The following is a 42369-nucleotide window of genomic DNA, read 5'->3' as shown; positions in this document are numbered from 1 at the left end:
TAACTTTTGGGGGCCTCTACAATGATTTTGGTCATACGCTTTTTTGTTAGTTATTGAGGTTACGCATAGAGGTTTTCATTTGTTTAGTTAACCATTTGTTGATGAGTGCGTAAACTGGTTTTGTATTGCCATACATCATACATTCATGACCACGGTTTTCGAACATCATAATAGAAACATCTTCGAATTTGGCACGTGTAAATTGTTTGGCTAATTTGTGTGTCTCTTTGCCGCCATCAATTAAGGGATCCTTACGTCCGGCGATAATGGCTATTGGTAAATCACGGCGAATGTTATTTAACCATGAAGGTACGGTTGCCTTGTGTGCTATTTTCACCAATTCAGCAAAACCATTATTGGTAAAAACAAAGCCGACCAATGGCCAATCGTGTGTTTGACCGTCTTTTGGTGGATACCAATAATCTGGGAAAGATTCACTAACCAGAGGGTCATCGCTTAGCCCGGTACCAAATAATTTTTGGTGAATATAGTAGTTATAGGCTTGGGGATGGATAGTGTTTAAAATTGGTGCGAGCGCTGCACCTGTTGCGTACAAAGGGCTATTGGTATTGGTACCGCTTAGTAGGACGCCATCGATTTCTTGGCTATGTTTACCCAAGTATAGACGGGTAATATAGGCACCCATGGAATGTCCTAGGACAAAATAGGGTAGGTTAGGGTATTTCTTTCTTGTCGCCTCTACGACACGATGCAAATCTTCCACCATGATTTCGTCGGCATGATTGGTACCAAAGTAGCCAAGTCGGTTTGCTTCTTTGGCTGTCCCCCCATGGCCAATATGGTCATGGGCAAGGACTAAATAATTTTGTTGTAAAAAGGATTGGGCCACTTTTTTGTAACGGCCACCAAATTCAGACATACCGTGTACGATATGGATAATTGCTTTGGGATGCTCAGCAGTTTGCCAGGCATAGACAGGAATAAACGGACGATCTGGCGAGGCTGAGGGAATGCTTGTTGTATCATAAGTGTCTACTGAAAACATAAAAATCCTCCATTAATATTCTGATATGTCATTATTATAGTGATTCAAAGTCATTCTGACAACGAAAAAGGAGTGACCACCCTGATAGCTTAAAGGCTATCAAGGTGGTCACTCCTATTTTTATATTGCATTAAGCAGCGGGGTCAACAGGTGTTGAACTTTCTGTAGGTGTCGTTGTCGTTGGTGTACTAGAAGATGTCGCAGGAGCGCTAGATGTTGTTTCGCTCGTTGCTGGCGTTTCTATTGAACTAGACGATTCTACAGCAGAGCTTTCAGAACTTGAACTAGATTCAACTGCTGATGAGCTTGATTCTTCGCTAGAAGAAACTACTGAGCTTGAAGAAGAGCTTACAGATGAACTAGATGATGAAATCACTGAAGATCTGGATACCGCTGAACTTGAACTTGCTGAAGTTGCGATTGAATTTCCGGATGCTAACCAGTCTTGGAAGTCTGCGTATAAATCATCATTCGCTAAACCAGTGATGATATTTGCATAAGGTGTAGATGATGTTGGGAATTCAGTTGGTACAGCGTCCTCAATTAATTTCACTTCATGTACAGAGTCAGGTTGTACCCAGTCAGCATTATCTGCTGTTGTTGACAGGTAGCCCATTAGATCTTGGTATAGGTAATTCACGATATATTTTTCGGAACCATCAAGGTAACCAACTTCATCAGTTGAGAATTGGTTATCATAACCCGTCCAGATAGATAGGGCATAGTCAGTTGTATAACCACTCATCCAGGTATCTGGTACCGCACTTTCGGTAACGCCCAACTCAGCTAATTGATCTTCTGTATAGTTGGTTGTACCAGATTTACCAGCTTCAGCTAATCCAGCTGTGTGGTAGCTTGTAGATAAACCATATGAAGTATCCGTAAAGTTATCTTTCAACATATCGGTTACCATATAAGCGGTTGAATCTTCCATTGCTTGAGTTGATTCTGCATCAACGGTCACTTTTGTACCATCGATTGTTTCGAAGTAATCCACAGCACGCGGTTGGTTATACGTACCATAGTTCCCTAATGTTGCATAGGCAGCACTCAATTGTAATGGCGTAATTTCCCCACCAATGGCGTTTGATTCATAAGCACCGGCACCATCATTTAAGGTAATGCCTAGTTTAGATAAGAATTCAGTAACGTTTTCTGCACCTACTTCTTGGAATAATTTCAAGGCAGGAATATTACGAGAACCGATTAAGGCTTGACGTATGGTCATCGTACCCATATAGGTTAAGTCGTAGTTGTTAATTTCAGTACCATCAGAGAAAGTATGTTCTTCATCGACGATAGATGATTCAGTTGAATAGTTTAAGTATTCAATTGCTGGTGCATAATCAGCGAAAGGTTTAATAGATGAACCAACACTTCGATCTAATTCTGTGGCACGGTTATAAGATAATAAGGTTTCTTGGTTACGTCCACCAAATAAGGCCAGGATATGACCAGTTTGTGTGTCTACTAATGAAGCAGCAGCTTGCATATTATCATCTGTGAAATATAGACCTTCTTCATCTTGGATGGTGTTGTACATTTCAGTCATTGCATCCATGTCTAAGTATGTATGGATTTGTAAACCATCTGAGTACATGTCATAGCCTGCATCCTCAACATCTGCAGCTACTTGTTGAACGTAAGCATCTAACATAATATCTGTTTCAGATTGCGCCGTATCATCAGTCGAAATTTCTAATAATCCATCATCGATAGGTGTAGCGACAGCAGTGTCATATTCTTCTTGGGTAATTTTTTCATTTTCCAACATGGCTTGTAAGACTAAATCACGACGTTCTTTAGCAGCTTCAGGATCGGTATATGGATCATAAGCATTCGGTGCTTGTGGCATTCCGGTTAAGAGGGCAGTCTGTGCTAAGGATAATTCATTTAATGGTTTACCATAATATACTTCGGAAGCTGTACCGATACCGTAAACCCCATTAGCCATATAGACTTTATTAATATATAATTCAAAAATTTCTTGTTTAGAGTATTCTTGTTCTAATTGGATAGCCAACCAAATTTCTTGCACTTTACGTTTGTAAGATTGATCAGATTCATTGGTAGAGAAGGCAGTTAGTTTAACCAATTGTTGCGTTAAGGTTGAACCACCTTGGGCAATACCTCCAGCTTTTAAGTTGGCGATGAATGAACCCACAATACGGATAGGGTCAAAACCGTTATGCTCTAAAAAGCGTTGGTCTTCAATTGACGTTACAGCATCGAAAGTTTGTTGTGAAATATCTTCTTCGGAAACAATCGTCCGCTCATTTTTACTGGTTTCATATACAACATTACCTTCACTATCATAGATACTTGAAGCAATCGTACCGTATAAGTCTTCCTCAGCAATCGTTGGTGCATCTTTCACCCAACTATATGCGACAAAAGATAGGGCAACTGCAACAATTACACCTAAACTAAATAGGGCAATCAGAATCTTCTTCCATAAAGCCATACCTCGTTTATTATTGCGTTTTTTCTTACGATTCGACGAAGATGAATTTTGGCTTCGTCGTCTAGAATTTTGTTCCTGAGTCATTTTACTCAATCCTACTTTCTTTAAAGATTATTACCTAATTTTTCTTCCATTAGAATCAATTGATCAACTGCTTTTAAGTAATCCAGCTGTGGTTGATAACCCATCTCAACCAGCATGCCTTCACTTTGAACACGTTCAAGCGGAATAGCCGTCATTTCTTTGGCTAAAAAGGCTTGCCAATCTTCAAGTAAAGCGCGAATAGGGTATACATAGGCTTCATTTCTCGCCTTAAATAAAAAAAGCACAAAACAAATGCCACCATGGTGCAAACATTGCTTCATGTGGTCAATTTGATGTTGATGGATATTGTGCAGGGGAAAAGTGTTTTTAAGGTTCGTTTGTTTCGCCTCAAAATCAATGTATTTACCCTTATACACGCCATTATAATCGGTTGTCGAAGCTACTTTATAGTAGGCTTCCTTTATAACGGCACGACTTCGTTTTGGATAGTCGACCGTAACAACTTGGATTGGTGTAGGCTTTTTATGGATGACAGCTTTATCATGCAAGAGATACCACTTGTTTGTATGATTGATCATATCTTCCAATTTCATCCCACGGTTGGAAAAAGTTGTTTTACCTTTTCGTATCTTAGGTAAATCATGTTGCGTTTGTGCTTGGTAAATTTTACCATTTGGATACCGCATGATGTCCTCCTTCAGATATGGCATGATTGTCCATATTTACTTTATTTTAGCGTATTTTCTACTAATAGAATAGTTTTACATAATTAATTTAACATAAAAATAAGAAAAGTGAGATTTGTAGAAGGGGAATTCCTTAAATAGGATGAAAGGTGGTCATTTTTGCTCAATAACTAGACAATTCAACGGATTTAGTGTAGTATTTTATGATGTTAGGATTACGCAAATATCGTAATCAATAGTAAATATATCAAACGTTAGGGGAATATTAAATGTCAGTAAATTATGAACAAACATCAACAAACGAAGGTATCTTACATTTCACAGTTGCTAAAGAAGATGCAGATAAAGCATTGAAACAAGCTTTCAACCGTGTGAAAAAAGATGTAACTATCCCAGGTTTCCGTAAAGGGAAAATCAACTATCAAATGTTCGTGAAAATGTTTGGTGAACAATCATTGATCGAAGATGCAGTAAACATTGTTCTTCCAGAAGCTTACACTAAAGCTGTTGAAGAATCAGGTTTAGAAATCGTTGTACAACCTCGCTTTGATATTGAATCAGCTAACAAAGGCGAAGACTGGAAATTATTAGCATACGTTGCTACTAAACCAGAAGTTAAATTAGGTCAATACAAAGACTTAACAGTATCTAAACAAGATGTTGAAGTTTCTGAAGAAGAAATCAACGAACGTCTAGAATCAGCTCGTTTTAACTTAAGCGAATTAGCTTTAAAAGACGGCGCAGCTGAAGAAGGCGATACAGTAGTTATTGACTTTGAAGGATTCAAAGATGGTGAAGCTTTTGCCGGTGGTAAAGGTGAAAACCATTCATTAGAATTAGGATCTAACTCATTCATCCCAGGCTTCGAAGACCAATTAGTTGGTACTAAAGAAGGCGACGAAGTTGAAGTTAACGTAACTTTCCCTGCTGAATACCAAGCTGAAGAATTAGCTGGTCAAGATGCAGTATTCAAAGTTAAAGTTCATGAAGTTAAAACAAAAGAAGTTCCTGAATTAGACGACGAATTCGCTAAAGATGTTGACGATGAAGTTGAAACTTTAGACGAATTAAAAGAAAAATACCGTAAACAAATTGCAGAACAAAAAGAAGCTGCAGCTAAAGAAGCTCGTGAAGAAGAAGCGTTACGTAAAGCAGTAGAAAATGCTGAAATCGCTGATTTACCACACGAAATGGTTCACGAAGAAGTTCACCGTCAAATGGAACATTACTTAAACGAAATGCAACGTTCAGGTATTTCACCAGAAATGTACTACCAATTAACTGGTACTACTGAAGCAGACTTACATCACCAATTTGAACAAGATGCTGACACTCGTGTGAAAACTAACTTAATCCTTGAACAAATCGTTAAAGATGAAAACATCACTGCTGAAGTTGAAGATGTAGAAAAAGAAATCGCTACATTAGCTGAAACTTACGGCATGACTGTTGAAGAAGTGAAAAACGTTGTTACTGAAGATATGTTGAAAAACGACATCGCTTTGAAAAAAGCAATGGACTTAATCACTGAAACTGCAGTAGAAGAAGCGTAATTTATTCTCAAAACAAATGAAAGACCAGGATATGTGCAAACATGTCCTGGTCTTTTTTATATAGAACTAACACTTTCACCATATTGGGTAAACAAAAACACTGTTGAGATTTTTGTCTCAACAGTGTTTTTTTGGATCCTGAATTAGAAAGCTTTTTTGATTGTTTCTAAGAAGTGTTTGTTGTATGCTTCTGCATCTACACCTAGGGCAACGAACACGTTAGGTGTTTCACCACGGTTTAGGGCTGCTTGGTCTTGTACTAAGCGACCTTGTTGTTCGTCGTACAAGCTCTTAATGCGGAAGGTTTCACCTGTTACCCAGTCACTGTTTAAAGCCACTGAAACAGCTAATGGATCGTGTAGGGCACATCCAGTTAAATCTTCATATGAGTTTGCGTAAGCTTTGAAGTAGTAAGTAACGATTTCGTGGAATGTTTTACCAGCTTCAGAAATCTCTTTCCAAGGTTCAATATCAGTATCAGTAATTAGTGTACGTAATGTAACGTCTAAACCGATGACTTTAATTGGTAAACCAGAGTCGAATACTACATTATTCGCTTCAGAGTCTTTCCAGAAGTTTGCTTCAGCAAAAGGACTAACATTACCAGGAACAGTTAGGGCACCACCCATAGATACGATACCTTTAATTTTTTGCATAGCCGGTAAATCTTTTTGAATGGCTAATGCAGCATTTGTTAAAGGACCAGTTGTTACTAAAATTAATTCATCTTCATATTTATTAGCAGATTCGATAATGAAGTCAATGGCATCTTGGTCTGAAATATTGTTACCAGCAGGTAGTTCAATATTACCTAAACCATTACGACCATGGAAGATACCTGAAGCAGGTTCTTGAACGTAGTCTTCAGTATCACCTAATTTGTGAGATGCACCACGGAATACTGGAATATCTTCACGATTAAGTAATTTAAGGACTGCAGATGCATTGTGGACACATTTGTCTACTTCTGCGTTACCAAATACTGAAGTAATACCAATAACCTCGGCGTTTTCTTCACCTAAGGCCAAAGCAATTGCCATTGCGTCATCGATACCTGTATCAAAATCTAAAATTAATTTCATTATAAACCTCCTAAGAATTTCCGTACATTAAAGTGTACCTATAGGTAAATTATAAGGCATTGTGGGCCTAATTCCTAGAAAAAGTACCACAATGCCTTAAATTAATTTTTATTTGAATGAAATATGCGATTCCCTTATTAGAAGAAGAAACCAACAATTGTAGCTGAAATCATTGAAACAATTACTGAACCTACGATTAAACGACCAGTGTTGTTTGCAACAACTTTGGCTTGTTCACCACTCATAATTTTTACAGAGGCAATGATCATACCGATTGTACCAATGTTTGAGAATGAAATAGCGTATGTAGACATCATTGCTAATGTTTTAGCAGATAAGCTACCAGCGACAGTTTGTAATTCGCCTAGGGCAACAAACTCATTTGTGATCAATTTAGAAGCCATAATCGCACCTGCATGAACAGCGTCAGCAGTTGGTACACCCATTACTAATGCTAAAGGTGAGAAGATGTAGCCTAAAATTGTTGTAAAGTCGATACCAAATGCTAATGTTGCAAGAGAGTTTAGGAAAGTAATCAAGGCGTTAAACCCGATTAATGAACCTGCAATTGCAAGCGCAATTTGGAAACCACTTGAAATGTAATCACTTAATACAGCAAAGAAGTTTTCTTTTTCAGTATTGTCGTCAATATCTTCTGTTGGGTTGAAGTCAACTTGAACAGCATTTGGATCATAAGGAGCCATTAATGACACAACGATAAATGCAGCGAATACGTTTAATAGAATTGCTACTACTACGAATTTACCGTCAACCATTTGCATGTATGAAGCAATTGTTGTTGCAGATACACATGACAAACCTAATAGAGAGAAAGTGAAGATTTGGTCGGGTGAGAATTTATCCATGTATTTTTTAATACTGATAAAACCATTTGATTGACCAAGCATTGCCATCATTGTAGCGGCGTAAGATTCATTACCACCCATACCAGTGATTAAGTTCAATGCTTTACCTACATATTTCGCTACAACTGGTAATACTTTTGTATATTGTAAGATACCAATTAAACCAGAGATAAACACGATTGGCATTAAAACGTTAAAGAAGAAAATGCCATATTCAGTTGATTGTTCACCGAATACGAATTGTGTTCCTCCATTTGCTTGTAGAATCAACCAGTTAAAGAAAGCTGAAATTCCTTCTAAAACGGCAATACCAAAGCTTGTTTGTAAACCAATAAAAGCGAAAACAAACATGATAACTAATAAAATACCTACTTGTTTGAAGCGGGCATTCTTACGGTCTTTACTCAATAACCAAGTAATAAGTCCAATAATTGCAAGACCGATTATTCCACGAATAATACTCATATCTAACTCCTTTTCTTTTCAATGTTCTTTTTACACATCGTTTTACATTATAAAATAACCAGTGTTAAAATACTAGCAGGAATTTTATTTTCTTATCATGACGTGTTAAAATTAATTACATAAGCTTTTATCAATTTCATAAGAGCAAATCACCTATAAATGGGTCAAAATAGGGCTTTAAAATTGACTTGACGGCTAGATTTTGGCACAATAAGGTGATGTAAAATCTGAAAGGAGAACGGATAGAATGTATAACGATGACGAACAAACAACTATTCACTGTTCTTTTTGTGGGAAGTCTCAGGATGAAGTAGATAAAATCATCGCTGGACCTGGAGTATATATTTGTAATGAATGTGTGGCCTTATGCCAAGAAATTATAGATGAAGAAACCAACCAAGAAAGACAAGAATCATACACAATGGTGGAACCACCAAAACCAACTGAAATTCGTGCAATTTTAGACGACTACGTGATTGGACAAGATCAAGCGAAGAAAACCTTGTCAGTAGCGGTATACAACCACTACAAACGTATCGCTTCAAACCATAACCCATCTGATGATGGCGTTTCACTACAAAAGAGTAATATCTTATTAATGGGCCCTACTGGTTCTGGTAAGACTTACTTAGCCCAAACCTTAGCGCGTATTTTAGATGTACCTTTTGCGATTGCAGATGCGACTACTTTAACCGAAGCTGGTTATGTAGGTGAAGATGTTGAAAACATCCTTGTTAAATTGATGCAAGCTGCTGATTTTGATGTAGAACGTGCGCAAAAAGGGATCATTTACGTGGATGAAATCGATAAGATTGCCCGTAAATCTGAAAATGTATCGATTACACGTGATGTTTCAGGTGAAGGTGTACAACAAGCTTTACTGAAAATCTTAGAAGGTACTGAAGCAAACATTCCGCCTCAAGGTGGTCGTAAACATCCACACCAAGAATTTATTCAAGTGGATACTACTGACATCCTATTTATCGTAGGTGGTGCCTTTGATGGTATCGAACCAATTATTAAAGAACGTTTAGGTGAAAAAGTAATTGGTTTTGGTCAATCAGGTAAAAATGGTATCTTGAATGATAACGATGCAATTATGCAACATGCAATCCCTCAAGACTTACAAACATTTGGTTTAATTCCAGAGTTTATTGGTCGTCTGCCTATCATGGCTAACTTGAATAAATTGACCAAAGATGATTTGGTACACATCTTGACGCAACCTAAGAATGCTTTGGTTAAACAATACCAACAATTGTTGAAGATGGATAACGTGGAATTAAGCTTTACTGACGAAGCGCTTGATGCGATTGCACAAAAAGCTTTAGACCGTAAAACAGGTGCACGTGGATTGCGTTCAATCATTGAAGAAGCAATGTTAGAAATCATGTTTGAAATTCCATCACGCGATGATGTTTCAAAAGTTGTGATTAACGAAGCTGTAATCAATGACTCAATTGAACCAGATTTATTTGACCAAGCTGGGGAAAAAATTGCCTAGTTCATATCAAGTATGACAGTAAAAATGATTAGGAAAGACTAATTTTTTGGTCTTTCCTTTTTGTGTCAGAGAGGAGATTTCCATGGAAGTACATAATGTAGAGTTTTTGATTTCTGCGGTAAGACCAGAACAATATCCAGATCCAATCATTCCTGAAATTGCCTTAGCAGGCCGTTCAAATGTTGGGAAAAGTTCTTTTATCAACACATTGATTAACCGTAAGAAATTGGCAAGAACTTCAAGTAAACCTGGTAAAACGCAACAATTAAACTACTATCAAATAGAAGATTTATTTTATTTCGTCGATGTGCCTGGTTATGGCTATGCCCGCGTAAGTAAAACGGAAAAAGCAAAATGGGGCGACATGTTAGAAACGTATTTCTCAACACGTGAAAACCTAGCTTTAGCTTTATTGATCGTCGACTTTAGACATACGCCAACAGCTGACGATATTCAAATGAAAGAATTTATGGATTATCACGGAGTGCCTTATTTTGTCATTGCAACCAAAACCGACAAAATCAAGAAGAGCCAATGGAACAAACATTTGAGTGATATTTATAAAACCTTGAATTTGGAATCAATTGACCAAATCTTGCCATTTTCTGCCGAAACAAAAGAAGGTAAAGATGAGGCTTGGGAAATTATTCAAGCTGTTTTAGATGGCGAATATGACGCAAATTATGACGAAATTGACGAATTTGATGATTTTAACGAATAAAAGAAGATAATCATTGCCTTTTCAATGATTATGCACTATATTTATAGTGAATTTTTGTCGGCAAAAGTAGGTGATTAAATGGCAAATTTTATTCCACAAGAAGTCATAAATGAAGTCAAAAACAATGTCAATATTCTAGATGTCACCAGTCAATTTGTTGACTTACAAAAAAGGGGTCGTAACTATTTTGGTTACTGCCCATTTCATGATGAAAAGACGCCATCTTTCACAGTTAATGAAGAAAAGCAGATTTTTCACTGTTTTTCATGTGGCCGTGGAGGAAATGTTTTTCGTTTTATGGAAGAAATTGAAGGGTATTCCTTTACCCAAGCAGTTCAAAAAGTTGCTGAACAAGGAAATGTGTCGATTAATTTTGATTGGTCAGCACTCGATGGTGGCCAAGTTCAATCTCAATATTCGGATAGCCAACGACGCTTAATTCAAATTCATGAAGCCTTGCGAGAATTTTACCACTATTTATTGGTCAATACAGAAAATGGTAGTGAGGGATTAGCCTATTTGAATAATAGGGGCCTTTCTGATGAAACGATAGAAACGTATCAGATTGGTATAGCACCGGAAAATGGTCAATTAGCGGCACAGCATTTACTTAACAAGGAATTTTCGATTGCTGAACTTCAAGCATCGGGCGTCTTCGTTGGTGAGGAACGGCAGTTAAGAGATCGGTTTGCTGGTAGAATTATGTTCCCCTTGCGGAATGAACGCGGAGAGACAGTTGGTTTTTCCGGTCGTATCTTACCTGGTTCACACCATGCAAATGCATTTCCGGATGCAGCCAAGTATTTGAATAGTCCCGAAACGGATATCTTTGAAAAAAATACTTTCCTATTTAACTTGGATTTAGCACAGAATGAAGCCAGAAGAGCCAAGGAACTTGTCTTATTTGAAGGATTCATGGACGTGATTGCTTCCCACAATGTGGGGGTTCAAAACGGTGTGGCTTCAATGGGTACGAGTTTAACCAATAACCAAATTAAGGCCATCGACAAGACGAGTAAACAAGTATTGATCGCTTACGATGGCGATAATCCTGGACAAAAGGCGACGCTAAGAGCTATTAATCTCATCCATGATCAACGACTACGGATAACGATTAATGTCTTAGCTTTTGAACAAAACCTGGACCCAGATGAATTTATTCAAAAATATGGTGGCGACCGTTACTTGCAATTTGTAGGAAATCAACGCTTAACACCAATTCATTTTATGCGTAATTATTATAGTAGAGAATACGCTCTACAAACTGACAAAGGGAAAATCGATTATATCCAAGTCATGTTACAAGCCATTGCCAAGATTTCCCAACCTGTAGATAGAGATATTTATATTGGTGAGATTGCAAAGGATACTGATGTTTCTAAGGAGACCTTGTTACAACAGTTGTCTGCAGTGGTTGGTAAGTCTGAGGATAAGCAAGGTTCGACCAAGCAAAATTTCCAAGACCAAGGTCAACCGATTAGCGATGATCCGTCTTTTTCCACAACGAAAAAAAGGTCGCAATTGGAAAAAAGTGAATTGCTATTGTTGTATCGGTTACTCTATAATAGTGAAGCGTGGATGTATGTGACCAATGCGGATTTCCACTTTAGAACGACGGATATGGAGTCCTTATACATGATTTTGTCGGATTATCGTGACAAGTATCGTGATGAGGATGGGAATATTGATCCGAGTGATTTTCTACAAACTCTTACTGGGGCTAAGGAGCAGCAAATTGTTGCTGAGGTCATGACGCTGGAGGTTTCTCCAGATATTAGTGAGGGTGAGATGGAAGATTTGCTTTACAACATCCAAGTCAAAGGGTCGCTGAAAGAACAAATGAGTGCTATCGATGAAGAAATTCGTCAAGCGCAGGCTTTGGCTGATTTTGCACAGATTGGCATATTAACAAAACAAAAAATTGATTTGCTCAAACAGATGAAGCAAAGACAATAAGGATATAATTTTAATCAACGATAGGAGCGAATTGAATGGCAAAGAGAAAAGTGGACGGTATTACACTTAGTCAAGCAACAAAATTGCTTATTGCAGACAAGAAAATTCTTGGTACAATTCTTTATTCAGAATTAAGCGATAAAATTGCCCAACCTTTTGAGTTAGATGATAAAGGTATGGATGCTTTAATTGAAAAATTTGAAGACCAAGGTATCTCAGTGGTCGACGAAAATGGGGATCCAACGCAACGACAAATTGCGAAAGAAGAAGAAAAGGTTAAGGAAGATGAAATTGACCCAACTTCTGTGGCATCTGATGTGAAAATCAATGACCCCGTTAGAATGTACTTGAAAGAAATCGGTCGCGTTGAGTTATTAACAGCGGACGAAGAAGTTGCTTTGGCGCAACGTATCGAAGAAGGGGATCCAATTGCGAAACAAGAGTTGGCTGAAGCTAACTTACGTTTGGTTGTATCTATCGCGAAACGTTACGTTGGACGCGGTATGTCATTCTTAGATTTAATTCAAGAAGGTAACATGGGTCTGATGAAGGCCGTTGAAAAATTCGACTACCATAAAGGATTCAAGTTCTCAACTTATGCAACATGGTGGATTCGTCAAGCAATTACCCGTGCGATTGCTGACCAAGCGCGTACGATTCGTATCCCAGTTCATATGGTTGAAACAATCAACAAATTAGTTCGTATCCAAAGACAATTACTTCAAGATTTAGGACGCGAACCAACACCAGAAGAAATTGGTGCTGAAATGGACTTACCTACTGAAAAAGTACGTGACATCCTTAAAATCGCTCAAGAGCCAGTTTCATTGGAAACACCAATTGGTGAGGAAGATGATTCACACTTAGGTGACTTCATTGAAGACCACGATGCAACAAGTCCAGCTGACTATACGTCTGCAGAGTTGTTGAAAGAACAATTAAACGAAGTATTAGATACCTTGACTGACCGTGAAGAAAACGTATTACGTTTACGTTTTGGTCTAGAAGATGGTCAATCTAAAACATTGGAACAAGTTGGTCAACAATTTGGTGTAACACGTGAACGTATTCGTCAAATTGAAGCAAAAGCGTTGAGAAAATTACGCCACCCATCTCGTTCTAAACAATTGAAAGATTTCTTAGAATAAGATAATTTATCAAAACAAAAAGCAGCCAGAGATGGCTGCTTTTTTTGTTTTATGTTAAAGTGTTATTTTTTTAGGTTATTCACGGCATTATAGACTTTCAAGACATCCTCTTGAGTTGGTAAGGTATTAATTGTAACGATCTCCATATTTGTAACTTCCGGGATTGGGAAATTGGCAATAATGAGGTCATAGTCACTATCAATTAAGCTTGCATAGTCAACAGTAGGACTTGAATACACACTAAAATCAATAAGTCCTGAAAAAGACAATTCGAATTGGGATTTGACCATTTTTGCATGGTAAATATCAAAGTTACTGAAAATAATTGCCTTAATTGGCTGTTCAGCTTTTAGTAGTGCAGTGGATAAATTACGCCAATGGGTGAATAATGTGTAATACAAATGATCAGTGAAGGCATCATCAGTTATACCTACCAATGTTAGATAATCTTGAATTTGTTTATAACTAGCTTCATAAAATTTAGGAAAGCTTGCTTTTGTTTTAAGTACAAAAGTATGTTTACGATTATATAAAATATAGTTTGAATTGACTTCAGTTTTGTATAATGCCGCTGTATTATGCAAGGTCCAGACAACGAAATCTTTATTTGTAATTGGAATCTTAAAAATTTCAGAAAGATTTGTTAGCATGCGATTTAGGGCAATATATGATTTAGAGGTCGGTAGATCTTCTGTAGCTGCTTGAATCATATCATCAAATGAATAGTAGAATCGTTTTATGATAAATTCAGAAAATAGATTCAAAAGGTTTGCACGGTTTAATTCAAATCCTATATTTTTAAAAAAAGTTGAAAAGACTTCATAAAATGGTGCTTTATCAGATAAACAGTAATCAATAATATCTTCTTTAACTTCTTGTTCATCCGCATGATAACCTAATTTTGCTCGAATATAGTTCACATAAACACGTTTTTTAATAACATTAATAGTCGTGTAGTTCATTTCTGTGTGCAGTAATTTGGCGATGATAATGAGAAATTTTTCTAAACTTGCACTATCAAATTCAGTTAATGGTGGTGTAGAAGTCAGGTATCTTTCTTCTACAAATTGAGATAGGAAAAAACGTATGTCATTTTATTTTCCGACAAATGACAAGGGTGTATTGCTAATTGAAATATTGAATTGCGTTTCTAGTGCTTTTTTTATATTGGGTAAAATCCGATAGATTGTAGAACGACTTAAAAATAGATGATCGACCATTTCTTCCATAGACATCGATCCATGATATAGTAATGCCTCAATTAAGCGGAAAGCATCGGAATTGGATAAGACATACTTATATACGGTTTGGATACTTTGGTTATTTTGGAAACGCAAAGCAATGTGATTGGTGTAGTATTTCAAATCAAAGATTTTATCGTACTCAAGTATACCTTCTATATCTTCTTTCAAAGTTCTTTCAGATACATTTAGCTTTTCAGCTAAATCTTGAATATTTTGCAGCCCTCGATGCGAAGATAGATATTCAATCATTTCTAGTTTCCGCAAGTCAGCATGTGATAACATGTGGCGCATAGTATTCCTCCTAGAATTATTCATTAATATTTATCATATTGTATCGACTTTACAAAAAAAGTTTAGCAATTATCTTTTATTATAACTCACAAAAACCAAAAAGTCAGATAACAGATATCATAAATATTGTATGTAAATATTATACTTATTTTGACTATTTGGATATATCAATATCGCAAATTTCTCAAAAAATTACAGAGAATGAAATTGCACAAAAATTTTGAAGTTTTTGAAATTGCAATAAAATGAAAAAATGAGTTAAATAACCGCTTTTTTGTATGTCATTTTTATGTCATAAAATATACAAAGTTGCAGATTCATTTTCTGATACCAACAATTTCCTTCATAAATATTTTTTTGAGAAACAATTAAAATCTCCACGCAAAATAGTTATAATAAATCGGTCAAAGCAAGTACGTAACAGACATTTGATTTTAACATTTATTTCAAAAATTAAATGTTATCTGTTAAAAAAGTCCATAAACTAAAATTGCGACTACTTTTTGATGGATAAAAAATGCATCTCGCTAGTTCAGCACGTATTTTTAGCATCGATGCAAAAACAGCTTACGCTTGAGGAAGCGGGCATTCAGCACTTTTTTGCTGAAAAAAATCGGGGAGGTTAATATGACACAGTCAGTTATTGAGTCATCATTGATAAAATTTATTTCTGTTGAAAATATTGTTCGTACGAATACGAAAGAACCCTTAATGATTGAGAGTGAGTCTAACCTTATTTTTATGTATTTTGTCCAAGGTGCGGCCAGAGTTCATGCTGGGGGCGAAGAGTTTGATGTAAAAAAAGGGCAGATGCTGATTTTAAATGAGGATGCGAAAGCTAGCCTTGTGGTGCATCGTAAAACAGAGTGGGTACAAATTGTGTCTAGCGGTATCATGATTGCGTCAGCCAACAGAGCCTTTGACGTACATCAGTTTATTGTGATTGAGGCGAAAAACCATTTTATCAAACATTACATTGATTCGTTAATTTTAGAGCAGCATCATGCCATGGCGGGGACGGCGTATATTCAAAAATACCTCTTCATGTGTATTCTCTACCATTTATTTGTGGAGTATGAGTTGACTTACAAGGCGGTCACTGCTAATAGTCGACAAGGGCAAATTGAGACGATTATTCAGTATTTGAAGGATAATTATGCGAAAAATATACAGCTGGATCAATTGGCTGAGACTTTTGATATTAGTAAATATTACTTAATACAACAATTCCGCCAATTGACTGGTTATACGCCAATTGAGTATTTGATTCAGATTCGGATTCATGAGGCGCAGCGTTTGCTTGTGGAAACGGACCTGCCAATTTCTGACATCTGTGTTCAGGTAGGTTTTAGAACCCAATCATATTTTAGCAAGGTATTTAAACGGATTACCGATTATAAACCATTAGCTTATCGGAAAAAATTTCAGTAAATAAGTGACATATTTTTCATAAAAATTTCAGAAAAAGTCTATTATTCAGTAGCTGTAGGGATATTGAATAGTAGGCTTTTTTACTATGTTTTCCTTTAAACAGGCCTGTTTTAGGGATTTGCAAAAGAACTTTGCATACTACTTCCGCTTCAAAGTGGAAAATGTCTATTTATGAAAACCTTTACATACAATCTGCTGGCATCTAATATGAACATATAGAAAACATTCAAGTCTGAACCTAGTATAGGAACGGATAGTGAGGCGTCGTGTGAGTAAACATAACAAATTGCAGTAATGTTGGTTAGTAATTATTTTGTTTATTTCAGGGAGGAAATGACACATGGAAAATGGATTTTTAGAAAAATTATCTAATGTGCTTGGTGTGTTCGCAAATAAAGTGAATAACATGCGCTACATTAAGGTAATTAAAAATGCTTTCGCGGCATTGTTACCAGTTATTATTACGGGGGCTTTTGGTACTTTATTCAGTGCTATGGTCTTCGATTCAGAAAATGGATTAGCGAGAATTCCTTTCTTACGTTTCTTGGAAAACTTGAAACCAATCTCACAATCTATTTCATATGTTACTTTGTCATTCTTGACCATTTATGCCGTCTTCTTAATCGGTATTGAATTGGCAAAATTAAACAATATCAAAGGTGTATTCCCTGGTATTGTAGCGGTAATGTCTTACTTGTCAGTGAACCCAACTTTTATCAACTATGTGAATGCAGATACCAATGTTTCAACATTAGTAGAAAATGTATTAGGAAAACAATACTCAGATACAAAAGGTTTATTCCTAGGTATGTTCATCGCGATTCTATCAATTGAATTATATTCTTGGTTAGATCGTCAAGATAAGTTGACAATCAAGATGCCTGATACCGTACCATCAAACGTATCTGCGTCATTCTCAGCTTTAATTCCGACAGTTTTGACAGTTTCTATTATCGCAGCATTTGGATTTGCGATTTTATCATTAACAGGTATGTATGCCTACGATATCGTGTATACCGTTGTACAAAAACCACTTGAAGGGTTAATTCAAGGTTTACCTGGTATCTTACTACTTGTATTCATCGCGCAAGTATTCTGGGTAATCGGTATCCATGGTAACCAAATGGTCAAACCAATTCGTGAACCATTATTATTAGGTGCGATCGCTGTAAATACGGATGCATTTAATGCAGGTAAAGAATTACCAAATATCATTACAATGCCATTCTGGGATATGTATATGTCAATCGGTGGTTCTGGTGTAACCATTAGTTTATTAATTGCCATCTTCTTGGTAACAAAACGTTCAGACTACAAAGAAATCGCTAAATTGTCAGCAGCACCTGGTATTTTTAACATCAACGAACCATTGATCTTTGGTTTACCAATCATGTTGAACCCAATCTTAGCAATCCCATTCATCTTTGTACCACTAATTACCGGTACAATTGGTTACTTCGCAACTGCCATAGGTTTCGCTGGTAAAGCCGTAGTCATGGTACCATGGCCAACACCACCAATCATCAATGCGTACATTGCAACAGCAGGCAGCATGGGTGCCGTAATCACACAATTAATCTGTATTGTTGTTGCTGTATTGATTTACTTACCATTCGTGAAAATTGCAGATAAACAAGCAAAAGCACAAGAAGCGTAAATTACAGCTTACATTTAGGAGGACTTATGCAATATTCAATCCCTAAAAATTTCATATTAGGTGCCGCTTCATCGGCATGGCAAACAGAAGGGTGGTCGGGCAAAAAAGACGGCCAAGATTCTTACCTGGATGCCTGGTTTAAGTCAGAGCACTTTGTATGGCACAAAGGTTATGGACCGGATATTGCAACTAACTTTATGCACCAGTTTCCAGAGGATGTGGCCTTGATGGCGGATATTCATCTGACACATTACCGCACCTCTATTAACTGGTCACGTTTTTTCACCGACTATGAAAATTTAGTGGTTGATGAAGACTATGCCCAACATATTGATGATGTAATCAATGCCTTGCTAGCAGCGGGTGTGGAACCAATGATTTGCTTGGAACATTACGAATTACCTAAATATTTGATGGATAAGTATGATGGTTGGTCGTCGAAAAAAGTCATTGAACTCTATGTAGCCTATGCTGAAATTGTCTTTAAACGATACGGTGACCGGGTGAAACATTGGTTTACCTTTAATGAACCTATTGTCGTGCAGACGAGGGTTTATCTAGACGCTTTACGCTGGCCACATGAGCAAAATCCAAAAAAATGGATGTTGTGGAATTTTCATAAAACCTTAGCGACAGCTAAAGTCATTGCAGTATATCGAAGCCTTGATTTAGATGGTCGTGTAGGCTGTATCTTAAATCCAGAAATGGTCTACCCACGATCTTCATCAGCGGCTGATCAAGCAGCAGCCCATTACTATGATTTACTCTACAACAAAGTATTCTTTGACCCCATGGTAAAAGGTGTCTATCCCGATGAATTGATTCATTTGTGTCGGGAAAATGACATATACTTTGATCCGACAGCCGAAGAATTGCAAATCATCAAGGATAATACAGTGGACTTCTTAGGCATCAACCAATACTATCCTAAACGAGTGAAGTCGCAACGTTTTGCATGGCGAGCAGGTGAACCTTTCCATCCAAGTAAATACTATGAAGATTTTGACTTACCTGGTAAGCAAATGAATAGTTCCAGAGGCTGGGAAATTTACCCACAAATTATGTATGATATGGCCATGTATTTAACGGATAACTATCCAGATTTAACCTGGCTAGTGGCTGAAAATGGCATGGGTCGCGAACAAGAAACGGATTATAAAGATACAACAGGTGTCATTCAAGATGACTACCGCATCGATTTCATCGGTCAACATCTGTCTTATTTACTCAAGGCTGTTGACCAGGGGGCCAAATGTGAAGGATATATGTTATGGGCTTTTACCGATTGTGTATCGCCAATGAATGCTTTTAAAAATCGCTATGGTCTAGTTGAAATTGATTTAGAAAATGGTCTGAAACGACAGAAAAAAGCTTCGGCTAATTGGTACCGTAGTCTCATTACGGACCGTGTCTTGACCATTACAGAAAAATAACGCGCAAGATTTGATATAGAAAAGGAAGATAAACATGGAAAAATTAAACATTATTTTAGTATGTTCAGCAGGTATGTCTACAAGCTTATTAGTATCAAAAATGAAAAAAGCAGCCGAAGAAAAAGGTGTAGATGCACATATTGAAGCAATCGCATCATCAGTGGCGGCAGATCAACTAAAAGAAACGCCAGCCGATGTTTTATTACTTGGCCCTCAAGTACGTTTCTTAGAAAAAGACTTCAAAAACCAATTTACTGAATCTAAAGTTGATTTAATCAGTCCACAAAACTACGGTACCATGAATGGTGCTGCGGTATTAGACCAAGCATTATCACTAGCAGGGCAAGCATAGTCATTGAATCACCTACTTATTTTGGCTAGATTTTTCTAGCGGAATAGGTAGGTGGTTTTTCTTTTCCACTTCTTCCACTAGTAGACAATACATCTTCCACTTCAAAGCGGAAGATAAGCGATTATGTATGCCTTTACATGGTTACAAATCAATCATACAATTTACTTATAGCAAAGATAGTTTGCATGATTGCTATGAAAAGCTTCATTTACAGGTGATGCATGACAAACACCAGCTCGGAAAATAAAGGGTAGAGAGTGACGAAAATGAAACAACCAACAATCAATCATACAGAAATAGAAATTATACAGTTTCTTTTCGACAAACAGGGTGACTACATACCTAGCAAGGAAATCGCCTTACATTTAAATCTTTCAGATAAAACCATACGTAAGTATATTCAAAATCTATTTACGGTCGTGTCAGCCTATGGTGGCCATATTGAGATGAAGAAAGGGAGCGGGTATCAATTACATATTGAAGACCATCAAACCTTCTATCAATTGATGGAATTTATTAAAAATCAACGTTTTGATGTGGAAGGTAGCAATTTACTCACGGATAGTGAGGATCGCGAACGGTTTATCTTAAATACCATTCTTTTGGAAAACCAACAAGTAACCATTGATGACCTGGTCGACCGGATGTTTATCAGTCGTTCAACGGTATCCAATCTCGTACAAATGATAAAAAGTCGCATTAAAGATTTTCGCTTGAATCTGATCTATGACCAGGATGGTTATATCACCATTACCGGTGACGAAATGGACAAACGTCGTTTTATCCTCAACTACTTCTATACGACAAAATCAGTGGATTATATCAATTCAGAATTGTTCGATTATCAATTTGAAGGATTCTCAATGGAGACAATTTTTATTATCGTTTTAGAAATTTGTCGTGAGTTTGAGGTTATATTATCGGATTACGTTTTACAAAATTTAGTCATGCATATAGCCCTAGCGATCAAACGTAATGAAAAAGGGTTTGTACTAGAGAATCCAAATCTTGAAACGCCAGTCACATATACAAAAGAATTGTTCGTTGCCGAGAAAATTATCGCTAACATTGAACAGTTGATCGATGTTCATTTTCCCAAACATGAGGCAGCCTATATTGCCTTGCATCTGAAATCAAAAGCCAATCATAGTAACTTATTGGTTGAAGGTGAGGAAGATGAACTGGAACAGCAAATTATGACAGCGCTTTATCGATTAGACGCTTTAAAAGTGGACCAGTTTGCGATTGATCATCAATTAATCTTAGGCTTAAAAGTTCATTTCGAACCACTCTTAACCAGATTGGCTAACGATTTGACCTTAGATAATCCACTTTATGACGAAATTGATGAAAAATATGGCCCTTTACTACAAGCTACTAAACAAGCCTTTGCAAGTATGCCAGCGCTTGCGAGTTACCAAGTGAGTGATCATGAATGGGCATATATTCTCCTTCATATACTGGCTGCTGTGGAGCGCCATAAACAGGAAATGAAAGTGAACGTCATTGTCATTTGTGCGACCGGTTTAGGCAGTGCACAAATGCTGAAAAATCGTTTGGAAAATGAATTTGCCCAAAACTTTCATATTGTTGACGTCATTTCCTACTATCAATTAAATGACCGCAAATTAGAAAATGTGGATTTAATCATTTCAACAATTGATATCTCTACATCTTTCTACCACGTGCCCGTCGTTAAGGTCAGCGTCTTTTTAAACAAACAAGATGTGGATACCCTCAACGCTTATATTCATAGTCCAAAATCACCAAAACAAGGACTAGAAGCACAGGGACAAGCGAAAAAAGAAATTCAAGACTTGTTTGCACGCTACTTTAGTCCACAACGGTTCATTGTGTTTGAAGGACCAATCACACGCGACGAAGCACTCATTGCCATGGCATCGCGCTTGACGGATATCAAAGAAATTGATTTTTATCAAGATTTGACCAATCAAATTCAGATTCGTGAACAATTTGGCTCGCTCGCTTTTTCAGACCAAGTGGCTTTTCCACATCCAGCGCAACCAGTTGGGATCAATTCGGAAATCGTTGTAGGGGTTGTGGCTGACGGGCTAGATTGGGATGACGACCATCAGCAAATTCAACTCATTTTCTTGATGTCGCATTCCAAAATTGCCAACAAAGGCCTAGATACAATCAATAATGGCCTAGCGGAATTCATCAGTCACCAAGAAGGGGTCAGTGCTTTTGTGAAAAAGGCGACCTTCGAGCATTTTAAACGCATGTTTATGGAGAATATCTTCGAATAGGAGGCGGAACGCAATATGGACAACATTAAAATTATGCTTGTTTGCTCGGCAGGCATGTCTACCAGCATGCTCGTTCGAGCAATGAAAATTGCTATTGACGAGGCGAATGTCGCTGCAGAAGTGTTAGCGAAACCATCAACTGAGGCTATGGAATATATCGAGTCGAATCCGGTTGATGTGGTTTTACTTGGTCCTCATGTCCGTTTCTTTGAAGAGACCTATAAGAGCGAATTATCAGCTAAAAATATTCCCATTGCCACAATTCCACCACGTGATTATGGCACCATGGACGGACAAAAAGTATTAAATCAAGCATTGAACTTAGTAAAGGAATAGGTGAACAATATGGAAGACAACAGCTTAATGATCATGAACTTAATCATCCACGCAGGTGATGCCAAATCAAGCGCTATGGAAGCAATTTATGCAGCTAAAAAGAAAGATTTTGACCTAGCAAACGAAAAAATTAAAGAGGCAAATGCCAAAATTAACCAAGCCCATAATACCCAAACAAACTTATTAACCGAAGAAGCAAATGGGAATCATACAGAACTTAGTCTATTAATGATTCATGCACAAGACCATTTAATGACAGCTTTAACTTTCTTGGATATGGCCAAAGAATTAATTGATGTCTATAGTGCTATGGAAACATTAAAAGCAGAAAGAGGCACTGATGGTGAATAATACTTTTCTATGGGGTGGCGCTTCTGCTGCCAATCAAATTGAAGGTGCGTATGTAACTGATGGTCGTGGCTTATCCAATATTGATTTACTACCACATGGTGAAGATCGCTTAGCTATCGCACAAGGTCGCATGCCATATAACCAAGCCAAAGCGGACGCTTTTTATCCTTCGCATGAATCGATTGATTTTTACCACCATTATGAAGAAGATATCGCTTTGATGGCTGAATTAGGTGTAAATGCCTATCGTTTCTCTATTTCTTGGTCGCGTATTTTCCCTACTGGTTTAGAAGATACACCAAATGAAGCAGGCTTAGCTTTTTATGACCGAGTAATCGATTTATTACTTGAAAATGGGATAGAACCGATTGTAACGATTTGCCATTTTGATGTGCCAAAGGGCTTAATGGACGCCTTTGAATCATGGAAGAATCGTCAGATGATTGCCATGTATGAAAAATATGCTGTCACTTTATTCGAACGCTACAAGGGTAAAGTAAAATACTGGATTTCATTTAATGAAATTAACATGATTTTGCATAAACCATTTACTGGCGCAGGCTTACAAATCGACGAAGCAACCGAAAATCGCCAACAAGTCATTTATCAAGCGGCGCATTATGAAATGGTGGCTTCAGCTCTAGCAACCAAACGATTACGTGCAATTGATCCGGATGCACAATTAGGTTCTATGTTAGCGGCAGGGGATTATTATCCTTATAGTGCGAATCCTGAAGATGTATTAGTGGCGCAACGTGCAAATCAAGAAAACTTCTTTTTCCTAGATGTGCAATCACGTGGGGCATATCCAAGATGGGTCTTAAAGGATTTTGAACGCCAAGGTATTCAGATAGACATGACAGAAGAAGACTTGGCCCTTTTAGCAGAAAACACCTGTGATTTTATTTCCTTCTCTTATTATGCATCGAGAACTTCGAAAGCGGATACAAGTGGGGTAGATACCAATACGGGGAATGCTGCTGGTGGGGTGGTCAATCCATACTTGAAGCGTTCTGAATGGGGTTGGATGATTGACCCGACTGGTCTACGCATTGTAATGAACACGATTTGGGATCGATATCAAAAACCTTTGATGCTCGTAGAAAATGGTTTGGGTGCCAAAGATACGGTTACTGAAGATGGAAAAATTCATGATGATTATCGAATCAGCTACCTAGAAGCACATCTAGATATGATGAAACGCGCTATGGAAGAGGACGGGATTCCTTTGATTGGCTACACGATGTGGTCGATTATCGATCTTGTGTCATCTTCTAGTGGGGAAATGTCTAAGCGTTACGGCTTAATTTATGTCGACCGTAATGATGCAGGTCAGGGTAGTTTGAAACGTCTGAAGAAAGATTCATTTGCTTGGTTTAAAGACTATATCAGCAAATAAGGATTAAAGTGGAGGAAATTATGCAAATTACAGTTGTCGGTTTGGGGAAAATGGGTCTAAATATCACCAAGCAGATGTTAGATAAGGGCCATCAAGTGAATGGTTTCGATATCAATACCAGTGTGCGTGAAAGTTTTTCGCATGCGAATTTGACTTACTTGGATGATCTTGCGGTATTGAAAGATGCCAGTGACAAAAATCTGGTCTTATTGTTATTACCGGCGGGACCAATTACCCAAGGAATGATTGCACAATTGGCGGGTACGCTAAAATCTGGCGATACCATCGTCGACTTCGCGAATGCACAATATCAGGTGTCGATTGAAGCGGCAAATCAATTGGCGGCTGTAGGTATTGATTATCATGATTGTGGTTTATCTGGCGGGGTCCATGGCGCACGTTATGGGGCATGCATGATGCTTGGTGGCAAAGAGACTGCAAGCAAAGACTTGTTAGCACTTTTATCATCACTATGTGTCGCAAATGGTTTCCAAGCCTACGAAGGTATCGGTAGCGGGCATTATTTAAAAATGGTGCATAATGGGATTGAATACGGGATGATGCAGGCACTTGCTGAAGGTCTGGAGTTATTAAAAGAACAATCACATTATCAGTATGACCTAGCGGAAGTGACAGGAAATTGGGAATTTGGTTCGATTATTGAATCGGCCTTGTTATCAAATATTCACGCGGAATTAGCGAAAGATAAGGAATTATCTAGCTTTACCAACCAAGTAGCCGCATCTGGTGAAGCTAAATGGATGATCCAAGAAGCCTTGGAAGAAGAAGTGGCGGTGCCAACGATTGCCTTATCTTTAATGAAACGAAATGCGAGTCTAAAAGCTTTGTCATTTTCTAATCAAGCCTTGTCAGCTATGCGTTATAACTTTGGTGGGCATAAGGAATTTTAAATTTTTTGTATAAAATATGAGAAAATTGCTTGACTTTATCATCAAATGCTAATAAACTTACTTCAATATCATAACGAGTCAAAGATAAAGAGAGTAAGTTAGATGCGTTTTCAAAGCGATTTAGGGTAGAGTGGAAGCCTAATAAAACAAACTGACTGAACCGCACTTTATCGACAATTTGGTGAAGCAATTTAGCCAAATTCGCTGAAGCAGCGTTAACAAAATCGAGTGAATTCAAATGTTATTTGAGTTAACTAGAGTGGTACCACGGATAAGCCTCGTCTCTATGTTCTATTTGAACATGGAACGGGGCTTTTTTATACAATTAAATAATGAGATAAAGCGAGTATGTTGGGAATCATCATAGCGAGGTAACAAGGGTGAGAGGTTACTATGTTGCACCAATTGAAGCGCACTTTAATAGATTTCTGTAAGCTAATTTTTGTGATTGGTGAACAGAAACGCCGCATCAGCGTTAGGATTTGAGGGGATACAGTCACTATGTATATAGGGGAATGTGTCAAATAGAGTGGTACCGCGGGTAAAACGTCTCTATATTTACGCAAGTAAGTATAGAGACGTTATTTTTTTAGGAGGAGGATTTTTATGTCACAAGTTTCCAAGCAAGCAATTGAAAAAGCCAGTATTTTAATCGATTCATTATCCTATATCAAAGATTTTTACCAAAAAATAGTGGTCATCAAGTATGGCGGTCATGCCATGGTATCTAAAGAGATGCGTGAAAAGGTAATTTCCGATATTGTTTGGTTGAAATATGTTGGGATGAAGCCAGTGATTGTTCACGGTGGCGGTCCGGAAATCAACAAGATGCTAGCGGTTCAAGGGATTGAGTCGGAGTTTCATAATGGGCTCCGTGTTACCACAAGTGAAATGATGCAGACGGTGGAAATGGTTTTAACAGGACTCGTATCACCGAATATCACGACTTTACTGAATGAGCAAGATATTGCGACGGTTTCACTGTCTGGTAAGGACAACAAAGTGATTGAAGCAGTCCAAAAAGATCCATCGCTAGGGCAAGTTGGTCAGGTGACTAAAATCAATACGGGCTACTTGCATCAAGTCCTTGCAGCTGATTTGGTACCCGTCATTGCACCAATTGCTTATGGACCAAATGGTGAGAGTTTGAATTTGAATTCGGATGAAGCGGCGGCCTATATTGCAGCAGCACTTCAGGCGGAAAAAATGATTTATCTGACCGACATCAATGGTATTTATAAGGACCCGAAAGATCCATCAACTTTATATTCGCAAATGTCCAAGGCTGAAATTCTTGAAGCGATTGATGTGGGCATTATTACAGGCGGTATGATTCCTAAAGTGATGAACTGTATCCAAGCAATCGAAGAAGGCGTGAAAACCTGTCAAATTATCGATGGCACAATCGATCATGCGTTGATTTTAGAATTGTTTACTAAAGACGGCATCGGCACCATGATTACAGCATAGAAAGAGGTTATATCCATGAATTTCCAAGGCAAAAGTTTCCTAAAACTATTAGATTTCACTAGCCAAGAAGTGGCGTATTTGGTTGATTTCGCCATTCATTTAAAAGCGTTGAAGAAAAATCATATTCCTCACGAATATTTAAAAGGTCAAAATATCGCTTTACTATTTGAAAAATCATCAACTAGAACACGTGCGGCCTTTACTGTAGCTGTATCTGACTTAGGTGGTCACCCAGAATATCTTGGTGCCAATGACATTCAATTAGGCAAGAAGGAATCAGTTGTCGACACAGCCAAAGTCTTGGGGTCTATGTTTGATGGCATTGAGTATCGTGGGTTCAGTCAGGAAGCCGTTGAAGCGCTAGCCGCCAATTCAGGTGTGCCAGTTTGGAATGGCTTAACCGATGATTGGCATCCAACCCAAATGATTGCTGACTTTATGACCATTAAAGAAATTTTTGGTCAGTTAAAAGGACTTACTTTGGTTTATCTAGGGGATGGTCGGAACAACATGGCCAATTCCTTAATGGTTGCAGGTGCCAAATTAGGGGTCAACATTACCATTGCCTCAACACCAAGCTTACAACCAGATCCTAAGATTGTCGCTGCAGCACAAGTAGTAGCCGAAGACACTGGCGCCGTGATTACCATTACGGATGATCCAATTGCAGCTGTGAAGCCCGCAGACATCATCTATACCGATGTATGGGTATCTATGGGTGAGGAAGACAAGTTTGAAGAACGTATCAATTTGTTAATGTCGTATCAAGTGAATGCGGACTTATTGGCACACGTTGAAAACCCAGACTTTATCTTCTTACATTGTCTACCTGCTTTTCACGATACTGAAACCCAATATGGTCAAAAAGTTGCAGCGCAATATGGCTACACTGAAATGGAAGTAACCGATGAAGTTTTCCAAGCGCCATATGCCAAACAATTCCAGCAAGCGGAAAATCGCCTACATTCGATTAAGGCAATCATGGCAGCGACAAACGGTAATTTATTCTGTCCAGAAGTGTAAGGAGGAATGATGGAATTATGATTAAGGTAGCAATTGTTGGGGCAACAGGGTATACAGGTGAAGAATTGATGCGTTTACTTTTACCACGCCCGGATGTTGACATTGCCTATGTAACATCTCGTCAAGCAGCAGGGACACCAGTTCAAAGCTATTTCCCTCAATTCATGGGTCTTATTGATCAAAAATTTGTCGCATATGAAGCGGATAAGATTTTGCCAAATGTCGATGTCATTTTCCTTTGTTTACCACAAGGAGTTGCCATGGAAATGGTCCCAGAAGCTTTGCGTTATGGGGTTAAGGTCATCGATTTATCTGGTGATTTCAGATTGCAAGATACTGCGGTTTATGAAAAATATTATGGGATTCCGCAAAGTGCACCCGAATTATTACCACAAGCCGTCTATGGTTTACCAGAAATCAACCGTCATACTGTGAAAGGGGCACAATTAATTGCCAACCCTGGTTGCTTTGTAACCTGTAGTTTACTTGGCTTGCTTCCGGTAATTGGCGCTGATTTTATTGATCAGTCTTCGATTATTATCGATGCCAAGACAGGTGTATCTGGTGCAGGTCGTTCAGCAAAAATCAGTAATCTACTGACTGAACTAGGCAATAATTTTTACGCCTATAATCCACTTACCCACAGACACATTCCAGAGATTGAACAAATCCTGAGCCTAGAAGCTGGGGAGGAAATTCAAGTTCAATTTACCCCGCATTTATTACCAACGGAACGTGGTATTCACGCTACAATTTATGTCAATTTAAAAGAAGATATCACCGAAGATGCCATTAGAGCTTTATATCAAGATTATTATCAAGATGAGTATTTTGTGCATGTATTATCTGAGGAAGCAGGTCTACCGCAAATCAAACATGTGCGTGGTTCTAATTTCACCCAAATTCAAGTGAAAGTGGATGTACGGACCAATCGTCTCATTATTTTCGCTGTCATTGATAATTTAATGAAGGGTGCTTCAGGACAAGCAGTCCAAAATATGAACATCATGTACGGCTTAGAAGAAAATTTAGGCTTAACACAAATACCATTAATGCCATAATATCGAGAAAGGAGTCATGAAATGAAAAATACCATCCATGAAGAAGCCAAGTTGAGCCAAACGGCTGTCCAAAAAATTCCAGGTGGTTTGTGTGCCATTGAAGATGTATGGGTTTCGGGTGTACATGCGGGATTTAAGAAAGATGCCAAAGATTTAGCCCTGATATTTTTCCCTAAGGGTGCAACCATGACAGCTGTCTTCACGCAAAATGCCGTGCAATCGCATCACATCATTTACGACAAGAAACTATTAAATGAAAATAGCCAATTCAAAGCAATCATGATTAATTCAGGCAATGCCAATACTTTTAATGGGCCACGAGGCGATTACGACGTACATTTGATGGCCAGTGTGCTAGCAGATCAATTAGACATAGCACCTGAAGAAGTTTTGATTTGTTCAACGGGTGTAATTGGGGTGCCAATGAACCTGGATGCCTTCGATGTAAAAGTAAATAAATTGACCCATCAAATGACGGATGGGGATTCCATTCCAGCAGCTGAAGCTATTATGACTACTGATACCACTATCAAACAAGTTGCATATGAATTTGAAATTGATGGTCAAACAGTTCATTTGGCAGCCATTGCTAAGGGTGCAGGGATGATTCATCCTAATTTAGGGACTTTATTATCGTATATCGTGACGGATTTTGATTTAGGCCAAGCTACTTTCCAACAAATGTTACAGTCAGCGGTTGCCAATACTTTTAATCAAATCTCTGTGGATGGGGATACTAGCCCAAATGACACGATTATTCTTGCTTCAACCAACAAGGTTCAAATTACCCCAAGCAAGGCCAATATTGCAGTTTTCTACCAACAATTAGAAGCCATTTGTTTAGAAATGGCCCAATTAATTGTTAAAGACGGAGAAGGTGCTAGTAAATTTGTAGAAGTACAAGTAAAGGGTGCTGGTAGCAAAGAAGATGCTGTTAAAATCGCCAAACAAGTCGCTACTTCATCCTTAGTGAAAACAGCTCTTTTTGGCCAAGATGCCAATTGGGGACGGGCGATTTCAGCGGTTGGTCAGGCTCAGCCAAGCGTTTTCCAAACCGACAAAGTGAGCATTGCCTTCCAGTCAGACAAGGGCAGTATTGTGACTTGCGAGAAAGGTGCAGGGCGAGTGTTCGATGAAAATCAGGCGCTAGCCATTTTATCAGAAAAAGAAATTGTGATTGCCATTGATATGGGGGTCGGCGAATTCGACGCGTCAGTGTGGACGGCGGATATGACGGAAGATTATATCAAGATTAATGCAGATTACAGGAGTTAAGGGGGATTCAAAATGACGAGTGAAGCGCTAATTGCCTTAGGGGAACAAGTTACCATGCACACCTTTAATCGGGCGGACAAGGTGATGGTGTCTGGTCAAGGAACGTATGTGACAGACCTTGAGGGCAACAAATATCTAGACTTTATTTCTGGTATCGCATGTAACGTTTTGGGTCATGCGGATCCAGGTTTTGTGGCTCATTTAAGTCAGCAAGCTGGTAAATTGATTCATGTGTCCAACTTATTCTGGCATGAGCCTGGTATCCATTTAGCTGAAAAATTGGTGAACTTGTCTGGTTTAGATCAAGTATTTTTCGCCAATTCAGGTGCAGAAGCCAATGAGGCGGCTTTGAAATTAGCCCGTAAATGGGGCATTGAGACCAAGGGACCGGATGCCTATGAAATTATTTCAATGAAGCAATCTTTCCACGGACGAACTATGGCTACCTTAACGGCAACAGGCCAACCCGCTTTACAAACTGGATTTGAACCACTACTACCTGGTTTTTCTTATGTAGCATTTAACGACAGCCAAGCTTTGATTGAGGCTGTGAATCCTAATACTGCAGCCGTTATTGTGGAGGTGATTCAGGGTGAAGGTGGCGTCAACCAGCTAACACCTGAGTTCATTGAGACTGTGAATCAGATTCAAGATGAGGCGAATGTCCTAGTCATCATCGACGAAGTCCAAACTGGGATAGGTCGTACGGGTACCATGTTCGCTTACCAACAAACTGCTTTGAAACCAGATATCATTTCACTGGCTAAGGGTTTGGGAGGGGGTTACCCGATTGGTGCTATTGTGGCGAAAAAGGACGTAGCCAATCATTTCCAACCCGGCGACCACGGCACAACCTTCGGGGGAAATCCGCTAGCAACCGCCGCCGGCAATTATATCTTAGATGCATTTGAAGAACGCAATCTTTTAGCCAATGTACAGGACAAATCTGCCTATTTAATAGAAGCAATCACCAAGCTTAATCATCCTGATGTCACAGAAATCAAGGGACAAGGGCTTTTGATTGGTATAGGTTTGACAAAACCTGTAGCTGATGTTGTTAAAGAAGCAAGTAATCTAGGTTTATTAGTGACCTCATCTAAAGGGAATGTCCTACGTCTGTTGCCACCATTAAACGTTGGCAAGGATGAAATTGATCAAGCCGTAGCCATTTTGGCACAAGTTTTATAATTCAATTTATGGAAAAAGCGGTTGGGACATTTGCTTGTCCTAACCGCTTTTTGTACTTATTTATGCCGAATGCAGGAATATGAATTGTTGTCATATCAACGTTTGTAAAGGGTGAGTTCACATGGTGTTCACATGTTGCTCTGTATTTTCTAAAATCTCGATTACCTTTGTATCTTGTTGCTGCTTAAATTCATTTAGTATGTGTGCATAAGTCTTAAGCGTTTCAATGGTGCTAGCGTGGCCTAATCGCTTGCTGATGTAATTGATATCAATACCATTATAGATCAGGTAGCTACAATGTGTATGACGTAGTCCGTGGATACCACAAAATTCTATCGATAAACTCTCACATAGTTTCTTTAAGTATTTTCTAATTGCAGTATCAGTAATTACTGGGTTTTCAAATTTATCCAAGAATAAAAACTTAGGTGACTGTGATTGAAACTTTAGTTTATATTCAAATATATGTTTCTTAAAAGTATCAGTAATTTTAATTTTACGAATACTTGTCTTTGTCTTACCTGCAGTAAATGTTTTACTTGCAGTATAATCATAACCACGATTTACCTCTAATACATTTCCGTGGATATCATCCCATGATAATCCATATATCTCGCCAAGACGTAAACCAGTATTGATAGCAATATATAGCGCTGTACTTCTAGGCGTTAATTCATCTTGAAACGCTTTTGTTAATAGTTCGCCGTCATGGATATTCCAAGCCTTAATTCTTGATTGCTGATCATTATCGTAGCTAATCACAACATTGAAAGTAGGGTCAACCTGTATCAGATTATCAGCTAAAGCCATTTGAATAGCTTGTTTTAATCTGAAATGTGTTTTTTCAACGGTGTTTCTAGCTCTATTTTTGCCTCTTATATTAATAAACGTCTGATACCGTTGCCTGGTCAATAGCTTTAAGGGTAAATTACCAAAATACTCATGTACTAATTTTATAAGGTGTTTATACTCTTTGATAACTTTATCAGTTATCATAGTTTCTTTATATGTATAAAACCATTTCTCAAAGTAATCAGCAAAGGGCATATCAGCATTAATATCGTAAGTAATTTCTTCTTGTTTAGTGCCATAAATTTGAGCCTCTTTTTTTGATTTGAAGCCTTTTTTCATCTTTTGGTGTCTATTTCCTTTGTTATCGTAGACGTTATATCTAACGTACCATTTATTGGTTTTAGGATCTTTATTAACGCTTGCCATTATTTATCACTCCTACCATTTCAGTGTGAACTCTGGTATAATAGGTATGCAGAATGCACACACATAGTGCGTTTTGTCAAACTTCAGATTGCCTCACTCTTCGACCGTCCAAAGTAGAGAGTGGGGCGTTTTTTTTAATCGTTAAACATTACAGATAATTCATTTTCATAATGATCACCATAAGCTCCTGGATACTCTGATAACTGGATAGAATAATTATCATAAGTTTTTGTGTAAGTATTTGATTCATCATCTGAAATGAAATCAGTTAAGTAATCATCAATTGGGAAACCTAAAGTTTCTAAAATTTCATAAACTTCGGAGTCGCTAGCCTGGTAAGCATAGAAACCTTTGACTGTATCATTTGAGTTTATAATAACCGCTGCATTGTCATCTATAATATAAGCATCATACAACGTATCGTCCATATCAAAAGTTCCATTCTCATACTCTCCACCTTGACCACGCAATTTTGAAATTGTAAGAGCTGTATTCACTGGTTTGTTATAGTCTATTTCATTGACGTGATCTAATCCAATGCTGCTGCCAATAGCTATAACCAAGGAAACTACTGTTATAATTATCGGTATTTTTTTATTTCTTTTTCTAATTAAATTAACTATTAACCATATTATGCCGACAATTATCCCGAGTCCTCCCAATAACAAGAACACAAAAAGAATATCCATTAAACATCCTCCCTAAATCATACCCTTAACCTTATACATATATATAGCACTTTCCACAATAGTTTCTGGCAATTCTAAGTCCTCAGCTATTTCATAAACTAATACAGCATCTTCACGGTCTTGATACCTAGCTATAGAGTCTACAGGTATCAATTGGCCGTATGACCAACGACGTGCTACTGCTTCATCTTTGGCATTAATTTTATAGTCAGTGATATCTGAGTGGCTTGAAGTTTTATAATGACCAACCTCTTCCATAATTGCTGATAATTTTTGTTTATCACTAATATGGTCATTAATATAGATAGTGGTACCATCGATTAATCCGTGCAACTTTTGAGGCATATTCTGGTGAAAAACATAATTAAATTCATCGTATTCAGACATGATTTTTTCAATTACATTCAAATAATCACTACCTTTTTGACTTAATAAATTCAATAAATTGCTTAATTTCTTCCATTTCTTCTTCTGTTATGTCATCTTCAATATGCGCTGCTAATAAAGTATCATCAGTATTAACTTTTGGATTATCTGTTCTTCCCAATAGGTAATCAGTAGATACATTGAAGTATTCAGCAACTTTTTCTAGTTTGTCAGATCCTGGAGTTCTTTTATTCCATTGATAGATAGTATTTCTACCAAAACCTAACGCATCTTCTAAATCAGCCACCCTCATATCGCGTTTTTTCGATAGCTCTTTAACACGGTCTAAAAGCATTTTTGCCACCTTTTCTGCAACACAAATAAAACTTTATGAAATAAGTTAGTTTAAACTGTTGACAACTAACTAATAAGTTAGTAATATATGTGTATAAGCTAATTATTTAGCTAAACAAATCGCACCAAACCATATAAATACGCAAAATAAATATCGTTGGGGAACGTATGAAATGCTATTTTACAAAGGTTTTAATGTGTTTATTTGCTATATCTAAATATTATGATATTAGTTAGTTTATGTCAATGCTTTTTAGGAAATTAGCTAAATAATTAGCAAATATTTTATACGAAAGGAGATGGCGTATGTGAGTGAGGATTTAGAAGGGCGAATTCTATTGACGTTAAGACGTAAGGGAATGACACAAAGACAGTTAGCTCAAGTTATCGGTATTAGCGATGCTTACTTATCAGATATTGTTCGTGGTAAACGCACTGGTCCGAAAGCAATAGAGAAAGTCGAAGAAATTAAAACATATTTAGGAATTAAGTAGGAGGTACACCGATGTGGAAACTAAAGAATTAATTTTTCAATTAATGGAAATTGACAAGCAGAAGTTACTACTTGAGAAACAAGCGGAATTACAGCAACTTCACGACCAGCTAGATTATGGGGCAGTAGGAGATATGGCTTGGTTCTGTGAGCGTGTCAATATGTCGGCTGGAAATGCTAAAGAACGAATTCTGTATCCGTTCAAAAAAGAATTAGAAGGAAATATAGTGACGTTCCCAGAAGTCCAGGGACAGAAGTGGCAATTCAATAAGTGGCCAATGAACAAATGGATCGTTGAAAATTTTGAAAGGTGGTAAATAGTATGAAAAAGACAATAAAAACACTCGCACTAACCACTGCAGTTATTGGACTAGCGACAGTGATTAAGCGAGTGCATAAAACAAAAACTATAAAAGTACATATCGGCGATATAGATTCTTACCCTGAATGGGTTAAAAGAGATTTAATCAAAATTAAACACTAGAGTGTCTCCTTTTTTATTAAAAGGATAATTGAATCTCAAAATTCTAGAATCGCTCCATTCTTCTTCTATGACGATTAACTCTTTACCATTGGATAATCTATAAACTTTAGTTCTTTGGAAATATCTAGAATCTTCAGGATCATTTTCTATTTCAACTAAAAGGGTAATATCGCTAGGGAGTTCTAAGGTTACTCCTTGGTCATGAGAACCATCGTTGGGAAGTTTGCATTCGTACTTCATTGCATAAGAAGTCATTTTTAACACCTCCTTTCTGTAAGTTTATTAGATTACCAAGTCTATCTTTAATTGATTCAGCTTTTAATACTCTATCGGTAAACGAAGTGGCTTTCAGAGAATCGGCGTAACGATCATTATCTGAATCAGCGAGAGTTGATAAACCTGTAATGTAAGAATCTTTCAAGTTTTCAACTCCTTTAATACTTAATTTGTCACCAATTACTGAAGCATCAATTGATAGTCCTTTCAAATTGTTATCGTATCAACTTTTTATCTGATACATCTTATAGTTTCCTATAAGTTCAGCATATCTGTTCATCTCAATAAGATGTTGGGCGCTCGTGGATTGATTATTCTCTTCGTTAGTCACAATCTATGCGTTGCACCTTCTTAGTTTAGTAAAACGAAAAACTAAGCTTGGCTCAGGGTTCTCATATCAAAAGACTTAGAGTTCCTTGAATTCACCCAATGCACTCATAACATCGCTGTAATGAGGGGCAATCTGTTCCATTATTATATATGGTTTATATTAAAAGAACAACTTATCGAACAATAATTAGCTTAATTATGAGGAGAACTTATGAATACAAAAAAAATTAAAGAATTAATGGATAACGCAGAATTAACAAGGCATCAAATTGCTCAAAAAGTTGGCGTTAATCACTCAGTAATTTACAAAATATACGATGGCTCAACTAAAGAAATAAAAATAAGTACGGCATTCAAATTAGCAGACGCACTAGGCGTAGATATTAACGAATTTAGGGAGGAATAGATATGAGTAAACAAGCAAAACAGACACAGTGGGGTATTACGATTCTAATCGGTATTTTATTCATCTTAGGCGGTGCAGGCACGGTTGAAGTTGGTAGACAACATGGCTTTGAAGCAACCTTGGTTGGCGTAATTCTATCAATTTTGGGGCTGTATAAGACTTGGATTTGGGATGTGGTTGAATGAGTTTCGTAATTAAACGATTAGAAGAAATGCGAGATAAAGAAATTGAAAAATCGCTTAATAATTATTTTGAAACCAAGGATAGAGAACACTTGGATGACGTTCATCGAATCAATACTTATTACGACAATTTGATTCTTGAACAAACGTTTGAGGAAAACAAAGTGAAAAATTATAGCTAGGGGGTTATGACTTGCGAGGTGTTTATGATTTAGATCAAGAACAGTGGTTTCCTGATGAGGAAGAAGAGCAGCAAGAAATTGAATACATAGTTTACGTAACTGAAAAGCAAATCAGAGTGACTGCAATTAACGAAGAAGAAGATATTGAGAGAGTCCTCTTTAATCTGAATGATGAGTACAGTTTTAAAGATTTAGAAGCTGAAAGTTATGAATAAAAAAAGCCGTCAGGGCAATGACGACTTATTACTACACATATAAAGGAGTATATCATGACAGTGAAAATTAATAAATTAGAAATTGAAAATACAAAACGTGTGAAGGCTGTAATGCTTGAGCCGTCAGCGAGCGGCTTAACGGTTTTAGGTGGTAGAAATAACCAAGGTAAATCATCTGTACTAGATGCCATTGCATGGGCCTTAGGTGGTAATCGTAAGCGTCCTAGCCAAGCTAATCGCGAAGGTAGTATGTCTGACCCATATCTAAAAGTAGAGCTATCAAACGGGCTAATTGTCGAGCGCAAGGGTAAAAACTCAGATTTAAAAGTAACTGATCCATCAGGTGATAAGGCGGGTCAAAACTTACTAGATAGTTTCGTATCGGAGTTGGCCATCGATTTACCAAAGTTTATGGATTCAACCGCAAAAGAAAAGGCTGACACACTGCTGCAGATTATCGGTGTCGGTGACCAGTTAGCACAACTCGAAAAAGAGGAGCAAGAAAAGGCTAATCAGCGCTTATATACGGGACAAGAAGCACGATCTAAGCGAGCTCATGCGAATGAATTACCAGAGTATCCAGATGCTCCTAATGACTATATCAAGGCTTCTGATTTGGTTAATCAACAACAAGAAATTCTTGCACGCAATGGGGCTAATCAACAAAAAAGAAATCAAGCGAAACAATTGGCTGATCAGTTTGCAAATCAAAAATATCTGATTGAACAAAAGGAAAATGAATTAGCACGTATCCAACAAGAGCTATCAGATATGAAAGCTAAACATACAGAAACGGCTACTGATTTAGAAAATGCGAATAAGACTGCAGCACAACTACAAGATGAATCGACGGCAGAAATTGAAGCAAGTATCGCTGAAATCGAAACGATTAACGATAAAGTTCGCACAAACGCTGAGAAGGCAATGGCTGAAGATGAGGCGTTACGATTAGAAAATCAATATAAAGCCTTGAACCAAGACATTGAAGATATTCGTCAAAGTAAGATGGAGCTTTTAAACAATGCCAACTTACCACTTTCTGGTCTATCAGTAGTGGATAGCGAGATCACTTATCAAGGTCAAAAATGGGATAACATGTCTGGCTCACAACAGTTGATTGTAGCGGTGTCTATTGTGCGCAAATTAAATCCAGAATGTGGCTTTGTGCTAATCGATAAGTTGGAGCAAATGGACATCGAGACAATGCAAGAGTTTGGTCAATGGTTAGAACAAGAGCAACTGCAAGCTATTGCCACACGAGTTTCTGGTGGAGAAGAATGCACGATTATAATCCAAGACGGGATGGTAGTAGATGATAATCCTACACCAGTTGCTGAAGTACCGGTACAGGATACAAATACATGGAAAGGTGGATTTTAATGAATTTTGAAATTACAAGTGGTGTTAAAACCGAAGCGTTGAAGGTGGTCGCATATGGACCCGAGGGGGTGGGTAAATCATCATTTGCTGCACAATTTCCTGACCCGCTATTTATTGATACCGAAGAATCTACAACGCATATGAATGTAAATCGATTACCTAATCCGACATCATTCACAATGTTAATGGAAGAACTAGTCTTTGTTATTCAAAACAAGCCATGCGCTACGCTGATTGTTGACACAGCGGATTGGGCACAGACACTAGCCGAAAAACAAGTATTAGCTGAAAACAGTTGGAAATCTATTGAATCACCAGGATATGGTGCAGGTTATGTTGCCGTTCGTGAGAAGTGGACGAAGTTTCTAGATAAGTTATCGGATGTTAGGGAGCAAGGTATCAACGTCGTGTTAACAGCTCATTCAGAAATCAAGAAGTTTGAGGATCCAACAGACTTAGGTGCATATGATCGTTATGAGCTGAAATTATCTAAGCGTTCTAATGGCCATATTGCGGGTGTGACAAAGGAATGGGCAGACATGGTGTTATTCCTTAACTATGACGTAACGGTTGTCAAACGTGAAGGGATGGGCAACAAATATGCAGCACAAGGTGGCCAACGCAAAATATATACAGAGCATTCGCCACAATATGATGCTAAAAATCGTTTTGGTTTAGCACCAAGTCTACCTTTAGACTACAGCTCAATTGCGCATGTGGTACCGAATCTAAATCAAGATAATACTCCACAACAGCAAGTACAAACAGAGCCTGTCACACAGCCTGCGCAACAAACTGTAGCACCTACTCAAGCAGAATCAGCTCCCGATCCATTTGCAAGTCAAGCTATTCAAAAAACACCGGAACAAATAGCAGCAGTAAACGAGCAAGTAGATACTGCATTCGGTATTCAACACCACCAAGCATTACCGAAAGAATTAACAGATTTAATGAATGCAAATGACGTTTCAGACGATGAGATTCGCGGGGTTATGGGTGTCCGTGGACATTTCCCAATCAATACACCGTTTGAGAACATTGCGAATTCAACGCCTGAATACTTTACCGGAGGACTTGCAAGCAACTGGGACGGTGTGATGGAAGTCGTGCATCAAATAAGAGCTAACCCGCAAGTGCTAATAGATTTATTTGTGAAAGTGAATGATGCTAATCCGTCTGAAACAGTAAGCAATATGGATATTAGAGTAGGTGGTTAGTATGCGGATGCCGTATAAAGAAGTTTCAAATAAGAGATTAAGTAGTGTAGATAATCGTACAGCTACTGCAAATAAAGAAACTGATAGCGTTCAAGAAGATAACGCATTTATGAATAAACTAACGCGGATACGTTTTGAACAATTTAACCTAAGCGAAATTAAGAGAATATGGAACATCGCACAATCAGGAATTAAATTCAGAAGACAGCTAGATAAAGCTATTGCTAAATGCCTAATTAAAGGCGACGTAGAACTATATGACACATTAATTCAAATCAAAAAAGGAGAGTTTTAAATATGACAAACAACAACTTTGAAGGTGCATTATCTTGGGATAGCCAAATTACAAAAGAATCATCATTTACGCTGCTAGATGCTGGCGAATATGAATTCAAAGTAGAAAAGATGGAACGAGGTCAATATCAGCCGTCTGAAAAATCATCTATTCGTGACGTATCACCACAAGCTGAATTACATATCAAGATCTTTGGTGGGGAGCAAGGGAATACAACAGTAATTGAACGTTTGATTTTACACACTAAAACTGAATTTAAGATTTCAGAATTCTTTATCGCAATCGGACAAAAACAACCAGGGCAACCTTTAACACCTAATTGGAATTACGTAGTCGGCGCTACTGGGCGCTGTGAAATTGAAGTTAATGAATATACCAAGAAAGATGGTAATCAAAGTAAAAACAACCGTATTACGCGATTCTTAGAGCCATCTCAACAACCAGCACAGGCTGGGTGGACACCACAACAACAAGCGCCTGTACAACAACCAACACAACAAACACCACCACAACAACAGCCACAGGGTGGCAATCCAGGGTTCCAATTTTAGGAGGTAATTATGAAACTTAGAGATTACCAAGAAGAATCCGTTAAGCGGATATTTCAAGAATGGGATGTTGGCCACAAAAAAACGTTGCTAGTATTGCCAACTGGTACAGGGAAAACAATCGTCTTTAGTAAGGTCGCAGAAGAAGCGGTTAGACAGGGTAAGCGAGTGCTTATCCTGGCACACCGTGGTGAATTGTTAAATCAAGCAGCAGATAAAATTGAGAAGTCGACAGGGTTGTCAGTGTCTAAGGAAAAGGCAGAAGAAACGTCTATCGGTTCATGGACACGGATTACAGTTGGTAGTGTGCAATCAATGGCGCAAGCTAAGCGGTTAAGTCGATTTAGTCCAGATCACTTTGACGTGATTATTGTGGACGAAGCGCATCATACTTTGTCATCAACTTATCAGACCGTATTAAAGCATTTTGAGTCGGCAAACGTGCTAGGTGTGACAGCCACACCAGACCGGGGAGATATGCAGAATCTAGGACAGTTGTTTGATTCATTAGCATACGAATACACTTTGCCAAAAGCGATTAAATCGAGTTATTTAACCCCAATCAAAGCGTTAACTTTACCAATTCATTTAGATTTAAAAGGTGTGAAGCAGACTGCGGGAGATTTTAACGCTACTCAAGTTGGACATATATTAGATCCATACCTTGAAGCAATTGCCGATGAAATGGTTGAACATGCAAGAGACCGTAAAACAGTAGTATTTCTTCCACTAGTTAAGACAAGTCAGAAGTTTACTGAATTGTTAAATCAAAAAGGTTTTAAAGCTGCAGAAGTTAACGGTAATTCAAAAGATCGTGATGAAGTTTTAAAAGATTTTGACGATGGTAAATACAACGTCTTATGTAATTCAATGCTTTTGACAGAAGGTTGGGATAGTCCAGCAGTTGATTGCGTTGTAGTTCTTAGACCAACTAAAGTACGTAGTTTATACAGTCAAATGGTTGGACGTGGTACACGTTTATATCCAGGTAAGTCAGAGCTATTGTTACTAGATTTCTTATGGCATACAGACCGACATGAGCTAGTACACCCGGCACATTTAATCGCTGAAGATGTAGAAGTGGCTAAAAGGGCAACAGAGAAGATTGAAGAATCAGATGAACCAGTCAATATTGAAGAAATTATCGAGGAAGCTGCCGAAGACGTTACGAATGAGCGTGAAGAAGCATTAGCTAAACAACTTGAAAAGTTACGGACAAAGAAAAAACGATTAGTAGACCCAATTCAGTTTGAAATGCAGATTCAAGATAAGGATTTACAGAATTATGTTCCGATGTTTGGTCAAGAACTAGATCCACCAACTATAGAACAATTGAATCAAATAGAAAAAGCCGGGATTGACCAGACTTCGATTGATTCTAAAGGTAAAGCGGATGAATTACTTAAACGTGTCAATTACCGTAATCAACAAGATTTATCAACACCTAAACAGATTAGGCAACTTGAACAGCGTGGCTACAACAATGTGGCCAACTGGAAATTTGACCAGGCAAAAGTATTAATAGATCAAATCGCTGCAAACAAATGGCGAAGCATTCACTCAAAGGCACAGGCAGAGATTTATCAGCCTAGTTAGGAGGGCAAATGAAAAAATATATGGATATCGCAAGACTACAGACTTCTCCAGAAATTGTGGAAATTAAAGAAGTCATTGAAATTATTTTTAGAGTTGGAGACGGAACTGAATCAAATCCTATTCGGTACACAAAACAATATTGGGATGTTGAAGGAAATTTACTATTTGAGAAGGATTTTATTGATTAGAGTTAGCATCTCTACCTTCTATTCCTCTAAGTTTATTTTCAGGGATTAAACTGTATATTTCATCTATCTCTCTATCTCTAGTAATTTGATCTTCAACTATAATATTAATCAATTTTAATAATGTATGAGCAATTTCCTTGTCGTCTGATATATCAATTTGTCCAGGATGTACACCTTCATTTCCAATAACTCTAACTGCATCTAAAGCTCTTTGGATTCTAGATGATAGACCATTACGTACTAAATTACCAATCATATCGTTTAATGACCCTTCTCCTGCATTTAAATGTTTAGATGCAAGAGTTTCAATGGCTAATCGAGATAAAGCTGCAGATGCTCTCGGCGAAATTTCTAAAATTAAAGATGCTTCCTGGTATATTTTCTTAACGTCATCAGGCATGTCAGTATTTGCAGGATCGATATTCTTAGCACTTCTAGGAAATAAAAGGATCTCTTCTGTATCATTAAAGATATTTTTAACTAGCCAAATAGAAGTATTTCTACATGAATTACAGTCAGCCTTAACAACCCCATATTCTATGTTTTTATGATTAAACTGACTTTGTAAAATATATTGGGATGCAGAGAAAACATTGCAATGAGGACAAAAAAATCCATTAGATGTACCACTATGCCTTATATTAAAATCTTTAAAAATTTGGTTCAACATAAACCCCTCCTTATTTTAAATTAACTAAATTATATCAGAAAGTAGGTGATACCTTGCCAAAATTTAATTTATTAGATCCATTAAACCAAATA

46 protein-coding genes and 1 other annotated feature (1 of these 47 running past the window's edge) are annotated in these 42369 nt (G+C 37.7%); of the genes, 33 read left to right on the top strand and 13 right to left on the bottom strand.

Annotated elements, in window-relative coordinates; translation table 11 throughout:
- Positions 1-46: 46 nt before the first annotated feature.
- The 3 genes from EF384_RS01410 to recU form a co-directional block, all read right to left on the bottom strand.
- On the bottom strand, positions 47-1006 hold the full coding sequence (locus tag EF384_RS01410; protein WP_123779198.1) for an alpha/beta fold hydrolase: 960 nt from the start codon (positions 1004-1006) through the stop codon (positions 47-49).
- Between the two features lie 130 nt (positions 1007-1136).
- Positions 1137-3554, bottom strand: a complete 2418-nt coding sequence (locus EF384_RS01405) for a transglycosylase domain-containing protein (RefSeq protein WP_123779197.1) — start codon at positions 3552-3554, stop codon at positions 1137-1139.
- A gap of 20 nt (positions 3555-3574) precedes the next feature.
- On the bottom strand, positions 3575-4201 hold the full coding sequence (gene recU / locus EF384_RS01400) for a Holliday junction resolvase RecU (protein WP_123779196.1): 627 nt from the start codon (positions 4199-4201) through the stop codon (positions 3575-3577).
- Positions 4202-4470: 269 nt separating this feature from the next.
- Between recU and tig the strand changes: the two genes are divergently transcribed.
- Positions 4471-5754: a trigger factor gene (gene tig / locus EF384_RS01395; protein ID WP_123779195.1), complete on the top strand. Its 1284-nt coding sequence runs from the start codon at positions 4471-4473 to the stop codon at positions 5752-5754.
- Positions 5755-5897: 143 nt separating this feature from the next.
- Here tig and EF384_RS01390 read toward each other — a convergent pair whose 3' ends face one another.
- Both EF384_RS01390 and EF384_RS01385 read right to left on the bottom strand, forming a co-directional pair.
- Positions 5898-6836: a nucleoside hydrolase gene (locus tag EF384_RS01390; RefSeq protein ID WP_123779194.1), complete on the bottom strand. Its 939-nt coding sequence runs from the start codon at positions 6834-6836 to the stop codon at positions 5898-5900.
- Positions 6837-6973: 137 nt separating this feature from the next.
- On the bottom strand, positions 6974-8167 hold the full coding sequence (locus tag EF384_RS01385; RefSeq protein WP_123779193.1) for a NupC/NupG family nucleoside CNT transporter: 1194 nt from the start codon (positions 8165-8167) through the stop codon (positions 6974-6976).
- Between the two features lie 247 nt (positions 8168-8414).
- Between EF384_RS01385 and clpX the strand changes: the two genes are divergently transcribed.
- From clpX to rpoD, 4 genes are all read left to right on the top strand, one after another.
- The gene (gene clpX / locus EF384_RS01380; protein ID WP_123779192.1) at positions 8415-9671 is read left to right on the top strand and encodes an ATP-dependent Clp protease ATP-binding subunit ClpX; all 1257 of its coding nucleotides are present in this window, start codon (positions 8415-8417) and stop codon (positions 9669-9671) included.
- 82 nt (positions 9672-9753) lie between these two features.
- Positions 9754-10392: a ribosome biogenesis GTP-binding protein YihA/YsxC gene (gene yihA / locus EF384_RS01375; RefSeq protein ID WP_123779191.1), complete on the top strand. Its 639-nt coding sequence runs from the start codon at positions 9754-9756 to the stop codon at positions 10390-10392.
- A 78-nt stretch (positions 10393-10470) separates the two neighbouring features.
- Complete coding sequence (dnaG, locus tag EF384_RS01370) at positions 10471-12348, top strand: DNA primase (protein WP_123779190.1); 1878 nt, start codon at positions 10471-10473, stop codon at positions 12346-12348.
- 35 nt (positions 12349-12383) lie between these two features.
- Entirely contained in the window at positions 12384-13496 is a 1113-nt protein-coding gene (gene rpoD / locus EF384_RS01365) for an RNA polymerase sigma factor RpoD (RefSeq protein WP_123779189.1), read from the top strand.
- Positions 13497-13558: 62 nt separating this feature from the next.
- Here rpoD and EF384_RS01360 read toward each other — a convergent pair whose 3' ends face one another.
- Positions 13559-14545: a M protein trans-acting positive regulator PRD domain-containing protein gene (locus EF384_RS01360; RefSeq protein WP_255421230.1), complete on the bottom strand. Its 987-nt coding sequence runs from the start codon at positions 14543-14545 to the stop codon at positions 13559-13561.
- Between the two features lie 45 nt (positions 14546-14590).
- Positions 14591-15031, bottom strand: coding sequence for a helix-turn-helix domain-containing protein (locus EF384_RS01355; RefSeq protein ID WP_158607396.1), 441 nt, complete (start codon positions 15029-15031; stop codon positions 14591-14593).
- Positions 15032-15658: 627 nt separating this feature from the next.
- Between EF384_RS01355 and EF384_RS01350 the strand changes: the two genes are divergently transcribed.
- From EF384_RS01350 to EF384_RS01290, 14 genes are all read left to right on the top strand, one after another.
- Complete coding sequence (locus EF384_RS01350) at positions 15659-16462, top strand: AraC family transcriptional regulator (RefSeq protein WP_123779186.1); 804 nt, start codon at positions 15659-15661, stop codon at positions 16460-16462.
- A gap of 340 nt (positions 16463-16802) precedes the next feature.
- Complete coding sequence (locus EF384_RS01345) at positions 16803-18119, top strand: PTS sugar transporter subunit IIC (protein ID WP_123779185.1); 1317 nt, start codon at positions 16803-16805, stop codon at positions 18117-18119.
- A 26-nt stretch (positions 18120-18145) separates the two neighbouring features.
- Positions 18146-19552, top strand: coding sequence for a glycoside hydrolase family 1 protein (locus EF384_RS01340; protein WP_123779184.1), 1407 nt, complete (start codon positions 18146-18148; stop codon positions 19550-19552).
- A 34-nt stretch (positions 19553-19586) separates the two neighbouring features.
- A complete protein-coding gene (locus EF384_RS01335) occupies positions 19587-19904 on the top strand; it encodes a PTS sugar transporter subunit IIB (RefSeq protein WP_123779183.1) in 318 nt (105 codons plus the stop codon).
- Between the two features lie 266 nt (positions 19905-20170).
- Positions 20171-22174: a BglG family transcription antiterminator gene (locus tag EF384_RS01330; protein WP_123779182.1), complete on the top strand. Its 2004-nt coding sequence runs from the start codon at positions 20171-20173 to the stop codon at positions 22172-22174.
- A 15-nt stretch (positions 22175-22189) separates the two neighbouring features.
- Positions 22190-22510 (top strand): PTS sugar transporter subunit IIB, encoded by a 321-nt coding sequence (locus EF384_RS01325; RefSeq protein WP_123779181.1) that lies wholly within the window; start codon positions 22190-22192, stop codon positions 22508-22510.
- Between the two features lie 9 nt (positions 22511-22519).
- The gene (locus EF384_RS01320) at positions 22520-22861 is read left to right on the top strand and encodes a PTS sugar transporter subunit IIA (RefSeq protein WP_123779180.1); all 342 of its coding nucleotides are present in this window, start codon (positions 22520-22522) and stop codon (positions 22859-22861) included.
- Positions 22851-24260, top strand: coding sequence for a 6-phospho-beta-glucosidase (locus tag EF384_RS01315; RefSeq protein ID WP_123779179.1), 1410 nt, complete (start codon positions 22851-22853; stop codon positions 24258-24260). Before EF384_RS01320 ends, EF384_RS01315 begins: the two co-directional genes overlap by 11 nt.
- Before the next feature lie 20 nt (positions 24261-24280).
- On the top strand, positions 24281-25171 hold the full coding sequence (locus EF384_RS01310; protein WP_123779178.1) for an NADP-dependent phosphogluconate dehydrogenase: 891 nt from the start codon (positions 24281-24283) through the stop codon (positions 25169-25171).
- A gap of 72 nt (positions 25172-25243) precedes the next feature.
- Positions 25244-25460, top strand: a binding site (T-box leader).
- A 317-nt stretch (positions 25461-25777) separates the two neighbouring features.
- Positions 25778-26641 carry an acetylglutamate kinase gene (gene argB, locus EF384_RS09740; RefSeq protein WP_199729693.1) on the top strand — a complete coding sequence of 288 codons (864 nt, stop codon included), beginning with the start codon at positions 25778-25780 and terminating at the stop codon, positions 26639-26641.
- Positions 26642-26656: 15 nt separating this feature from the next.
- Entirely contained in the window at positions 26657-27664 is a 1008-nt protein-coding gene (argF, locus tag EF384_RS09735; protein ID WP_199729692.1) for an ornithine carbamoyltransferase, read from the top strand.
- A gap of 17 nt (positions 27665-27681) precedes the next feature.
- A complete protein-coding gene (argC, locus tag EF384_RS01300) occupies positions 27682-28725 on the top strand; it encodes an N-acetyl-gamma-glutamyl-phosphate reductase (protein ID WP_123779177.1) in 1044 nt (347 codons plus the stop codon).
- A gap of 21 nt (positions 28726-28746) precedes the next feature.
- Positions 28747-30000 carry a bifunctional glutamate N-acetyltransferase/amino-acid acetyltransferase ArgJ gene (argJ, locus tag EF384_RS01295; RefSeq protein ID WP_123779176.1) on the top strand — a complete coding sequence of 418 codons (1254 nt, stop codon included), beginning with the start codon at positions 28747-28749 and terminating at the stop codon, positions 29998-30000.
- 12 nt (positions 30001-30012) lie between these two features.
- Entirely contained in the window at positions 30013-31188 is a 1176-nt protein-coding gene (locus EF384_RS01290) for an acetylornithine transaminase (RefSeq protein WP_123779175.1), read from the top strand.
- Between the two features lie 117 nt (positions 31189-31305).
- On the opposite strand, the gene EF384_RS01285 is transcribed toward EF384_RS01290, so the two are convergent.
- From EF384_RS01285 to EF384_RS01270, 4 genes are all read right to left on the bottom strand, one after another.
- Entirely contained in the window at positions 31306-32406 is a 1101-nt protein-coding gene (locus tag EF384_RS01285) for a tyrosine-type recombinase/integrase (RefSeq protein ID WP_123779174.1), read from the bottom strand.
- A gap of 134 nt (positions 32407-32540) precedes the next feature.
- The gene (locus tag EF384_RS01280) at positions 32541-33095 is read right to left on the bottom strand and encodes a hypothetical protein (protein WP_123779173.1); all 555 of its coding nucleotides are present in this window, start codon (positions 33093-33095) and stop codon (positions 32541-32543) included.
- A 12-nt stretch (positions 33096-33107) separates the two neighbouring features.
- Entirely contained in the window at positions 33108-33503 is a 396-nt protein-coding gene (locus tag EF384_RS01275; RefSeq protein WP_148076695.1) for an ImmA/IrrE family metallo-endopeptidase, read from the bottom strand.
- Between the two features lie 7 nt (positions 33504-33510).
- On the bottom strand, positions 33511-33816 hold the full coding sequence (locus EF384_RS01270; RefSeq protein ID WP_123779171.1) for a helix-turn-helix domain-containing protein: 306 nt from the start codon (positions 33814-33816) through the stop codon (positions 33511-33513).
- Positions 33817-34123: 307 nt separating this feature from the next.
- On the opposite strand from EF384_RS01270, the gene EF384_RS01265 reads away from it, so the two are divergent.
- From EF384_RS01265 to EF384_RS09705, 3 genes are read left to right on the top strand one after another with little or no spacing between them, the layout of a single operon-like run.
- A complete protein-coding gene (locus tag EF384_RS01265) occupies positions 34124-34309 on the top strand; it encodes a helix-turn-helix domain-containing protein (RefSeq protein WP_123779170.1) in 186 nt (61 codons plus the stop codon).
- 13 nt (positions 34310-34322) lie between these two features.
- Positions 34323-34625: a DUF771 domain-containing protein gene (locus EF384_RS01260; protein ID WP_123779169.1), complete on the top strand. Its 303-nt coding sequence runs from the start codon at positions 34323-34325 to the stop codon at positions 34623-34625.
- Positions 34626-34630: 5 nt separating this feature from the next.
- Entirely contained in the window at positions 34631-34792 is a 162-nt protein-coding gene (locus tag EF384_RS09705; RefSeq protein WP_158607395.1) for a hypothetical protein, read from the top strand.
- Here the strand turns inward: EF384_RS09705 and EF384_RS01255 are convergent.
- On the bottom strand, positions 34772-35047 hold the full coding sequence (locus EF384_RS01255) for a hypothetical protein (protein ID WP_123779168.1): 276 nt from the start codon (positions 35045-35047) through the stop codon (positions 34772-34774). The two genes, EF384_RS09705 and EF384_RS01255, sit on opposite strands and share 21 nt — an antisense overlap.
- A 562-nt stretch (positions 35048-35609) precedes the next feature.
- Between EF384_RS01255 and EF384_RS01250 the strand changes: the two genes are divergently transcribed.
- From EF384_RS01250 to EF384_RS01205, 10 genes are read left to right on the top strand one after another with little or no spacing between them, the layout of a single operon-like run.
- A complete protein-coding gene (locus tag EF384_RS01250; protein ID WP_123779167.1) occupies positions 35610-35804 on the top strand; it encodes a helix-turn-helix domain-containing protein in 195 nt (64 codons plus the stop codon).
- 2 nt (positions 35805-35806) lie between these two features.
- Positions 35807-35989: a hypothetical protein gene (locus EF384_RS01245; protein ID WP_123779166.1), complete on the top strand. Its 183-nt coding sequence runs from the start codon at positions 35807-35809 to the stop codon at positions 35987-35989.
- Positions 35986-36168, top strand: a complete 183-nt coding sequence (locus EF384_RS01240; RefSeq protein WP_123779165.1) for a hypothetical protein — start codon at positions 35986-35988, stop codon at positions 36166-36168. Before EF384_RS01245 ends, EF384_RS01240 begins: the two co-directional genes overlap by 4 nt.
- Positions 36169-36179: 11 nt before the next feature.
- Entirely contained in the window at positions 36180-36383 is a 204-nt protein-coding gene (locus EF384_RS01235; RefSeq protein WP_123779164.1) for a hypothetical protein, read from the top strand.
- 54 nt (positions 36384-36437) lie between these two features.
- Positions 36438-37763: an AAA family ATPase gene (locus EF384_RS01230; protein WP_123779163.1), complete on the top strand. Its 1326-nt coding sequence runs from the start codon at positions 36438-36440 to the stop codon at positions 37761-37763.
- On the top strand, positions 37763-38980 hold the full coding sequence (locus EF384_RS01225) for an ATP-binding protein (RefSeq protein ID WP_158607394.1): 1218 nt from the start codon (positions 37763-37765) through the stop codon (positions 38978-38980). The genes EF384_RS01230 and EF384_RS01225 overlap by 1 nt, the downstream gene beginning before the upstream one ends.
- A 7-nt stretch (positions 38981-38987) precedes the next feature.
- Positions 38988-39275, top strand: coding sequence for a hypothetical protein (locus EF384_RS01220; protein ID WP_123779161.1), 288 nt, complete (start codon positions 38988-38990; stop codon positions 39273-39275).
- A gap of 2 nt (positions 39276-39277) precedes the next feature.
- Entirely contained in the window at positions 39278-39826 is a 549-nt protein-coding gene (locus tag EF384_RS01215; protein WP_123779160.1) for a hypothetical protein, read from the top strand.
- A gap of 9 nt (positions 39827-39835) precedes the next feature.
- A complete protein-coding gene (locus tag EF384_RS01210) occupies positions 39836-41419 on the top strand; it encodes a DEAD/DEAH box helicase (RefSeq protein WP_123779159.1) in 1584 nt (527 codons plus the stop codon).
- 8 nt (positions 41420-41427) lie between these two features.
- Complete coding sequence (locus tag EF384_RS01205; protein ID WP_123779158.1) at positions 41428-41607, top strand: hypothetical protein; 180 nt, start codon at positions 41428-41430, stop codon at positions 41605-41607.
- Here the strand turns inward: EF384_RS01205 and EF384_RS01200 are convergent.
- Complete coding sequence (locus EF384_RS01200; RefSeq protein ID WP_123779157.1) at positions 41597-42277, bottom strand: DUF4145 domain-containing protein; 681 nt, start codon at positions 42275-42277, stop codon at positions 41597-41599. The two genes, EF384_RS01205 and EF384_RS01200, sit on opposite strands and share 11 nt — an antisense overlap.
- Positions 42278-42330: 53 nt before the next feature.
- Between EF384_RS01200 and EF384_RS01195 the strand changes: the two genes are divergently transcribed.
- Positions 42331-42369 carry the 5' portion of an AAA family ATPase gene (locus EF384_RS01195; protein ID WP_123779156.1) on the top strand. Its footprint extends 2166 nt past the window's final position, so the window shows 39 of its 2205 coding nt (coding positions 1-39); its start codon is at positions 42331-42333; its stop codon lies beyond the right edge, outside the window.

The sequence above is a fragment of the Aerococcus agrisoli genome (assembly GCF_003797145.1).
In the GTDB taxonomy this organism is placed as follows: Bacteria; Bacillota; Bacilli; order Lactobacillales; family Aerococcaceae; genus Aerococcus; species Aerococcus agrisoli.
The sequence above is the reverse complement of the archived record's forward strand: the minus strand, read 5'-3'. Positions and strand labels throughout refer to the sequence as shown.

Excerpts from the sequence above, each read along its gene's own strand:
- rpoD (WP_123779189.1), top strand. The coding sequence starts at position 12,384 with ATGGCAAAGAGAAAAGTGGACGGTATTACACTTAGTCAAGCAACAAAA.
- EF384_RS01405 (WP_123779197.1), bottom strand. The coding sequence starts at position 3,554 with ATGACTCAGGAACAAAATTCTAGACGACGAAGCCAAAATTCATCTTCG.
- clpX (WP_123779192.1), top strand. The coding sequence starts at position 8,415 with ATGTATAACGATGACGAACAAACAACTATTCACTGTTCTTTTTGTGGG.
- tig (WP_123779195.1), top strand. The coding sequence starts at position 4,471 with ATGTCAGTAAATTATGAACAAACATCAACAAACGAAGGTATCTTACAT.
- EF384_RS01270 (WP_123779171.1), bottom strand. The coding sequence starts at position 33,816 with ATGCTTTTAGACCGTGTTAAAGAGCTATCGAAAAAACGCGATATGAGG.
- EF384_RS09705 (WP_158607395.1), top strand. The coding sequence starts at position 34,631 with ATGAAAAAGACAATAAAAACACTCGCACTAACCACTGCAGTTATTGGA.
- EF384_RS01345 (WP_123779185.1), top strand. The coding sequence starts at position 16,803 with ATGGAAAATGGATTTTTAGAAAAATTATCTAATGTGCTTGGTGTGTTC.
- EF384_RS01220 (WP_123779161.1), top strand. The coding sequence starts at position 38,988 with ATGCCGTATAAAGAAGTTTCAAATAAGAGATTAAGTAGTGTAGATAAT.
- EF384_RS01210 (WP_123779159.1), top strand. The coding sequence starts at position 39,836 with ATGAAACTTAGAGATTACCAAGAAGAATCCGTTAAGCGGATATTTCAA.
- EF384_RS01335 (WP_123779183.1), top strand. The coding sequence starts at position 19,587 with ATGGAAAAATTAAACATTATTTTAGTATGTTCAGCAGGTATGTCTACA.
- EF384_RS01290 (WP_123779175.1), top strand. The coding sequence starts at position 30,013 with ATGACGAGTGAAGCGCTAATTGCCTTAGGGGAACAAGTTACCATGCAC.
- EF384_RS01255 (WP_123779168.1), bottom strand. The coding sequence starts at position 35,047 with ATGACTTCTTATGCAATGAAGTACGAATGCAAACTTCCCAACGATGGT.
- dnaG (WP_123779190.1), top strand. The coding sequence starts at position 10,471 with ATGGCAAATTTTATTCCACAAGAAGTCATAAATGAAGTCAAAAACAAT.
- EF384_RS01215 (WP_123779160.1), top strand. The coding sequence starts at position 39,278 with ATGACAAACAACAACTTTGAAGGTGCATTATCTTGGGATAGCCAAATT.
- EF384_RS01250 (WP_123779167.1), top strand. The coding sequence starts at position 35,610 with ATGAATACAAAAAAAATTAAAGAATTAATGGATAACGCAGAATTAACA.
- EF384_RS01325 (WP_123779181.1), top strand. The coding sequence starts at position 22,190 with ATGGACAACATTAAAATTATGCTTGTTTGCTCGGCAGGCATGTCTACC.
- EF384_RS01225 (WP_158607394.1), top strand. The coding sequence starts at position 37,763 with ATGAATTTTGAAATTACAAGTGGTGTTAAAACCGAAGCGTTGAAGGTG.
- EF384_RS01355 (WP_158607396.1), bottom strand. The coding sequence starts at position 15,031 with ATGCGCCACATGTTATCACATGCTGACTTGCGGAAACTAGAAATGATT.
- argC (WP_123779177.1), top strand. The coding sequence starts at position 27,682 with ATGATTAAGGTAGCAATTGTTGGGGCAACAGGGTATACAGGTGAAGAA.
- EF384_RS01310 (WP_123779178.1), top strand. The coding sequence starts at position 24,281 with ATGCAAATTACAGTTGTCGGTTTGGGGAAAATGGGTCTAAATATCACC.
- EF384_RS01280 (WP_123779173.1), bottom strand. The coding sequence starts at position 33,095 with ATGGATATTCTTTTTGTGTTCTTGTTATTGGGAGGACTCGGGATAATT.
- EF384_RS01320 (WP_123779180.1), top strand. The coding sequence starts at position 22,520 with ATGGAAGACAACAGCTTAATGATCATGAACTTAATCATCCACGCAGGT.
- EF384_RS01390 (WP_123779194.1), bottom strand. The coding sequence starts at position 6,836 with ATGAAATTAATTTTAGATTTTGATACAGGTATCGATGACGCAATGGCA.
- EF384_RS01385 (WP_123779193.1), bottom strand. The coding sequence starts at position 8,167 with ATGAGTATTATTCGTGGAATAATCGGTCTTGCAATTATTGGACTTATT.
- EF384_RS01350 (WP_123779186.1), top strand. The coding sequence starts at position 15,659 with ATGACACAGTCAGTTATTGAGTCATCATTGATAAAATTTATTTCTGTT.
- EF384_RS01410 (WP_123779198.1), bottom strand. The coding sequence starts at position 1,006 with ATGTTTTCAGTAGACACTTATGATACAACAAGCATTCCCTCAGCCTCG.
- argJ (WP_123779176.1), top strand. The coding sequence starts at position 28,747 with ATGAAAAATACCATCCATGAAGAAGCCAAGTTGAGCCAAACGGCTGTC.
- argB (WP_199729693.1), top strand. The coding sequence starts at position 25,778 with ATGTCACAAGTTTCCAAGCAAGCAATTGAAAAAGCCAGTATTTTAATC.
- recU (WP_123779196.1), bottom strand. The coding sequence starts at position 4,201 with ATGCGGTATCCAAATGGTAAAATTTACCAAGCACAAACGCAACATGAT.
- EF384_RS01315 (WP_123779179.1), top strand. The coding sequence starts at position 22,851 with ATGGTGAATAATACTTTTCTATGGGGTGGCGCTTCTGCTGCCAATCAA.
- EF384_RS01230 (WP_123779163.1), top strand. The coding sequence starts at position 36,438 with ATGACAGTGAAAATTAATAAATTAGAAATTGAAAATACAAAACGTGTG.
- EF384_RS01245 (WP_123779166.1), top strand. The coding sequence starts at position 35,807 with ATGAGTAAACAAGCAAAACAGACACAGTGGGGTATTACGATTCTAATC.
- argF (WP_199729692.1), top strand. The coding sequence starts at position 26,657 with ATGAATTTCCAAGGCAAAAGTTTCCTAAAACTATTAGATTTCACTAGC.
- yihA (WP_123779191.1), top strand. The coding sequence starts at position 9,754 with ATGGAAGTACATAATGTAGAGTTTTTGATTTCTGCGGTAAGACCAGAA.
- EF384_RS01330 (WP_123779182.1), top strand. The coding sequence starts at position 20,171 with ATGAAACAACCAACAATCAATCATACAGAAATAGAAATTATACAGTTT.
- EF384_RS01200 (WP_123779157.1), bottom strand. The coding sequence starts at position 42,277 with ATGTTGAACCAAATTTTTAAAGATTTTAATATAAGGCATAGTGGTACA.
- EF384_RS01240 (WP_123779165.1), top strand. The coding sequence starts at position 35,986 with ATGAGTTTCGTAATTAAACGATTAGAAGAAATGCGAGATAAAGAAATT.
- EF384_RS01340 (WP_123779184.1), top strand. The coding sequence starts at position 18,146 with ATGCAATATTCAATCCCTAAAAATTTCATATTAGGTGCCGCTTCATCG.
- EF384_RS01285 (WP_123779174.1), bottom strand. The coding sequence starts at position 32,406 with ATGGCAAGCGTTAATAAAGATCCTAAAACCAATAAATGGTACGTTAGA.
- EF384_RS01205 (WP_123779158.1), top strand. The coding sequence starts at position 41,428 with ATGAAAAAATATATGGATATCGCAAGACTACAGACTTCTCCAGAAATT.